The sequence below is a fragment of the Streptomyces macrosporus genome, from assembly GCF_039533145.1.
GTDB lineage: Bacteria > Actinomycetota > Actinomycetes > Streptomycetales > Streptomycetaceae > Streptomyces > Streptomyces macrosporus.
In genome coordinates this window covers 187,114-242,271 of the sequence record NZ_BAAASZ010000031.1, presented here as the reverse complement: position 1 = coordinate 242,271, position 55,158 = coordinate 187,114, and the positions used below count along the sequence as shown (strand labels likewise).

Annotated in this window: 65 protein-coding genes and 2 tRNA genes (2 of these 67 cut by a window edge); 50 read left to right on the top strand and 17 right to left on the bottom strand. The window is 72.3% G+C overall.

The genetic code is table 11. From position 1 onward, the window contains the following. A protein-coding gene (locus ABD335_RS23085) for a hypothetical protein (RefSeq protein ID WP_344326697.1) crosses the window boundary here: on the bottom strand, positions 1–148 show its 5' end (the start). Its footprint begins 221 nt before the window's first position; only the first 148 of its 369 coding nucleotides appear in the window; its start codon is at positions 146–148; the stop codon falls past the left edge of the window. Then, positions 145–450, bottom strand: a complete 306-nt coding sequence (locus ABD335_RS23080; protein WP_344326694.1) for a sigma factor-like helix-turn-helix DNA-binding protein — start codon at positions 448–450, stop codon at positions 145–147. The genes ABD335_RS23085 and ABD335_RS23080 overlap by 4 nt, the downstream gene beginning before the upstream one ends. 179 nt (positions 451–629) lie before the next feature. On the opposite strand from ABD335_RS23080, the gene ABD335_RS23075 reads away from it, so the two are divergent. The 32 genes from ABD335_RS23075 to ABD335_RS22920 all read left to right on the top strand — a co-directional run bounded on the left by ABD335_RS23075 (position 630) and on the right by ABD335_RS22920 (position 23,830). Continuing rightward, a complete protein-coding gene (locus ABD335_RS23075; RefSeq protein ID WP_344326693.1) occupies positions 630–923 on the top strand; it encodes a hypothetical protein in 294 nt (97 codons plus the stop codon). Positions 924–928: 5 nt separating this feature from the next. Further along, entirely contained in the window at positions 929–1,069 is a 141-nt protein-coding gene (locus ABD335_RS23070; protein WP_344326691.1) for a hypothetical protein, read from the top strand. After that, positions 1,066–1,239, top strand: coding sequence for a hypothetical protein (locus tag ABD335_RS23065; protein ID WP_344326689.1), 174 nt, complete (start codon positions 1,066–1,068; stop codon positions 1,237–1,239). The genes ABD335_RS23070 and ABD335_RS23065 overlap by 4 nt, the downstream gene beginning before the upstream one ends. A gap of 73 nt (positions 1,240–1,312) precedes the next feature. Next, entirely contained in the window at positions 1,313–2,182 is an 870-nt protein-coding gene (locus tag ABD335_RS23060; protein ID WP_344326687.1) for a protein transporter Sec31, read from the top strand. After that, a complete protein-coding gene (locus tag ABD335_RS23055; protein ID WP_344326685.1) occupies positions 2,182–2,634 on the top strand; it encodes a hypothetical protein in 453 nt (150 codons plus the stop codon). Before ABD335_RS23060 ends, ABD335_RS23055 begins: the two co-directional genes overlap by 1 nt. After that, positions 2,631–3,077, top strand: a complete 447-nt coding sequence (locus tag ABD335_RS23050) for a hypothetical protein (RefSeq protein WP_344326682.1) — start codon at positions 2,631–2,633, stop codon at positions 3,075–3,077. The genes ABD335_RS23055 and ABD335_RS23050 overlap by 4 nt, the downstream gene beginning before the upstream one ends. Beyond that, positions 3,077–3,715 (top strand): hypothetical protein, encoded by a 639-nt coding sequence (locus ABD335_RS23045; protein WP_344326680.1) that lies wholly within the window; start codon positions 3,077–3,079, stop codon positions 3,713–3,715. Before ABD335_RS23050 ends, ABD335_RS23045 begins: the two co-directional genes overlap by 1 nt. A gap of 70 nt (positions 3,716–3,785) precedes the next feature. Further along, on the top strand, positions 3,786–4,190 hold the full coding sequence (locus ABD335_RS23040) for a hypothetical protein (protein WP_344326678.1): 405 nt from the start codon (positions 3,786–3,788) through the stop codon (positions 4,188–4,190). 251 nt (positions 4,191–4,441) lie between these two features. Further along, positions 4,442–4,840, top strand: coding sequence for a hypothetical protein (locus ABD335_RS23035; protein WP_344326676.1), 399 nt, complete (start codon positions 4,442–4,444; stop codon positions 4,838–4,840). A 54-nt stretch (positions 4,841–4,894) separates the two neighbouring features. Then, positions 4,895–5,425 (top strand): helix-turn-helix domain-containing protein, encoded by a 531-nt coding sequence (locus ABD335_RS23030; protein ID WP_344326674.1) that lies wholly within the window; start codon positions 4,895–4,897, stop codon positions 5,423–5,425. After that, on the top strand, positions 5,415–6,698 hold the full coding sequence (locus ABD335_RS23025; RefSeq protein ID WP_344326671.1) for a PBSX family phage terminase large subunit: 1,284 nt from the start codon (positions 5,415–5,417) through the stop codon (positions 6,696–6,698). Before ABD335_RS23030 ends, ABD335_RS23025 begins: the two co-directional genes overlap by 11 nt. Further along, complete coding sequence (locus tag ABD335_RS23020) at positions 6,695–8,200, top strand: phage portal protein (protein ID WP_344326669.1); 1,506 nt, start codon at positions 6,695–6,697, stop codon at positions 8,198–8,200. The genes ABD335_RS23025 and ABD335_RS23020 overlap by 4 nt, the downstream gene beginning before the upstream one ends. 15 nt (positions 8,201–8,215) lie before the next feature. After that, the gene (locus ABD335_RS23015) at positions 8,216–9,331 is read left to right on the top strand and encodes a phage minor capsid protein (protein ID WP_344326667.1); all 1,116 of its coding nucleotides are present in this window, start codon (positions 8,216–8,218) and stop codon (positions 9,329–9,331) included. 49 nt (positions 9,332–9,380) lie between these two features. Then, the gene (locus tag ABD335_RS23010) at positions 9,381–10,022 is read left to right on the top strand and encodes a hypothetical protein (RefSeq protein WP_344326665.1); all 642 of its coding nucleotides are present in this window, start codon (positions 9,381–9,383) and stop codon (positions 10,020–10,022) included. A gap of 18 nt (positions 10,023–10,040) precedes the next feature. Further along, entirely contained in the window at positions 10,041–10,991 is a 951-nt protein-coding gene (locus tag ABD335_RS23005; RefSeq protein ID WP_344326663.1) for a major capsid protein, read from the top strand. A gap of 20 nt (positions 10,992–11,011) precedes the next feature. After that, positions 11,012–11,356, top strand: coding sequence for a hypothetical protein (locus tag ABD335_RS23000; protein WP_344326660.1), 345 nt, complete (start codon positions 11,012–11,014; stop codon positions 11,354–11,356). A 1-nt stretch (position 11,357) separates the two neighbouring features. Beyond that, complete coding sequence (locus tag ABD335_RS22995; RefSeq protein WP_344326658.1) at positions 11,358–11,582, top strand: hypothetical protein; 225 nt, start codon at positions 11,358–11,360, stop codon at positions 11,580–11,582. A gap of 3 nt (positions 11,583–11,585) precedes the next feature. Continuing rightward, positions 11,586–11,972, top strand: a complete 387-nt coding sequence (locus tag ABD335_RS22990; protein ID WP_344326657.1) for a hypothetical protein — start codon at positions 11,586–11,588, stop codon at positions 11,970–11,972. Beyond that, the gene (locus tag ABD335_RS22985) at positions 11,969–12,280 is read left to right on the top strand and encodes a hypothetical protein (RefSeq protein ID WP_344326655.1); all 312 of its coding nucleotides are present in this window, start codon (positions 11,969–11,971) and stop codon (positions 12,278–12,280) included. The genes ABD335_RS22990 and ABD335_RS22985 overlap by 4 nt, the downstream gene beginning before the upstream one ends. An 8-nt stretch (positions 12,281–12,288) precedes the next feature. Next, positions 12,289–12,636 carry a hypothetical protein gene (locus ABD335_RS22980; protein ID WP_344326653.1) on the top strand — a complete coding sequence of 116 codons (348 nt, stop codon included), beginning with the start codon at positions 12,289–12,291 and terminating at the stop codon, positions 12,634–12,636. After that, positions 12,633–13,070 (top strand): minor capsid protein, encoded by a 438-nt coding sequence (locus ABD335_RS22975; protein ID WP_344326650.1) that lies wholly within the window; start codon positions 12,633–12,635, stop codon positions 13,068–13,070. Before ABD335_RS22980 ends, ABD335_RS22975 begins: the two co-directional genes overlap by 4 nt. Before the next feature lie 10 nt (positions 13,071–13,080). Then, the gene (locus ABD335_RS22970; RefSeq protein WP_344326648.1) at positions 13,081–13,578 is read left to right on the top strand and encodes a phage tail tube protein; all 498 of its coding nucleotides are present in this window, start codon (positions 13,081–13,083) and stop codon (positions 13,576–13,578) included. After that, the gene (locus tag ABD335_RS22965; RefSeq protein WP_344326646.1) at positions 13,578–14,093 is read left to right on the top strand and encodes a DUF7426 family protein; all 516 of its coding nucleotides are present in this window, start codon (positions 13,578–13,580) and stop codon (positions 14,091–14,093) included. The genes ABD335_RS22970 and ABD335_RS22965 overlap by 1 nt, the downstream gene beginning before the upstream one ends. A gap of 203 nt (positions 14,094–14,296) precedes the next feature. Beyond that, positions 14,297–16,867, top strand: a complete 2,571-nt coding sequence (locus ABD335_RS22960) for a phage tail tape measure protein (protein WP_344326644.1) — start codon at positions 14,297–14,299, stop codon at positions 16,865–16,867. Between the two features lie 13 nt (positions 16,868–16,880). After that, the gene (locus tag ABD335_RS22955) at positions 16,881–19,604 is read left to right on the top strand and encodes a hypothetical protein (RefSeq protein ID WP_344326642.1); all 2,724 of its coding nucleotides are present in this window, start codon (positions 16,881–16,883) and stop codon (positions 19,602–19,604) included. A 3-nt stretch (positions 19,605–19,607) separates the two neighbouring features. Further along, positions 19,608–20,822: a poly-gamma-glutamate hydrolase family protein gene (locus tag ABD335_RS22950; RefSeq protein ID WP_344326640.1), complete on the top strand. Its 1,215-nt coding sequence runs from the start codon at positions 19,608–19,610 to the stop codon at positions 20,820–20,822. 10 nt (positions 20,823–20,832) lie between these two features. Then, complete coding sequence (locus tag ABD335_RS22945; RefSeq protein ID WP_344326637.1) at positions 20,833–21,354, top strand: hypothetical protein; 522 nt, start codon at positions 20,833–20,835, stop codon at positions 21,352–21,354. Positions 21,355–21,368: 14 nt separating this feature from the next. After that, the gene (locus ABD335_RS22940; protein ID WP_344326635.1) at positions 21,369–21,641 is read left to right on the top strand and encodes a hypothetical protein; all 273 of its coding nucleotides are present in this window, start codon (positions 21,369–21,371) and stop codon (positions 21,639–21,641) included. After that, the gene (locus ABD335_RS22935) at positions 21,641–22,744 is read left to right on the top strand and encodes a peptidoglycan recognition protein family protein (RefSeq protein ID WP_344326633.1); all 1,104 of its coding nucleotides are present in this window, start codon (positions 21,641–21,643) and stop codon (positions 22,742–22,744) included. Before ABD335_RS22940 ends, ABD335_RS22935 begins: the two co-directional genes overlap by 1 nt. Before the next feature lie 44 nt (positions 22,745–22,788). Next, complete coding sequence (locus ABD335_RS22930; protein ID WP_344326631.1) at positions 22,789–23,055, top strand: hypothetical protein; 267 nt, start codon at positions 22,789–22,791, stop codon at positions 23,053–23,055. Further along, entirely contained in the window at positions 23,055–23,504 is a 450-nt protein-coding gene (locus tag ABD335_RS22925; RefSeq protein ID WP_344326629.1) for a hypothetical protein, read from the top strand. Before ABD335_RS22930 ends, ABD335_RS22925 begins: the two co-directional genes overlap by 1 nt. Further along, positions 23,501–23,830, top strand: a complete 330-nt coding sequence (locus tag ABD335_RS22920; protein ID WP_344326626.1) for a hypothetical protein — start codon at positions 23,501–23,503, stop codon at positions 23,828–23,830. Before ABD335_RS22925 ends, ABD335_RS22920 begins: the two co-directional genes overlap by 4 nt. 80 nt (positions 23,831–23,910) lie before the next feature. On the opposite strand, the gene ABD335_RS22915 is transcribed toward ABD335_RS22920, so the two are convergent. Beyond that, complete coding sequence (locus ABD335_RS22915; protein ID WP_344326624.1) at positions 23,911–24,201, bottom strand: winged helix-turn-helix domain-containing protein; 291 nt, start codon at positions 24,199–24,201, stop codon at positions 23,911–23,913. A gap of 150 nt (positions 24,202–24,351) precedes the next feature. Between ABD335_RS22915 and ABD335_RS22910 the strand changes: the two genes are divergently transcribed. After that, on the top strand, positions 24,352–24,867 hold the full coding sequence (locus ABD335_RS22910; RefSeq protein WP_344326622.1) for a DUF6415 family natural product biosynthesis protein: 516 nt from the start codon (positions 24,352–24,354) through the stop codon (positions 24,865–24,867). A gap of 193 nt (positions 24,868–25,060) precedes the next feature. Here the strand turns inward: ABD335_RS22910 and ABD335_RS22905 are convergent, their stop codons facing one another. The 3 genes from ABD335_RS22905 to ABD335_RS22895 all read right to left on the bottom strand — a co-directional run bounded on the left by ABD335_RS22905 (position 25,061) and on the right by ABD335_RS22895 (position 27,726). Further along, positions 25,061–25,294, bottom strand: coding sequence for a helix-turn-helix transcriptional regulator (locus ABD335_RS22905; RefSeq protein ID WP_344326620.1), 234 nt, complete (start codon positions 25,292–25,294; stop codon positions 25,061–25,063). 479 nt (positions 25,295–25,773) lie between these two features. Then, a tRNA-Arg gene (locus tag ABD335_RS22900) sits at positions 25,774–25,846 on the bottom strand. A gap of 65 nt (positions 25,847–25,911) precedes the next feature. Next, entirely contained in the window at positions 25,912–27,726 is a 1,815-nt protein-coding gene (locus tag ABD335_RS22895) for a glycoside hydrolase family 3 protein (protein ID WP_344326618.1), read from the bottom strand. A gap of 819 nt (positions 27,727–28,545) precedes the next feature. On the opposite strand from ABD335_RS22895, the gene ABD335_RS22890 reads away from it, so the two are divergent. Continuing rightward, the gene (locus ABD335_RS22890) at positions 28,546–29,562 is read left to right on the top strand and encodes a sigma-70 family RNA polymerase sigma factor (RefSeq protein ID WP_344326615.1); all 1,017 of its coding nucleotides are present in this window, start codon (positions 28,546–28,548) and stop codon (positions 29,560–29,562) included. Between the two features lie 209 nt (positions 29,563–29,771). Here the strand turns inward: ABD335_RS22890 and ABD335_RS22885 are convergent, their stop codons facing one another. After that, positions 29,772–30,821 carry a P1 family peptidase gene (locus ABD335_RS22885; protein WP_344326613.1) on the bottom strand — a complete coding sequence of 350 codons (1,050 nt, stop codon included), beginning with the start codon at positions 30,819–30,821 and terminating at the stop codon, positions 29,772–29,774. Positions 30,822–30,862: 41 nt separating this feature from the next. Here ABD335_RS22885 and ABD335_RS22880 point away from each other — a divergent pair, with 41 nt between their 5' ends. Then, positions 30,863–31,057 (top strand): hypothetical protein, encoded by a 195-nt coding sequence (locus tag ABD335_RS22880; RefSeq protein WP_344326611.1) that lies wholly within the window; start codon positions 30,863–30,865, stop codon positions 31,055–31,057. Between the two features lie 46 nt (positions 31,058–31,103). On the opposite strand, the gene mscL is transcribed toward ABD335_RS22880, so the two are convergent. From mscL to ABD335_RS22850, 6 genes are all read right to left on the bottom strand, one after another. Beyond that, entirely contained in the window at positions 31,104–31,664 is a 561-nt protein-coding gene (gene mscL / locus ABD335_RS22875; protein ID WP_344326609.1) for a large conductance mechanosensitive channel protein MscL, read from the bottom strand. 162 nt (positions 31,665–31,826) lie between these two features. Then, positions 31,827–32,399: an RcpC/CpaB family pilus assembly protein gene (locus ABD335_RS22870; protein ID WP_344326607.1), complete on the bottom strand. Its 573-nt coding sequence runs from the start codon at positions 32,397–32,399 to the stop codon at positions 31,827–31,829. Between the two features lie 382 nt (positions 32,400–32,781). Then, a complete protein-coding gene (locus ABD335_RS22865; RefSeq protein ID WP_344326604.1) occupies positions 32,782–33,612 on the bottom strand; it encodes an S-methyl-5'-thioadenosine phosphorylase in 831 nt (276 codons plus the stop codon). A gap of 93 nt (positions 33,613–33,705) precedes the next feature. Further along, on the bottom strand, positions 33,706–33,996 hold the full coding sequence (locus ABD335_RS22860) for an FmdB family zinc ribbon protein (RefSeq protein ID WP_344326602.1): 291 nt from the start codon (positions 33,994–33,996) through the stop codon (positions 33,706–33,708). A gap of 66 nt (positions 33,997–34,062) precedes the next feature. Further along, on the bottom strand, positions 34,063–35,409 hold the full coding sequence (locus tag ABD335_RS22855) for an MFS transporter (protein WP_344326601.1): 1,347 nt from the start codon (positions 35,407–35,409) through the stop codon (positions 34,063–34,065). 327 nt (positions 35,410–35,736) lie between these two features. After that, entirely contained in the window at positions 35,737–37,221 is a 1,485-nt protein-coding gene (locus ABD335_RS22850) for a potassium/proton antiporter (protein WP_344326599.1), read from the bottom strand. A 220-nt stretch (positions 37,222–37,441) separates the two neighbouring features. Between ABD335_RS22850 and ABD335_RS22845 the strand changes: the two genes are divergently transcribed. Continuing rightward, positions 37,442–40,240 carry a penicillin acylase family protein gene (locus ABD335_RS22845; protein WP_344326597.1) on the top strand — a complete coding sequence of 933 codons (2,799 nt, stop codon included), beginning with the start codon at positions 37,442–37,444 and terminating at the stop codon, positions 40,238–40,240. On the opposite strand, the gene ABD335_RS22840 is transcribed toward ABD335_RS22845, so the two are convergent. After that, positions 40,230–40,838 (bottom strand): 5-formyltetrahydrofolate cyclo-ligase, encoded by a 609-nt coding sequence (locus ABD335_RS22840; RefSeq protein ID WP_344326595.1) that lies wholly within the window; start codon positions 40,836–40,838, stop codon positions 40,230–40,232. The genes ABD335_RS22845 and ABD335_RS22840 overlap by 11 nt on opposite strands. 191 nt (positions 40,839–41,029) lie before the next feature. Here ABD335_RS22840 and galU point away from each other — a divergent pair, with 191 nt between their 5' ends. From galU to ABD335_RS22775, 13 genes are all read left to right on the top strand, one after another. Beyond that, positions 41,030–41,932: a UTP--glucose-1-phosphate uridylyltransferase GalU gene (galU, locus tag ABD335_RS22835; RefSeq protein WP_344326592.1), complete on the top strand. Its 903-nt coding sequence runs from the start codon at positions 41,030–41,032 to the stop codon at positions 41,930–41,932. Positions 41,933–41,936: 4 nt separating this feature from the next. After that, positions 41,937–43,334 (top strand): molybdopterin molybdotransferase MoeA, encoded by a 1,398-nt coding sequence (locus ABD335_RS22830; protein WP_344326590.1) that lies wholly within the window; start codon positions 41,937–41,939, stop codon positions 43,332–43,334. Between the two features lie 55 nt (positions 43,335–43,389). Beyond that, positions 43,390–43,899: a cyclic pyranopterin monophosphate synthase MoaC gene (moaC, locus tag ABD335_RS22825; RefSeq protein WP_344326588.1), complete on the top strand. Its 510-nt coding sequence runs from the start codon at positions 43,390–43,392 to the stop codon at positions 43,897–43,899. Beyond that, positions 43,896–44,504 carry a MogA/MoaB family molybdenum cofactor biosynthesis protein gene (locus tag ABD335_RS22820; protein WP_344326586.1) on the top strand — a complete coding sequence of 203 codons (609 nt, stop codon included), beginning with the start codon at positions 43,896–43,898 and terminating at the stop codon, positions 44,502–44,504. Before moaC ends, ABD335_RS22820 begins: the two co-directional genes overlap by 4 nt. After that, on the top strand, positions 44,501–45,127 hold the full coding sequence (locus tag ABD335_RS22815) for a GNAT family N-acetyltransferase (protein WP_344326876.1): 627 nt from the start codon (positions 44,501–44,503) through the stop codon (positions 45,125–45,127). The genes ABD335_RS22820 and ABD335_RS22815 overlap by 4 nt, the downstream gene beginning before the upstream one ends. 172 nt (positions 45,128–45,299) lie before the next feature. Continuing rightward, complete coding sequence (sepX, locus tag ABD335_RS22810; RefSeq protein ID WP_344326584.1) at positions 45,300–46,358, top strand: divisome protein SepX/GlpR; 1,059 nt, start codon at positions 45,300–45,302, stop codon at positions 46,356–46,358. A gap of 92 nt (positions 46,359–46,450) precedes the next feature. Further along, a tRNA-Ala gene (locus ABD335_RS22805) sits at positions 46,451–46,524 on the top strand. 434 nt (positions 46,525–46,958) lie between these two features. Next, a complete protein-coding gene (locus ABD335_RS22800; protein WP_344326581.1) occupies positions 46,959–48,332 on the top strand; it encodes a sensor histidine kinase in 1,374 nt (457 codons plus the stop codon). 2 nt (positions 48,333–48,334) lie between these two features. Further along, on the top strand, positions 48,335–48,733 hold the full coding sequence (locus ABD335_RS22795) for a roadblock/LC7 domain-containing protein (RefSeq protein ID WP_344326579.1): 399 nt from the start codon (positions 48,335–48,337) through the stop codon (positions 48,731–48,733). Further along, positions 48,730–49,095, top strand: coding sequence for a DUF742 domain-containing protein (locus ABD335_RS22790; RefSeq protein WP_344326577.1), 366 nt, complete (start codon positions 48,730–48,732; stop codon positions 49,093–49,095). Before ABD335_RS22795 ends, ABD335_RS22790 begins: the two co-directional genes overlap by 4 nt. Further along, positions 49,067–49,675, top strand: coding sequence for a GTP-binding protein (locus ABD335_RS22785; protein ID WP_344326575.1), 609 nt, complete (start codon positions 49,067–49,069; stop codon positions 49,673–49,675). The genes ABD335_RS22790 and ABD335_RS22785 overlap by 29 nt, the downstream gene beginning before the upstream one ends. A 47-nt stretch (positions 49,676–49,722) precedes the next feature. Then, positions 49,723–50,970 carry a cytochrome P450 gene (locus ABD335_RS22780; RefSeq protein WP_344326573.1) on the top strand — a complete coding sequence of 416 codons (1,248 nt, stop codon included), beginning with the start codon at positions 49,723–49,725 and terminating at the stop codon, positions 50,968–50,970. Further along, the gene (locus ABD335_RS22775) at positions 50,967–52,232 is read left to right on the top strand and encodes a cytochrome P450 family protein (protein WP_344326571.1); all 1,266 of its coding nucleotides are present in this window, start codon (positions 50,967–50,969) and stop codon (positions 52,230–52,232) included. The genes ABD335_RS22780 and ABD335_RS22775 overlap by 4 nt, the downstream gene beginning before the upstream one ends. A 117-nt stretch (positions 52,233–52,349) precedes the next feature. On the opposite strand, the gene ABD335_RS22770 is transcribed toward ABD335_RS22775, so the two are convergent. The 3 genes from ABD335_RS22770 to ABD335_RS22760 all read right to left on the bottom strand — a co-directional run bounded on the left by ABD335_RS22770 (position 52,350) and on the right by ABD335_RS22760 (position 54,806). Next, positions 52,350–53,111: an SAM-dependent methyltransferase gene (locus tag ABD335_RS22770; protein WP_344326568.1), complete on the bottom strand. Its 762-nt coding sequence runs from the start codon at positions 53,109–53,111 to the stop codon at positions 52,350–52,352. Between the two features lie 86 nt (positions 53,112–53,197). Further along, positions 53,198–54,130, bottom strand: coding sequence for an arylamine N-acetyltransferase family protein (locus tag ABD335_RS22765; RefSeq protein WP_344326566.1), 933 nt, complete (start codon positions 54,128–54,130; stop codon positions 53,198–53,200). Positions 54,131–54,326: 196 nt separating this feature from the next. Next, on the bottom strand, positions 54,327–54,806 hold the full coding sequence (locus ABD335_RS22760; RefSeq protein WP_344326564.1) for a GNAT family N-acetyltransferase: 480 nt from the start codon (positions 54,804–54,806) through the stop codon (positions 54,327–54,329). 22 nt (positions 54,807–54,828) lie between these two features. Here ABD335_RS22760 and ABD335_RS22755 point away from each other — a divergent pair, with 22 nt between their 5' ends. Continuing rightward, on the top strand, positions 54,829–55,158 hold the 5' portion of the coding sequence (locus tag ABD335_RS22755) for an exodeoxyribonuclease III (protein ID WP_344326562.1). Its footprint extends 468 nt past the window's final position; the window shows 330 of its 798 coding nt (coding positions 1–330); its start codon is at positions 54,829–54,831; its stop codon lies beyond the right edge, outside the window.

The following is a 55,158-nucleotide window of genomic DNA, read 5'->3' as shown; positions in this document are numbered from 1 at the left end:
GGGAGAGGCCGCGCCGCCAGCCGAAGGCCACGCCCAACGTTTCGGAGTGGTACTCGAACGGTTCGGGTGCGGTGCCGACGTAGGCGACGAGGAACACGCCCTCGTCGGGGTGCTGGTAGAGGCGTCCAGCCTCAAAGAAGTCGCTCATGCGTTGTCCTCCGGCTTTCTTGTGGGCTTCCGTCTCTTGGGGCTGACCGTCTCGCCCGCGATGATCTGCCGGACGCGCCCGAAGCTGATACCGAGCATGTCGCCGATCTCCTTGTACGTCAGCCCGTTACCGCTGTCGTACAGCTCAGCGATCGCCTGCTGCCGCATCTCCCGGACCTTCGCGTGCGTGGACGGCCATTGGTCGAGCAGCTCTGTGAGGCGTCGCGCTCTCTCCTCCGCGTCGCCGGTGCTCCCGAGCGCGTCGATGGAGTCCAGCACCCGCCGCACCTCCTCGTCCGTCACGCCCACTCCCTTCCTGCCGGGAGCGTGGCCTACCCAACCTGTCTCGTTGTAGGGTACCCTGCAATTCGGGCATTGGCCACGCTGCCGGTGCCTTGATCCACCAACAGAACGGCCCCGGGGGAGCTGCAACTCCACCCGGGGCCAGCCATCCACCTGACTCGACCAGGAGATGACCTGCCGTGAAGCGTACCTACCCCAACCAGGCCGACGAAGGGCTGCGGCGCGTCCTGCTCGCCGACGCCGTCAACGCCGACCTGCTGCACCACCTCCTCACCATCGGCGCCGAAGACCTCCGCAACCACCAGCCGTCCCGCGAGTTCAACGAGGGCGACCGCATCGTCCTCGCCCACTACCTCGCCGACGGCGACCGGGGGCAGGAGCGGCAGCTCCTCGCCCACATGCCGCAGCTCGACCGGGTCACGACTCGCGGCGAGTACTCGCTGATCCTCGCCGACGCCGCCCGGGAGCTGTGACCGCCATGGCCGAACAGGACCTGCGCGACTACGGCACCCCCGAGGAGCGCGCCGAGCGGCAGGCCGCCGCTCGCGGACAGCTCGCCGACGCCCGCCGCAACGGCAACCAGCAGGCCGGCACCCCCGGACGGAGGCCCACCCGATGAGCCTCGCCACCGAGATCGCCCAACTGGCCGCCGCCGCCGCGTGGGCCGCGCTCGCAGTCCTTCTCCTCGTGATCGTCGCGACCGCCTGCGTCCACGACCACCACGACCCCGACGACTGCCGGCGCTGCGACGCCCTCGACCGGCTCCGCCGCCGCATCCGCGGCTACTGATCCCACCCAGCCGGCCGGGTCGCGGGAGGCACCAACCCCGCGGCCCGGCCCCCACGCTCGCCTGGAGCCCCACGTGAAGACCCGCACCGTCCAGCGCACCCGGCTCGTCCCCCACACCATCGACGGCAAGACGGAGATGGTCCTCGAACGCTACGAGGAGCAAGTCCCCGTCCCCCCGCGCGACTGGGACCGCACCATCCTCGCCGCCGTCACCGCCGCCGCCGGCCTCCTCCTCGTCATCTGCATCGGCTGGACCACCGCGTCCGTCGGCGGCCTCCTCGACCGCGTCGTCCACCCCGTCCCGGCCTACGGCGCGGCGCTGGCGTTCGACCTCGCGTGGATGATGTGCATGGCGCTGGAGTGGCTCGCCCGCTACGACACCCGCCGCGCCGCCCTCCCGAGGAAGGCCGGCCACGCCGCCCTCCTGATGGCCATGGTCGCCGTCGCCGTCCACGGGCACCTGGAGGGAGCGCTCGTCGTCGGCCTCATCGGCGCCACCGTCTCCGCCATCGTCAAGGGCATCTGGACCGTCGTCCTCCGCCACCACGCCAAGCCCTTGGACGACAAGACGCAGCAGTGGGTGGACCGGCAGCGCGCCGACGCCGGTGGGCAGCTCGCCATGGTCGCCGTCCGCCGGGAACTGGCCCGCGCCCGCGCGCTGGTGGCCGCTGAGGAGGCCGCTCTCCGGACCGCTCCGGACACGGTTCCGGACCGTCCGGACACCGATCCGGAGCAGCCCACGGACCGTCCGGAGACTCCGGAGCCCGTCCCTGCGCTCACCACCGCCGGGCCGATGACCGTGCGGGACGCGGTCCGGAACGCCGCGGACTCCGGCATCACCGACCCGGACGCGGTCCTCCGCTACGTCCGGACCGTGGCGGACGCCAACGCCAAGGAGGAGACCGTCACCCGGTACCTCCGCGCCTTCCGCCGGAGCGCCTGATGGCCGACAAGACCCCGCCCTCTGACGACTGGTGGACCGCCCTCTACGGCGACGACCACCAGCCCGAGCCGGAGAAGACACCCGGCCCCTACGAGCGGATCACCCACTACGTCATCCACGAACGCCACACCGACCCCGAGGAGCGGAAGAACCGCAAGGCCGCCCAGCTCGCCTTCAACGGCGCCGCCGCCGGCCTCGGCTGGGCCACCGGCTACGTCCCCGCCCTCACCGACGTCCTCCACGACGTCGGCGAGATCGGCACCGGCGGCGCCATCGTCATCGGCACCGGCTTCGTCATCGTCGCCACCATCGCCGACCGCTACGGCCGCCATGCCGCCCGGCTCCTCCCCGAACCCGTGCAGCCCGTCGTGCGGTTCCTCGCCCGCGTCCCCCTCGCCGGCGCGGTCCTCGCCCTCTGCCTGTTCTCACCCGGCTACTGGAGCGCCCCGTGAACGCCCTGACCCTCCTCGCCGCACCCGCCGACGGGCCCATGCTCGGCTCCATCGGCGCAGGCGGCACCGCCCTCGTCCTCGCCGCGATCCTGTTCTTCGGCATCCGCAAGGGCGGCAAACGGAAGCTGCCCCCCAACGGGGCCCTCGTCGTCGCGTTCGCCGCGGCCATCTTCACCGTCGTCGCGGGCGGCATCTGGGCCTACCCCTCGCAGGTCGTCAGCAACATCCTCGCCGGGATCACCGGCGGCAGCAGCGCCCTCGGGGACATCGGCCCCGGGGCCATCGCGATCGTCATCACCGTCGCCGTCTGGTACACGGACTTCAGCGCGAAGTGGTGCGCGGTCTGGGGCTTCGTCGCCGCCGTGGTGTACGGCGCGGCGGGCGGGATCTGGGCCATGCCCATCGAGATCATCCGCACCGCGTTCGCCTCCATGGGGCTGTGATGAGCGCCCTACAGAAGGCCGCTGAGCGGCTGTGCCGCGGCTCCCTCGTCCTCGTCCGCAGGCCGGGGGAGTGGGTCATGGCAGAGAAGGACTGGGAGGACCGCGGCTGGCGCGCGTTCGGCGTGCTTGGCGGTGGCCTGTGGGCCGGGTCGGCGGTCTACACCGAGCGTGGCCTGATGTGGGTGGCCGCGGGGTCGGTGGTGGGGCTGGCGTGGGTTGCTGGCCGGTCGCCGAAGGATGAGGAGCCCGGCGAGGAGCAGGGGGAGGAGGAGCCGGCGGGTCCGGGCTTGGGTGAGCTGGTGGCCGCGATGCACGAGCTGGCCGACCCGCACGTCCACCTGTCCGCCCTCGCCCGCGCGCTGGGGGTGGACAACGCCCGCGTGCGGGAGCTGCTGAAGGAAGCGGGGGTGCCGACCAAGGCCGTCCGTATGAGCGGGAGTGTCTCCACGGGCGTGGATGCGGCCCACTTCCCGCCCCTCCCCTCCCCCTCTCCCGACGCCCCTGAGAGCGATGTTGTTGCAGGTCAGGCCAGCAACAACAACAGCAACAACGCTCCGAGAGTGGTCCGCGAGCAGGGGATGACGATCATCTACGAGCCGTCCGAGACCGCCGCCCGCCGGGGGGAGGTGGCCCGCTGATGGAGTACTGCAAGCTGTGCGGCTGGTGGACGAAGCCCCACTGCGGACACTGACACGAGAGGATGAACCCATGTATGGGGGCAAGAACCACGACGGCGAGCACTACTGGCTCCGAGACGGAGACGACTGGGGCTGGGAGAAGTGCGGCCACCCGGGCTGCGACACGCGGCGGCACCGGCCGCTCCGCAGTGGGGGTGCGGGCGACCAGTCGGCGACGCGCTGCCCGAAGACGCAGGACGGCGAGCACCAGTGGCAGCCGCTGTCCTTCGTCTTCGAGACGCAGTTGCTGGACGGCTCTGGCCGGGTGCAGGTCCGGCAGCCTGATATCGACAAGGGGCGGGTGTACGCCGTGTGCATGCCGTGCCGCTCGCACACGTACATCGAGACGGCGTGGGTCGGCTACTACCTCGGCTACCCGTTCATGGAGGAGGAGCAGGAGCGGTACGGCTCTGAACCGGGAGACGAGACGAACTGAGCGCCGCCTGCCACACTGGAACGGGTGCCGCCCAGCATCCCACCCATGAGGCCCCGCCGGTCACCCCCCGACGGCGGGGCCTCACTACACCCGTAGTTGCATCCGGGCGGGACATCCCCCATCATGGGGGCACCTGCGGCATGCCCAGACACAAGCTTCCGGCCCCCGACCCACCTGGGCGGGGGCCGACCCCATGTCACCATCCGGCAACAGCTCCCGCGCGCACGCCCGCCCGGGCGCACCATGGCCGGATGCGCACACGACACACCGCCGCCATCGCGGCCACCATGCTCCTCGCCCTCACCACCGCGTGCACCGGCAGCGACGACACCGCCGACACCAAAACCGAGCCCGCCAAGGTCCCGCCGTACGAGATCGTCCAGCAAGACGACTCCGGGAACCAACGCGAGATCGTCGTGGAAGTCGACTCCACCAAGGGCCTGAAGACCATCTTCGAGGACGTCGCCAAGGACCTCACCGAGGAAGCCGGCTACTTCATCACCATCAACTGCGCGTCGGGCGGCAGCGACGCCGCGGACAACCGCCTCGCCAACGGGCGCAAGGCCGTCGGAGCGATGGGCGCCGCCGCCACCGGCATGGACGAAGGCGCCACCGAGTACGAGCCCGTGAAGGGCGCCACATGCCCCTGACCTGACCCGTCACCTTCCGGCGGGCACCGCACACCCGCCGGGAGGTGACCGACCGTGGGACTCCGCAAGAACCAGCGGCCCGTCACCGACGCCGACTACGAACAGGTTCGGAAGCTCCACGGGCAGAACCTCGGCCGCAACGAGATCGCCCGCAGAATGCAGCGCTCCCCGCGGACCATCAGCGTCATCGCCGAAGAACTCGGCCTCACCTTCGACCGGACGATGACCGCCGCAGCCACCGAGGCACGGAAGATCGACGCCAAGGCACGCAGGGCCGCGCTCATCGACCGCGCATACGGGCGCGCGGAACGCGTCTTCGACCGGCTCGAAGCCGACCAGTACAAGTTCACGTCGACCACCGTCAACGGCATCGAGACCGAGGTACTCGACCACGTGCCCGCGCACGAGGAGAAGGCGCTCGCCGGCGCCATCACCCAGTACCTCAACCAGGCCGCCAAGCTCGAAGCGCTGGACTCCGACGACGGCGTGGAGGCCGCGAAGGGCATGGTCGGGCAGCTCCTCACCGGGTTGAGCGCGGTCTACCGCGAACAGCAGCAGAGCGAGGGGGACGGTGATGCTCCGTGACGTTCCGCTCCCCCTGTCCCGCCGTCAGGTCGCGTCGATCGTGGAGGCTCAGGACGCGCCGCTCGCGTTGTGGTCCGGGGCGGTCTCCAGCGGCAAGACGATCGCGAGCCTGATCGCGTTCCTGATCCGGCTCGTTGCGGCGCCCGATCACGGGCTGATCGTCATCGTCGGCCGGACGCTCCAGACTATCGAGCGGAACCTCCTCGATCCGCTCCAGAGCACGCACCTGTTCGGGCCGCTCGCCCGCCACGTGCACCACACCACCGGCAGCACGACGGCCGTCATCCTGGGCCGCACCGTCCACCTCGTCGGCGCGTCCGACGCCCGCGCGGAGGGCCGCATCCGAGGCAGCACCGTGGCTCTGGCCTACGTGGACGAGGCGACCCTCGTGCCGCACTCGTTCTGGATGATGCTGCTGTCCCGGCTCCGCGTTGGGTCGGAGTCCCGGCTGCTGGCCACGACGAACCCCGACGGCCCGGGCCACTGGCTGCGCCGCGAGTTCATCCTCCGCGCCGACGCGGTGGGGCTGCGGCACTGGCACTTCACCCTGGACGACAACCCGTCGATGGACCCCGGCGTCGTCGCCCGCCTCAAGCGGCAGTACACGGGCCTGTGGTACCGCAGGTTCATCCTCGGAGACTGGTGCCTCGCGCATGGCGCCATCTACGAGATGTTCGACCCGGACCGGCACGTCGTCACCGACCTGCCGCCCATCCGACGGTGGCTGTGCGACGCGATCGACTACGGCACCGTCAACCCCTTCGCGGACCTGCTGATCGGGCTCGGTGAAGACCAGCGGCTGTACGCCATCGCCGAGTACCGGTACGACTCGCGGCGCGAACACAGGCAGATGACCGACGCCGAATACTCCCGAGCCCGCCGGGAGTGGCTGGCCCGCGTGCCGCACCCGCACAGCAACGTCATCGGAGTCGCGCCGGAGTGGACGGTGGTGGACCCGTCCGCCTCCTCGTTCATCGAGCAGCTCCACCGCGACGGCGTGCCCAGCATCACCCCTGCGGACAACGCGGTGGTGGACGGTATCCGGCAGGTGTCGACGCTGCTGTCCGCCGACCGGCTCCGTATCCACCGCTCGTGTGCGGGGCTGATCGACGAGTTGCCTGGCTACTCGTGGGACCCGGACGCAGCGGAGAAGGGCGAGGACAAGCCGGTCAAGGCCAACGACCACTCCTGTGACGCCCTTCGGTACGGCATCCGCACGACCGAGGCGCTGTGGCGCCCGCATGTTCCGACTCTGCTGGAGGTAGCTGCATGAGCCTGCCCGCCGGCGGCCCGTGGCCGCCTCCGCTGACGGAGACCGTGCTCGCCCGCATGAGCGTGTGGGACGCCTGGTACACCGGCGACCCGGACCGGCTCGCGTCCATCTACGGCAGCACCATGGTGCCCGCGGCCCGGCCGTCGCAGTACCGCGGCGGGATCGTAGGCACCGTCGCCCGCTGGTTCTGGGGCCGCCCGACGCCGGCCGGGGAACAGCGGTCCAAGCTTCACGTGCCGCTGGCGTCGGACATCTGCCAGACCAGCGCGGACCTGTTGTTCTCCGAACCGCCCGTCGCAACCGTGGAGGACGAGCGGACGCAGCAGCGGTTGGACGAGCTTCTGGACGAAGGCGTACACGCCACGCTGCTGGAGGCCGCGGAGGTCTGTGCCGCGCTGGGCGGGGTGTACCTCCGGCCCGCGTGGGACACCGAGCTCGCTGACCGGCCGTGGCTCAGCGTGGTCCACGCCGACGCCGCGGTGCCGGAGTTCCGGTGGGGCCAGCTCGCGGCCGTCACCTTCTGGGAGGAGCTGCGGGCCGAAGGCGGCATCGTGCTGCGGCACCTGGAGCGCCACGAGCCCGGGATGATCCTGCACGGCCTGTACGAGGGCACCCGCGAAGACCTCGGACGCATGGTCCCACTCACGGAGCACGAGGCCACCGCGCCGCTCGCGACGGAGGTGGACGAGAACGGGGCGATCTACACCGGCCTGGACGGGCTCGCCGCGGTGTACGTGCCGAACATGCGGCCCAACCGGCGCTGGAGGTCGATACGAGGTGCAGCCCAGTTGGGCCGGTCCGACCTGGACGGCATCGAGCCCCTCCTCGACGCTCTGGACGAGGTCTACTCGTCGTGGATGCGGGAGATCCAGCTCGGCAAAGCGAGGATCGTGGTCCCCCGCTCGTACCTCGACTCCAACGGGCCCGGCCAGGGCGCGTCGTTCGACCCGGACCGGGCGGTGTACGAGGACGTCAACGCGCTGCCGCGCCCCGGCGACCCGGCCGCGATCACCCCCGTGCAGTTCGCCATCCGAGTGGCTGAGCACCGGGACACGGCCGCCGACCTGGTAGAGCAGATCCTCCGCACCGCCGGCTACTCAACGCAGACCTTCGGCCGGACCGGAGACGCCGCAGCGACCGCCACCGAGGTCGTCGCCCGGGAGCGGCGCTCGTACCTGACCCGCGACAAGAAGGTCATCTACTGGAGCCCGCTGGCCGACGCCTACCGGGCGCTGCTGGCCGTGGACGCAGCCGTGTTCCGCTCCGGGGTGCAGGTCGTGCGCCCGGCGCTGGAGTGGCCCGACGCCGTGTCCGAGGACCCCTCCAGCTTGGCGAACACCGCGAACGTGCTCCGCCAAGCCGAGGCCGCCTCCACAGAGACGCTCGTGCGGATGGTCCACCCCGACTGGGAGGACGCCCAGGTCCAGGCCGAGGTGGAGCGCATCCAGGGCGAGACGGGCCGGGCCGTGCCGGACCCGATGCAGGACGGGCTCCTGCCATAGAGGGGGTGAGCGCCGGTGCCGGTCTCCCCGGACATGGCCGAGGACCTCGCCCGCACGGTCGCCGTCCTGTACGAGGAAGCGGAGCTGGTGCTCATCGAGCGCATCCGGGCCGCGCTCGCCGCTGGCCTGGAGTCCCCACTGTGGGCCGAGCTCAAGGCGCGGGCGATCGGGGACCTCGCCGCCGGAGTGCAGGCGGTCATCGACGCTCTCGCCGCCGACGCCACGGACGCCACCCGGCAGGCCGTTGCGGAGGCGTATCAGCGGGGGATGCAGGCTGCCGTTGCCGAGTTGGGCGCGGTGGGTGTGGGGCAGGCCGCGGCGGCGGCCGAGGCGGTCCCGGCTGGGGCGGCCGTGGATCGTCTCGCCGCCGCCGCGGTCCAAGAGACATCGTCGGTGCATCAGCGCATCCTCCGCGTCTCAGTGGACGCCTATCGGGACGTGATCACCCGCGCGTCGGCCGCGCCGCTGACGGGGGCGAACACGAGACGGCAGGCCGCACAGCGCGCCCTCGACAAGTTCGCGGCCCGCGGCATCACCGGGTTCATCGACGCGCGCGGCCGGGCGTGGGACATGGTGACCTATGCCGAGATGGCCACCCGCTCAGCGGTCGGCCGTGCCGCGGTGCAGGCCCACACTGACCGGCTCGGCGCCGCCGGCATCGACCTCGTCCGGGTGTCCCGCGCGCCGGAGGAGTGCCCCCTCTGCCGCCCCTGGGAGGGGAAGGTGCTCACCCGCGATGGCGCGGGCGGGGCCCGGACGGTGCAGGTCCGGCACGCCACCGACGACACCCGGATGCTCACCGTGCGGGTGTCCGGATCGCTCCCGGAGGCCCGCACGGCTGGACTCCTGCACCCGAACTGCCGCCACTCGGTGAGCGCCTACTTCCCGGGGCTGTCCCGGGCGCTGGAGCCCGTAGAGCAACGCGGCACCTACGAGCAGTCGCAGCAGCAGCGTTACCTAGAGCGGCAGGTCCGCGCCTGGAAGCGGAAGGCGGCTGCCGCGCTGGACGAGCCCGCCCGCAAGCGCGCGAACGCGAAGGTCCGTGAGTACCAGGCCCGCATCCGCGCGCTCACCGCTGAGACCGGGCTGCCGCGCAAGAGCCACCGGGAGCAGATCACCGGCTCCCGCTGACCACATCACCGCCCGCCAGGCGCGGGCCCGATGCGCCCCAGGAGGGCACATGCACCGCACCCCTTTCCACCCCCGGACCGTGCTCGGCTACCGCGCGGATGGGCGCCCCATCTACCCCATCGCCGGCGGGTCCGGCGAGGGCGACGCAGGCGCAGGCACCCCCAGCGGTGACGGCGGCCAGCAGCAGGACGCCACCCCTCCCGCCCCGGAGCCGCAACCCACACCAGCCCCCCAGCCTCAGCCGACGCCCGCGCCGCAGCCCGCCCAGCCGACCGAGCCCGCACCGCAGCAGGAGCCCCCGCAGGAGCCGCAGAGCGAGCCCACGAACGACCGCGTGGAGTCCCTGCCGAAGTGGGCGCAGGAGCGCATCCGCACGGCGGACGCCGCCGCTCACAGCGCGCTCATCCGGCTCGCCCTGTACGAGACGGCCGACCAGCACGGCGCCAACCCCGCCGCCCTCGCCGACTCCCTGTCCTTCCAGGCCGCTGTGGAGACGCTCGACCCGAGCGACACCAACGCCATCGTCAAGGCGGCCAAGGAAGCGGCCAACCGAAACCCCGCACTGAAGGCCACCCCGCCCCCGCCCCAGCGCGGCGGCTCCGAGTTCACCGGCGGCCCGGCACCCACGTCGGCCGCGGACAAGGCGGCGCCCGGTCTCGACCGGCTGCGCGCGGCCTACGCCACCCAGTAACCCGAGAGAGGAACCCTCATGGCAGTCACCCTCGCGGAGGCCGCGGTTCTGTCGCAGGACAACCTCCAGCGCGGCGTCATCGAGACGTTCGTGCAGGAGTCCGTGATCCTGGACCGCCTGCCGCTGCTCACCATCCAGGGCAACGCCTACGCCTACAACGAGGAAGCCACCCTGCCCGGCGTGGCGTTCCGGTCGGTGAACGAGGCGTACACCGAGTCCACCGGCACCTTCAACCAGAAGTCCGAGAGCCTGGTCATCCTCGGTGGCGACGCCGACGTGGACCGCTTCATCGTCCAGACCCGCGGCAACCTCAACGACCAGCGCGCCGCGCAGACCCGCCTCAAGGTCAAGGCCGCGTCGTACAAGTTCCAGGACCACTTCTTCAACGGCGACGTCGCCGTGGACCCCAAGGGCTTCGACGGCCTCAAGAAGCGCCTCACCGGCTCCCAGGTGCTCGACGCCGACACCAACGGCATGGGCCCGGTCGCGGGCGGTCAGGACTTCTTCGACGCGCTGGACGCGCTGATCGCTCAGGTCAACGGCGACGTGGACGCCCTGTACATGAACAAGGCCGTCCGCGCCAAGATCCTGTCCTCCGGCCGGCGCCTCGGTGGAACCGACTGGATCATGCAGTCCTTCGGCGACGGCCCCGGCATGGTCAAGCGCATCCCCACCTACAACGGCATCCCGATGCTCGACCCCGGCACCACCGCCGCCGGCGTGGACATCCTGCCGCAGAACGAGACGCAGGGCACCGCCACCAACGCCAGCTCGATCTACGCCGTGCGGTTCGGCCAGGACGAGGGCGACCAGGCCGTCACCGGCCTCACCAACGGCGGCGTGCAGGTCTACGACCTGGGCGAGCTCCAGGAGAAGCCCGCCTACAGGACCCGCATCGAGTTCTACTGCGGCCTCGCCGTGTTCGGCGGGAAGGCCGCTGCCCGGCTGCGCGGCGTCCTCGCCGCCTGATCAGGAAGGGAACCAGGACCATGGCGACCAGGAAGACCAGCAGCAAGAGCGGCGGGGACCTGCCGGAGGAGACCCGCCTCGACGCGCACACCGACGCCCCGTCCACGACGGCGCCCGGCGACGGCCCGGCGGACACCACCGACCCGGCCGAACGCGCCACGTCGGTCACGCCGGACAAGGGCGCGGCGGCGCAGGCGGGGCACGGCACCGTCAACACCGTCGTCCCGCTCAGCACGCCGGAGACGGAGGAGCGGGACACCTCGAAGGACCGCATCGAGACCTACCGGGCCACCCGCCCGGACGGCACCGAGGTGGAGGTCACGCACAACCTGGAGACGGGCGAGAGCACCGCGAAGGCGGTCTGACGTGGCCGTGATACTCCACCCCGACACGGGGTTCAGCGGCCCCGGCCCCGGCGGCCTTCAGTTCGAGGACGGCCGTGCGGAGACCGACGACCCGCGGGCGGTCGCCTACTGCCGCAACGCCGGCTACCGCATCGGCGACGAGCCCGCAGCCTCGCAGGACGTACCGCGCGAGGAAGCGGAGGACGCCACCCGGGACGAGTCGGCCGACCAGTTCGAGGAGGAGTAGGCCGTGGGCCGCGTCTACGCCACCACGGCCGAACTGGAGGCGTACACGGGGAAGCCTGCGCCGGCGAACGCCGCCCGGCGGCTGGCGCGGGCCTCCCGCCTCGTGGACGCGGCCATGGTGGCAGCGGTGTACGAGGTGGACGCCGACGGTTACCCGGCCGCTCCGGAGGCCCGGAGCGCGTTCCGCGAGGCGGTGTGCGTGCAGGTGGACGCCTGGGCCGGGCGTGAGGCCGAGCGCGCGGAACTGGGCCCGTGGACGTCCGTCTCTGCCGGGCCCGTGTCGATGTCCCGGCCGGACGCGGGCGCCCGCGTGGAGGACGACACGGCCCTCACTGCTGAGGCCGTGGAGATCCTGGAGGCGCTTAACCTGCCCCGGACGGTGTGGACGTGATCCCCACCGGCCTGTGGCAGCACGTCGTGACCGTGGAGCCGCTGGAGGGGTCCGGGGGGTTCGGGGACGTGTACGGGCCGCCCATCGAGGTGCGGTGCCTGCTCTCGGAGCAGACCCGCCTCGTGCGCGGCCCGGACGGCTCGGACACCGTATCCAGCGCCTCCTACATCGCTCCGGTGGAGCACCGGCCGCCGCTCGGCTCCCGCGTGACGCTGCCGGGCGGCCGGAAGACCACCGTCATCAGCGTGGACCGGGCCGACGGCGGCTCCCTGCCGGTCCCGTCCAACACGACCGTCCATCTGGAGTAGGAGGTGCCATGCCGCGTGCACGGCTCACCCTCAACCTGACCGGAGCGGCCCGCGAGATCCGGGCAGCCGGGGCCCGCGGGCTGTTCATGGGCGCGGAGCACGTCCTCGGGGTGTCCAACGACCGGGCACCGATCGACGAGGGCGAACTCGTCCGCTCTGGTACCGCGTCGGTGGACCCTGCCGCGCTGAGGGCGGCGGTCGCCTACGACGCCCCGTATGCCGCGCGGCAGCACGAGGAACTGACGTGGCGCCACGCCCCGGGCCGTAGGGCGAAGTACTTGGAGAGTGCGCTGAACGACTCCCGTGACGAGGTGCGCGCCATCGTGGCCGCCCAGATCCGGAGGGCGTTCCAGTGAGCGGCCACACCACCAGCCTCCTCACCGGGCTGGCCGAGCTGCTGGCCGCGCACGGGCACGGCGTGTGGCGCCCGGGCGGCGCCTACAACGCCGGGGAGGTTGGGATCACCGTCGCCCGGAAGCCCGACACCCCGGACGACCTGATCGCTCTCACCCCGTACGACGTGGACTCCACGTCCGGCACCGAGGACATCGTCCAGGGCGTGCAGTTCTGGTTCCGCTCAGGCCCGGACCCACGTGTGGTGCTCGACCGTGAGGACGCCGTCTTCGAGCTGCTGCACATGCGCGAGCACTTCGCCCTGGGCGGGGTGCACGTGAACCTCGCGTGGCGCAACAGCCTGGCCACTCCGGCGGCCGATCCGCGGGGGCGTCAGGAGTTGCCCGCGAACTACTACCTGCGGACGGTTCGGTCCGCGCCCCATCTGATCGCATAGGAGGACCGTCGTGACGACTCCCACCCCGCCGGCCACGCCGGAGACCGCTCTCGCCCGCCGCTGGCGGCTGGAGGTCAACACCGGCACCACCGAGACGCCGACCTGGGAGCTGTGCCCCGGGATCACGGATTTCACCTTCACCGCGCCCCCGACGCTCCAGGCGTCCGGCGAGTACGAGAACGGAGGCTGGGGCAGCAACACGAAGACCGCCCAGACGTGGCAGGTGACCGTGACCTTCAACCGGAAGCGGACCGCCGACGCCACCGCCTACAGCCCGGTGCACGAGCACATCCGCGCCGCCGCGTTCGGCTGGGGCGGCACATCCAAGGTCCACATCCGCTGGTACGACCGCGACGGCCTGCCGGAAGCCTACGAGGGCCACGCGGTCGTCACGTGGGCCCCGGCGGGCGGCGACTACACCGCCCTGGGCTCGGTGGTCGCCACGATGGACGGCGACGGGCCGCTGGAGCTGATCACCAACCCGGCCGCGCCCGAGGTGACCCCCTGATGGCGTTCGAAGCGCTCGATGAGCTGCTGGACGAGACGATCCGGCTGCCGCTACCGGGCAGGGACGGGACACACGAGTACGTCATCCCGTCCCCGCCCGCTGAGGACGGGCTGATCGTGGAGCGGTTCGTGGAGGCCATGCGGCAGGCTGCCAAGGACGGCACCCGGCCGGACATGGAGTTCCTCAACGACGACGAAGAGCGCGACCTGTACCGGCTCGTCCTCGGCCCCGCGTATGACGAGATGGTGGCGGCCGGGGTGAAGTGGGCGTGGCTCAAGCACGCGGCGATGACCGCCATCGTGTGGATCTCCACGGGCACGTCGGCGGCCGAACGCTACTGGAAGGCGGCTGGTGGCCGCCCGGAACCCGAGGCCCCGAATCGGGCGGCGCGCAGAGCGACGGGCACCCGCCAGGGCTCGTCCCAGGCGGTGAAATCGACCCGATCACGGGGCTCCCGGAGTACTACGAGTACGCCCCGGGCTACGGCCCGCAAGCCGCCGGAGCAAGCGGACTGACGTGGGACCGACTCCTCACGGAGTGGGCGCTCATCGAGGCCGACCTCCACGAGGTGTACCAGATCGACGTGCGCTCCGGCATCCTCCGGCAGCGGTCGTGGATATGGCTCCGCACCCGCATCTACGGCCTCCTGTCGGCTGACTCGCGGATCGCCCGCCGCCTCAACCCACCCAAGCAGAACCACAGGTAGGAGGTGGCCACTGTGGCGCTCACCGTCGGCGAGTTGGTCGGGTTCCTGTCGCTGGACACGCGCGGCCTGGACACCGGCGTGGACCGCGCAGAGCGGGAGATGCGGAGCCTCGCCGACGACGCCACCGACGCCGGCGACCGCGCCGGGCGGGGCCTGGCCGACGGGCTGGGCGAGGGCGCGACCCGGGCGGAGCGGCAACTCGCCGACCTCCACACGGCCCTCGTCCGCGACGCCGACCGCACCGGCGACTCCGCTGGCGACGCCCTCGCTGAAGGGCTCGCCGACGGGGCCGCGGACGGCGTGGACCGGGCCGAGCGGGAAGTCGACGGGCTCCGCTCCGACCTCACGACCGAGGCGCGGCAGGCGGGCGACCAGGCGGGCGAGGCGCTCGGTGACGGTCTGGCCGAGGGCGGGGAGCAGGGGGCGCAGGACGCCGCCGGGCAAGTGGAGGCCGGGCAGGGGCGTCTCGCCGCCGCCGGCGCGGCGATCGGCGCCGCAGGCGGAGCGGCCTTGATCGCCGCCTTCACGGAGGCGATGGACGAGTCCCGCATCACCGGAAAGCTCGGCGCACAGCTTGGGGCGACCGCGGAAGAGGCACAGCGGTACGGGGACATCGCCGGCGACCTTTACACCCAGGCGATCACCGAGGACTTCCAGGGCGCCGCGGACGCGATCCAGGCAACCATGCGCTCAGGGCTGATGCCGCCGACCGCGACCAATGCCCAGATCGAGTCCATGTCCACGCGGCTGGCGGACCTGGCCACGCTGATGGACGAGGACGTGTCCCAGGCGGCCCGGACCGCCGCGCAGATGGTCAAGACTGGCCTCGCGCGGGACGGCGCCGAGGCGATCGACATTCTCGTGGCCGGCACTCAGCGCGGCGCGAACGCCGCCGAGGACCTCTTGGATACGTTCTCGGAATACAGCACGCAGTTCCGGTCCATGGGCCTCACCGGGGAGCAGGCCATGGGCCTTATACAGCAGGGCCTCAAGGGCGGCGCGCGGGACGCCGATGTGGTCGCTGACACGATCAAGGAATTCAGCATCGAGGCCGTCGCCGGCGGCGAACGCGTGCGCGGGGGCTTCAAAAGCCTTGGTCTGGACGCGGACGAGATGGTCGACAAGTTCGCCAAGGGTGGGAAGGGCGCACGGGACGCGCTGGACGAGGTATTCGACCGGCTCCGGAAAATCGAAGACCCCGCGAAGCGCAACGCTGTGGCCATCGAACTCTTCGGTACAAAAGCCGAGGACATGGCGGGGGCACTAGATGCCATGGACCCGTCCGAAGCTGTGGAGGCCCTGGGCGAAGTCGGCGGCGCTGCGGAGAAAGCCGGCAACACGCTGCGGGACAACGCTGGCACGCGTGTTGAGCAGTTCAAACGCAGCCTTACCCAGGGGTTCGTGGAGGCTGCCGGGACCGCGATCGGCGGCCTGGAGGAGCTGAGCGGGCGTTTGCGCGGCTTCTGGGACGAGGCCGGCGAGGGCGCTGGCGGGCTCCCGGACCAGATCCTCAACGCGCTGGGTGGTCTGGGCGAGAAGCTCTGGGAGAAACTCCAGGAACTCGGCCCCACGCTGATCGACGCGATACTCCAGGCCGGGCAGGATCTCGCCGACTACATCACCGAAAACCCCGAAGAGGTTTTTCAGGTCGCGGTGATGGGGGCCGCTTTTGTGGCTGCGGTCGCTGCGCTGCCGATCGTGGCCGGTGCTGCGCTGATCTCGGCGGCGACGGCAGCGATCTGGATTTTCGTCGGCGGCCTGGTCTCCGGGCTGATCGAGAAGATCCCGGAGTGGTGGACCGCGTTCGGAGAGTGGATAAGCGAGAAAGCCGACCAGGCCGGCGAGGTTCTCGATGTGCTCGGTGGCGCGATCTCCCGCTGGTTCGGCGGTTTGTGGGAGGAGTACATCTCCGGGCCGGTGTCCCGCACGTGGGACTCGTGGATGGACACCGTGGACGCGCTGCCGGGGCGGACGTATGCCGCTCTGGGCGAACTGGGCTCCAAGCTCAAGCGCCGCGCGTCCGATGCGTGGCAGGACTTCAAGGACGCGGCCTCTCGGAAGGCTCGGGAGATCACGTTGTGGGCCGGTGGTCTGCCGGGCCGGATCTCCCGCGCGATCGGCGGCCTCGGCTCCCTGCTGTACGGCAAGGGCCAGAGCGTGGTGAGCGGGCTGTGGGCTGGTATCCGCTCGATGGGCGGCTGGCTGCGGGACACCCTCTACAACTGGGCCCGCAGCGTGATTCCGGGGCCGATCGCCCGCGCGCTGGGCATCGCATCGCCCTCGAAGCTGATGCGTGACCAGATCGGCCGGTGGATTCCGGCGGGTGTCGTGGAGGGCATCGAGGCCGGTCAGAGCGCGGTCGACGCGGCGATGGCGAACCTCGTGGACCCCACTTTGGCGCGTGTCCCGGCATGGCCTGAGACCGCCGTCCACAGAACCGGCGGGCCCGGCGGCAGCGCGGCGGACCGGCCGATGGTGATCCGCGTGGCCATCGGCGACCGGGAGTTCGGCGAACTGTGGGTGGACACCGCCCGCCGTGAGATCCGCACCCGCCCCGGCCTGAAGGCAGAACTCACAGCGTAAGAGAGGGGCGCAAGTGGCGTTTCCGGAAACCCCGCTACCCATCCGGGCGGAATTGGACCTCGGGGACCGGTGGGAGGACATCACCCCCTACTGGGACGAGCACAGCCGGATCGTCATCACCCGCGGCCAGCGGGGCGAGGCCGCGACGGTCGACCCGACCACCTGCACCCTCACCCTGCGGAACGCCGACGGCAGGTTCTCCCCGAGGAACCCCGTCGGCCCCTACTACGGGCGGATCGGGCGCAACACGCCCCTGCGCGTGTCCGTGGGGGCAGGCCCGTCCCGGCTGGAGCTGACCGGCGACCCTGCCGGGCACGCGTCCACCCCCCACGTCCCGGCGCTCGACGTGGGCACCGCGCTGGACGTGCGGATCGAGGTCACCGCCGACTGGCGCCCCAGCAACTCGTGCATGCTGATCGGCAAATGGACCACGGGCGACCGCTCATGGATGCTGGGCCTCACCAACACCGGCAGTCTCCGCGTGTACTGGTACGGCACCGCTGGCATCTGGTGGTTCTCCTCCCGTCCTTTGCCCAGCGATCTGCCGGAGCGGGCCGCGTTCCGCGCCACCATCGAGGTCAACACGGTGGCGTCTACGGCCACGACCCGCCTGTACTGGGCCCCCACCATGGACGGGCCGTGGACGCAGCTCGGCGCCGACGGAAACTTCACCAACGTCACCACCCCCATCCGCGCCGGGGGCGCACCGGTCCGGATCTCCGGCGACGACCCCACCGCCGACATCGCGTGGCAGCCGCTGGTGGGACAGGTGCACCGGGCCGAGGTCCGCGCCGGCGCCGACGGGCCGATCGTCGCGAGCCCGGACTTCCGGGGGCTGCACCTTGGCACCACCAACTTCACCGACAGCGCGGGGCGGGCATGGGCCGTGACCACGCCCGCGCAGGTGGCGAACTGGCAGACGAGGTTCATCGGCGAGGTGTCCACGTGGCCGACGAAGTGGGGCCCCAGCGGGTACGACGCGGAAGCGCAGATCACCGCGTCCGGCATCCTCCGACGCCTCTCCCAGGGCCAGAAGGCACTCGACAGCACCCTGCGGCGCCGCATCCCGTCCTTCTCCCCGATCGCGTACTGGCCCATGGAAGAGGACAGGGACGCCACCCAGGCATACTCGCCGATCGCGGGCGTCCGCCCCATGAAGATCACGGACATACAGATGGGCTCGGACGACTCCCTCCCCGGATCGTCCGCCCTCCCGACACTCGGGGCAGCCGCCGCGTTCTCCGGCACCGTCCCCGGCGCCCCCGCAGGCGAATGGCACGTGGAGTTCGTCTACCGGCTGGACGAGCTCCCCAGCACGGTGCAGTGGCTGGTCGACGTCCACACCACCGGCGCCATGCGCGTCCTCCACGTAGCGCTCCTCTCCGACCGTATCCAGCTGATCGGGGAGGACGAGGACGGCAAAACCCATCTGATCATCGAAGGCGGCGTGGCCGACCTTGTCGGTAGCTGGGCACGCTTCCGGATCTTCGCCACCACCAGCGGCAGCAACACCTCCATCCGCATGGGGTGGATACAGATCGGCGGAATCGGCCGCACGTTTGACCCGCATTTCTACGCCGGGTCGCCGGGCCGGGTGACGCGGGTGGCGAAGCCGGGCGAGAACGGCAGCAGCCTGCAAGGCATGGCGCTGGGGCACGTCGCCGTGTTCGCCACCGCCGGCACCACCGCCTTCAACCGCGCCGACCACGGCTTCACCGGCGAGACGGCCAGCGCCCGCATCACCCGCCTGTGCGCCGAGGAGGGCGTGCCGGTGCTGGTGGACGCCCCGGAAGGGTCGGCGGCTATGGGCCCGCAGCGCCCGGGCACGCTGCTGGAGCTGCTCCAGGAGTGCGCGGACGCAGACGGCGGGCTGCTGGCCGAGGACCCGGAGCGGATCGGGCTCATCTACCGGGCCCGGACGACGGTCTACAACCAGCCCGTGGCGCTGCCCTTGCGGTACGGGCAGGGCCGGGAGGTCCAACCGCCCTTGGAGCCGGTGGACGACGACCTCGCGGTCCGCAACGACGTCACCGTGAGCAGGCCGGGCGGCAGTTCGGCCCACGCGGTGCAGGCGGACGGCCCGCTGTCGGTGCAGCCTCCGCCCGCGGGGGTGGGCCGCTACGACGAGTCGACCACGCTCAACCTCGCCAACGACGACCAGCTCCCCTCCCATGCCGGATGGCGGCTGCATCTGGGCACGGTGGATGAGCCGCGCTACCCGACCGTCAACCTCGACCTGGCGCGCGCCTCGCACCTGATACCGGCGGTGATGGGGCTCAGGTTGCGGGACCGGCTGACCATCACCGGCACCCCACCCCAGTGGGCACCCGGCCCCATCGACCAGCTCGTGCAGGGATGGACCGAAACGCTCGGGGTCCGTACCTGGGGGATGCAGCTCGCCTGCGCCCCCGCCTCGCCGTGGACCGTCGGCATCGTGGGAGACGCCGTGCTGGGCAGGGTGGACACCTCCGGCAGCGTCCTCGCCTCCGCGGCCACGGCCACGGCCACGGTGCTGGAGGTCCGCGCCACCGCCGGCCACCCATGGACCACCGACCCCGCCGACCACCCGCTGGACCTGGAGGTGGGCGGCGAGACGGTCACGGTCTCCTCCACCACGCACGCCGCGCAGGACACCTACACCCGCACCGTCACCACCGGCTGGGGCACCGCCGACTCCGGCCAGACATGGACCACCACCGGCGGATCATCGTCCGACTACTACGTGCAGGGAGCGTGAGGCGTGGGGGACCTGTACCAGTCGTACGCCGAGCTGGCGGCGGCCGAGGAGGAGGGGGTCGACTATCGCATCCTCTCCTCCTCGCCTCCGGGGGCGACGTGGGCGAGCATCGCGATTCACGGCGGCGGCATCGAGGCCGGGTCCGGGGAGATGGCCGAGGCCGTCGCCGCCGGTGGGCTGATGCGGTACTACCAGTTTGACGGCATGAAGCCGTCCGGGAACCAAGACCTGCACATCACATCGTCGAACTTTGACGAGCCGACGGCGCTGGCGCTGGTGGGCGGCGCCCGCCGCTGCCTGTCCTTCCACGGCTACACCGGCACCACGGGCGTGGCGGAGACCGCGATCGGCGGGCTCGACGCGGAGATGGTCGCCCGCGTCCGCGCCCGCCTGGAGAGTGCGGGGTTCCGAGTCATCACCGCCCCCAGCGAGATCGCCGGGACGAACCCGGCGAACATCTGCAACAAGACCAGCACGTCGATGGGCGTGCAACTGGAGATGAGCCGAGCACAGCGGGAAGCCTTCTTCACGGACTTTACCCGGACGGGCCGCGCCACCAAGCCCCGCACCGCCGACTTCTACCGCTACGTGGCCGCCGTCCGAGGCGCGTTCATCGGCCGCGGCCACGTCACCCTCGGCAGCGTCAACGTCTCCCGCTACACGCTGATGCCGGCCCCGGCCGCGGACGTCGACCTGGTCGCCACCGTGGCCACGGACAAGACCGCCGTCGGGGGCGGCCACTTCCTCGCGCTGGTGGCCCGCTACCAGGACACCAACAACAGCTACGTGGCCAGGCTGGAGTTCTCCACCAGCCAGACCGTGATCCTCACCCTCCGCCGCCGGGTGGCTGGGACGGAGACGCTGCTGCAACAGCACACCACCGCCCTCACCCACGCGCCGGGCAGGCGGTTTTGGATCAGGTTCCGGGTGACGGGCTCGACCCTCCGCGCGCGGACCTGGGACGGCGGACCCGAGCCCGGCGTGTGGCAGGTGGAGACCACCGACACGTCCCTGACGGCGCCGGGGCAGATCGGGATGCGGTCGATCCTCTCCTCGGCGAACACGAACACCCTGCCCGTGGTCGCGAGCTGGGGGGACTTCGCTGAGCTGTCCGGCCCGCAGCGCATGACCGTGGCCCGCTCCACCAACGGCGTCGTCAAACCCCACACGGCGGGCACGGACGTGCGTCTCGCCCAACCGACCATCGTCGCCCTCTAGGGAGGTAACCGTGCCGTTCCCGTGGCTCCCGGGGATGCTGATCACCGACACCCGGCTGAACGAGGGCGCGATGCAGCTGGTCACGCAGGCGTCCGACCAGATCGTCACCAACAGCACGGCCTACGTGAACAGCCAGATCACGTTCACCCCGGCAGTGAACGCCGTCTACGCCTACTGGCTGCTGATCTCCTACAGCGCCCACGAGTCCGCCGACTTCCGCTGGAGGTGGGACGCGCCGCAGGCGGACTTCGCATCGTTCACGCAGGCGAGGCACACCGACGCCACCGGCACTTTCAACGCCCCCGCGTCCGTGATCTTCCGCCGCCCGGCCAACAGCACCGACCGCATCGCCGGCGGTGGCGGCACCACCGACATCAGCAGCTTCTTCTCCGCTTACGACCAGGGGACTTTCATCACCACCAGCAGCCCCGCCGCAGTGACCATGCAGTTCACCCAGTACACCGCCAACACCGGTCAGACGATCCTCCGCGGCGGCAACCAAACCCGGATGCTCTACCAGCGCATCGGCTAAGAGAAGGGGGCGCCATGCCCTACGGGACACCCACCGATCCCAGGTACACCGACTACAACCTCCAGTTCCGGGACGTCAGCACCGACAAGGGCGCGGAGTACGTGACGTACTTCCATGTGCGGGTGGACCCCGTGTCCGCGCCCATCGAGGACGTGGAGGCCGCGTTCCAGCGGCTGGTGGACCTGGTCAACGCCTCGCCGGACTTCGGCCATGTGTACGCGATGCGGACGGGCGAGGTCACCCAGGACGTCACCCCGACCGAGGCGGCCGAGGGCGGGGAGGTCTGATGGCCACACCGCTGTCCGACGACCGTCTGCTGCGCGCGCTCCGCGAGGAGGGCGTGGACGTCGTGGAACACCCCGGGTGGCGCACCCGGCAGCGTCCCCCGTCCACCGGCGGGTTCGGCCCGATCAACGGCGTGATGATCCACCACACGGTGACGTCCGGCACGTCCGGCAGCGTGGACCTGTGCATACGGGGACACTCCAGCCTGCCGGGGCCGCTGTGCCACGGCGTCATCGACAAGCAAGGCCGCTTCCATCTGATCTCCAACGGGCGCGCGAACCACGCCGGACGCGGCGACTCGACGGTGCTGACGAAGGTCCGCACCGAGACGTACAACCGCGACGCTCTGCTGCGCCCGACGAAGGCCGACACGGACGGCAACAGCCGCTTCTACGGCTTCGAGTGCATCAACCTCGGTGACGGGAAGGACCCGTGGCCCGCAGAGCAGCGGGACTGCATGGTCCGCGCGTCGGCGGCGATCCTGCGGGCCTACGGCGGCCCGAAGGATGGGTGGACCGCGCGGTCGATGATCGGCCACCTGGAGTGGCAGCCCGGCAAGATCGACCCCCGGTCGGGCGCGGGTGGGGTGGACGTGTCCCCGCCGACCCTGCGCCGCCTGATCGACGATCGGCTCGCCCACCCGGCGAGCTGGAACCCCAGCGGATCTTCGACAAAGCCATCAGCTTCATCACCTAAGCCCACCCGCCCCCAGCAGGAGGACGACGTGCCGAACGTGATCGGCGAGTACGACACCACCGACCGGCAGATCGGCCCCCGGAAGTGGAAGACCCTCGACATCAAGGGCGTGGACATCGTCACGGGCGCGACCCGCTACACGGTGATGGCGCACCTCACGCTGACCATGCCCCCGGGGTCGACGGTGCAGGGCCGGTTCTACCACCTGCGGCCGGACGGCAGCCGGTGGGAGTCCGGGATCATCGAGCGGCCGGCGACGGCGGGGCTGACGTTCGCGGACTTCCACCACTCCGGCAGCATCGCGCGGGACGAGAAGCTGCGGTTCGAGGTGGCGTACTACCCGGCCGACGAGGACGACACCGAGCCCGTCACGGTTCAGACGTCCCGGCTGCGCGGCCTGTACTGGTGACCCGCGGCCGGGCTCATCCCCTCCTCACAGAGAGAAGCCCAAGCATGACCGTCTACGACTTCCTCGCGTCCCTGTGGCGCACCCTCGTCCCCTACCTCGTCGGGGTCGTCGGGGTGCAGCTCGCCCGGCTCGGCATCGAGCTGGACGACGCGAGCCTCACCGCCGCCCTCACCGCCGGGTTCGGGACCGTCTACTACGCCCTGTTCCGGGCGCTGGAGCAGCACGCAGGCCGGGGATGGGGATGGTTCCTCGGCCTGGCCCGCCCGCCGCACTACGAGGCCAGCACCGCCACCGGCCCGCGGGGCGTGTGATGGGGTGCCGCGCGGCCCGGCGGCTGCGGGTCTGCCTGGGCCGCCGCGGCACCGCTCTCGTCATCCTCGGCACCGGCAAGATGGCCTACGGCGCCGGGTTCCTCGTCGACCCGCCATCCCCCCACGGGCTCGACCTCCTCACCCGGTTCTGTGACCTGACGCACTGGTCATGGCTGTGGATCGCCTGCGGCGCCGTCACGCTCGCCTCCGCGTTCGTGCCAGTCGGCCGGGACCGGTGGGGGTTCGTCGCCGCGCTCGTGCCCCCCGTCGTGTGGGGCACCGCCTACCTGACGGCGTTCCTGTCGGGCACCTACTCGCGCGGCGTGTGGCTGGCCCTGTGGTACGCCACGAGCCACGTGATGCTGATCGTGTGGGCCTCGCGTGTCCCGGAGTTCGAGGAGCCGCACCGCACTACCGCGCGCCGGGGCGCTGATGGGAGACCCGGGTGAGCACACTCGTGGCTGTGGTGGGGGCCGTCTCGGCGGTGGTCGCGGCCGTCGTCGCGGGCTGGTTCAGCGTGCGGGGGTCGCGCGCCGCGGCGAGGATCTCGTCCGCGCCGGCCGCGAAGGAGGTAGACCTGTCGGTCCTCCAGGCCAGCATCGACCGGCTGGAGAAGGAGCTGTCCGACGTGCGGCAGAAGCTCGCACGGCTCGGCGGGATCGTGTGGTCGGTGCTGCGATGGGCGTTCCGGCTGCGGGATCAGGTGACCGCGCTCGGCGGTACGCCCGAGCCAGCGCCGCCCGACGTGGAGGAGTTCTACCGCACTGGTGTGTAGAGGCCCCGGCCCGGCCCCCCGCTATGAGGCCGGCCCGGGGTGTCCACAGCCCCCCGTTCGTGTGCCCCCGTCTGCTGGCCCTATGGGCTGGCGGGCGGGGGCGCTTCGTCATGTTCAGGCAACGGGTCGGCGACAAACGTGCCCTTGCCATGCACCGTCTCCACGTAGCCGCGGTTACGCAGAACCTCCATGGCGCGGCGCACCGTCAGGTAGGCAACGCCGTACTCTGCGGCGAGGTCACGCTCGGAGCGCAGCCGGGCCCCGGGTCGCAGCTCTCCGGCGCGGATGCGGGCGGCGATGTGGTCGGCCACCGCGACGTAGACGAGCTGCGCGGGCCGTACCTCGAACTCGGGGACACCACCGTCAGCCATACGGGCAACGTAGAGATTCGGTGACCTGCTAGTTTCTCTGGAAAGCTATGTATAGCTCTACATGGCGGCTACGCTTCCCCACACAGAGTGATCCCCCGCGACCGTGGGACCGGTCCGGGGGGATGGCCGACCTGATGGGAGCAGGACGACATGACCCAGGCTACCGACACAACCCCCGCACAGGGCCCCTCCGGAGACCCCATCGACGCCGACACCATCAGCCGCACCATCCGCGACGCCCTCACCGAGGACCCGACGCGCACCCACGACGACCTGATCGGGCTGGGCGTCTCGCTCCGCGGCCACATGCAGCTCCTCTTCCCCATCGCCGAGCAGGCCGTGGACAAGCTGTGGCACGGCAGCGTCCAGTGGTACGACGCCCGGACCCGACTGGACTACATCCGCCGCCACATGGACGAGGCCCTCGGCGTCACGGCAGACTCCGTACGGCCGATGGTGGCGCGCCTCGCCCGGGGCTGCGCGTGGCTGCTGGAGCAGGCCGAGCCGCGCCGCCGCCTGTGCCCCAGGTGCCGCGAGGTGAAGATCAGCACGCGCATGGTGGACGCGGTGGAGTCCGGTTCCGGCGCCGGGGCGAACATCTACGCCTGCCGCGACTGCCAGCCGCACGGCCAGTGGGATGAGGAGATCGCACAGAAGGGCGCCTGAAAGGCTCCCGCCCCCTGGGACCATCCCCGAGCCTGCGGTCGAACCAAGGGCAGGGCTCGATGGGTGGGACGGCGCCCAGCCAGGGGGCGGGCCTGGGGCCCCGCCGCTCGCGTCCCCCGTCGCAGCGGCGGGGCCCCAACTGCATGTATGCGTAACAGACATGCGCGGCGTGTCGCAGATACAGGCGGCAGACCTAACTGAACAACGAGCCGATCGGCACTCCCAACGCCGCAGCAACCATCACCAGATGATCGATCCGCGTGGAGTACTGAGCCCGCTCGATCCGGTAGATGGTTTTGCGGTCCAGGCCGGCCACATGCGCGAGGTGCTCCTGCGACCAGCCCCGCGCCGTGCGCGCCTCGCGTACCCGGTCGCCGACCCGTTGGCGTGCCTCTAGTACCCACGGTGGGAGGGGTTCGGTCGGCACCCGGACACGATCACGACATGGTGATCATTTGTCAGCACCAAATTTGGTGCCCCAGTCGGCCCCGCGATGGCGCGGGGCGCAGGAGCGGCGGACCTGAGGCATACGTGGATCTGCCCGGCCGCCGCCAGACGCCCGGCCAAACCTTGGCCAAAGGGCGTCCCGCCCCGGTCCGTACAGGGCCGGGGCGGTCTAATGTGTGTACACAAGCGCGCCCCCGCCGACGCTTGCGGCGGGGGCGCGTCCCACGGTGTGTACCTCCCCGTACAGGTACCGCGGGCTCGTCGAAGGCGTGGATCGACGGTGCCGGGAGTGGAGCAGCACCGTCCCCTCGCTCACACCTTACTCAGCCGTAAGGTGCGTAGGGAAGGGCCGAAATTGATCTCCTCCGAACGGGTGAGCCGGGGGCGATGTGGACTCTATGTGGACTCCAGCACTGAGGCCCGCCCCGTGTTCGACACGGAACGGGCCTCTGACCTGCGTGCCCCCGGCAGGATTCGAACCTGCGACACCCGCTTTAGGAGAGCGGTGCTCTATCCCCTGAGCTACGAAGGCGTGGCTCAGGACAGGTTAGCGGATGCGGGCGGGGCATGCCGAACGTGTTGGGGTGCGTGGGCGGGTCAGTAGGTCAGGCCGTGGCCGAAGGGGTAGAGCGTGTCGGTCGAGTTCAGGGCCGGGATGGTGACCGGGAGCCTGCCGGCGGGGGAGAGGTCGCCGTAGAGGGTGCGGACGGCGGCCCGGAGGGAGGGCGCGCCGTAGGAGTAGGTGGCGAGGTAGGCCGGGACGTCCGGGAAGTTGCGGATGTCGTACGGGTTGCGGACGGCGATCGCCACGACCGGCTTGCCCGTGTCCATCAGGGCTCGTACCAGGCGGGCCTGGGCGGCGCCCCGGTCGCCGCCCGCGGCGACCGCGTTCACCGCGACCACGACCAGGTCGTGGCGGGCCGCGGCGGTGGCGGCCTCGGTGATGCGGGCCGCGGCCGGGACCGCGCCGGTCTCCAGGGCGGTCGCCGACTGGCCGTCCCGGGCGGCGATGGCGTCGGCGAGGGCCTGGACCGTGCCGACGCCCCAGCCGGTGACCAGGACCGAGCGGGTCGCGGGGGAGAGGGGCAGGAGGGCGCCCTCGTTCCTGACCAGGGTGACCGTGCGGTCGGCGATGGCCTGGGCGGCGGTGGTGTGGCGCTCGTCGCCGACGATCCGCTCCGCGCGCGCCTCGTCCACGTACGGGTCCTTGAGCAGGCCGCGGCGGATCTTGTGCTCCAGGACGCGGACGACGGAGGCGTTCAGGCGTTCCTCGGAGATCTCGCCGCCGCGGACGGCCGCGAGGACGGCGTTGTAGGCGACGTCCATCTTCGGGGCCAGGACGAGTTGGTCGCAGCCGGCCTTGAGCGCCTGGACCGGGGCGACGTCCGGCGGGAACCGGCCCGAGGCGCCCTGCATGTCCAGGGCGTCGGTGACGATCAGGCCGTCGAAGCCCAGTTCCTCGCGGAGCAGGCCGGTGATGATCGGGTGCGACATGGTGGCCGGGACGCCCGTCGGGTCCAGGGCGGGGACCACGATGTGGGCGGTCATGATCGTGTCGACGCCGCGCGCGATGGCGGCCCGGAAGGGCGGCAGGTCGACGCGGTCCAGCTCCTCGCGGGTGTGGTTGATCTGCGGGAGGCCGGTGTGGCTGTCGGTGTCGGTGTCGCCGTGGCCGGGGAAGTGCTTGGCCGCGGAGGCGACCCCGCCGCGGTGGTGGCCCCGTACGGCGGCGCCGACGAGAGCGGAGCACAGGGCCGGGTCGGAGCCGAAGGAGCGGACGCCGATGACCGGGTTGGCGGGATTGACGTTGACGTCGGCGACGGGGGCGTAGTTCTGGGTGATGCCCAGTGCCGCCAGCTCCCGGGCGATGATCTCGGCCGAGCGTCGGGCGTCGTCCTCGGAGCGGCCCGCAGCCAGCGCCATGTTCCCGGGGAGGAGGGTGGCGGGCTCGGTGAGCCGGTAGACGACGCTGCCGCCCTCCTGGTCGATGGAGATCAGCAGCGGCACGCCCGCGCCGGTGGACCGCGCCGCCTTCTGGAGACCGTTGGAGAGGCGGGCGATCTGGCGCGGATCGCGGACGTTGTCGGGGCCGCGGCGGGCGTCGAAGTAGATGACGCCGCCCGCGTGGTACTTCGAGACGACCTCGGCGGGGGTGTCCACGCCGTACAGGGTGCGGTTGCCCTGGGCGGCCTGGTCGGCGGACTGGCCGTACACCTCGACGACGAAGAGCTGCCCGACCTTCTCCTCCAGGGTCATGCGGCGGGCGATGGCCCGGGCCCTGGCGCGCGCGCCCCGGGAGCCGGTGGCGTTCGCGGGGGAGGCGAGGGCGGTGGAGGCGGCCAGCGTCGCGGTCACACCGATCAGGCCGGCGGCGAGGGCTTGTCTGCGGGAGGGGGTCGCGGGCTGCTGCATCGGGGCTCTCCTCACATGGGCGAACGGGACGGGTGGGACGGGCGCGTAAGGAACGGCATGTGGGGATGCCGGAGCCGTGGCGGGCACATCGTTCCAGCGCGCCGGGTTCGCTGCCAGGGGTACGCACGACTGTCAGTGGTCGGGCCATTGACGACGGTGACGAGGCGGGGGCGGAGACGCGGACGGGACGGGGGAGGTGGACGGGGCGGGGAAGGTGCACGGGACGGTGAAAGGGGAGTGATATGTGAGGTTACGGTGCTTTCCGCCCGGAGGCGCGCGGTGCCGTGCGGTGCGGGCAGGCCCCGGCGGCTTCTCGGGCCGGGCGACGTCCCGACGGCGGCCGGCCTTCCCGCGGGGGCCGCGAGACGGATGCCGAAGCGGGTGCGGGGCGGGCGGGACGCGGAAGGAGCCGCCGGTCGCGCGGCCCGGGGGCGACCCGGTCCCCTCTTCCGGGGCAACCGGACGGCGGTGCGGGCCGTCTTCAGAGGGGGAGCGGTCGGGGCCGCCTGCCCGCCACGGTGAGTTTTCTCGATGTCGAGCGTGATCGAGGTCTCATGGACGCGGTGGTGGCGGATGTCCGCCGGTTCCGGAAGACCTTCCTTCGTTTCCGCTCTGACCAGGACTTCTCCGCGTTCCGGCGCGAAGGCCCCCCGTGTGTGGCGGCGCAGAATACCGCATGATCCACGAAAACGATGCCTAGCTTGGGAATTCTGTCCCGATTGCGGTCGTTGTTTCCTTCGGAGCGGGCACCCGAGTGAGGAGACGCCGGGTGGCCGGACCGCCACCGACCAGTTGTAGACCACTCGTAAGGGAGTACGCATGGCAACCCGTGCCGTCGCCCGTCGTCAGGCCGATACCAAGGGCGCTGACGAGGCACGCACTGTACGTACCTCGTCATCCGGGGATGTCGCGGACCGGGACCTGGTCGGCATGTACCTCGACGAGATAGCCCGCACCCCGCTGCTGGACGCGGCGAAGGAGGTCGAGCTCTCGCTGGCCATCGAGGCGGGCGTCTACGCCCAGCAGATCCTCGACGGCGAGGTCGATCCCGTCTCGGAGGACTCGCCGAGCGCGACAGCGACCCGCGAGGAACTCGAGGCGATAGTCGCCGAGGGCGAGCGCGCCAAGGACGTCTTCATCCGTTCCAACCTCCGCCTGGTCGTCGCCGTCGCGCGGCGCTACCCCCGCAGCGGGCTGCCGCTGCTGGACCTGATCCAGGAGGGGAACGCGGGTCTGGTGCGCGCCGTCGAGAAGTTCGACTACCGCAAGGGCTTCAAGTTCTCCACGTACGCGACGTGGTGGATCCGTCAGGCCATCACGCGGTCGATCGCCGACCAGTCGCGCACGATCCGGCTCCCCGTCCACCTGGTGGAGGAGCTGGGCCGCATCCGCCGTGTGCAGCGGGAGTTCAACCGCGAGCACGGGCGGGACCCGGAGCCCGTCGAGATCGCCAAGGAGCTGGGTTCGACCGCCGAGCGCGTCATCGACGTGCTGGACTGGGCGCGCGATCCGGTCAGCCTCAACATGTCGGTGGACGACGAGGGCGAGACACAGTTCGGTGATCTGCTGGAGGACACCTCCGCCACCTCGCCGGAGGACTCCGTGCTCGTGATGTTGCGGCGCGAGGAGCTGGAGGACATGATCGGGCGGCTCGACGACCGCACCGCCTCCATCATCCGGGCGCGCTACGGCATCGAGGACGGACGCGAGCGCACGCTGACCGAGGTGGGCAAGCAGCACGGCCTGACGCGGGAACGCATCCGCCAGATCGAGAAGCACGCCCTGCTGGAACTGAAGAAGATGGCTCGTGACACGGGCTTCGACGCGGCGGCGTGAGCCGGTGCGGCAGGGTGACGCGGCCGTGCCGAGACGTGCCCCCGCCGTACCGCCACCCCCGGAATCACCTCGGACCCAGGGCCCCGGCGCACTCCTTCGAGTGCCGGGGCCCTGCTGTGTCCGGAGACGTGTCCGGTCCGTGTCCGCGGACGTGACCGACCCGCGCCCGGGCGTCCCCCGGTCCGGACCGGCGCGCGGGGTGCGGGAGGTCAGGAACCGGGACCGCGGTAGAGGTCGCGGTACGCCGGGAAGACCCCGCCGGGGCCGTCCACTCCCTCCGCGGCCAGCACCGCCTTCACCACCGCCCGCGTCAGGGTGTCGGCGCCGGCGGCCAGCACGTCGTTGACGTCCCCCGCCTCCGGCGGCCGTGCGCCGGTGGCCAGGGCGAAGACGGTGTCGCCGTCGTTCAGCAGGTGCACCGGACGGATCGCGCGGGCCAGCCCGTCGTGGGAGGTGCCCGCCAGCTTCTGCGCCTGGGCCGGGGAGAGGTCGGCGTCGGTGGCCACCACGGCCAGCGTGGTGTTGAGCGGTGGGTGCACGGTGGCGGCCGAACGGCGCTCCGACTCCTCCCGCGCGGCGGCCAGCCGCCGCTGCGCCTCGGCGTGCTCGGCCTCGGCGGGCAGGACCGGACGCCCCCCGTACAGCTCGCCGTAGAGCGCGCCCGTCGCCGGGTCGAACACCGAACCCACCGCGTTGACCACGGCCAGCGCGCCCACGATCGTCCCCGACGGCAGGACCGTGCTCGCGGTGCCCACGCCGCCCTTGAGACCGCCCGCCACGGCACCCGTCCCGGCGCCGACGTTGCCCTGGGCGACCGGCGCCCCGAGGGCCGTACGGGCCGCGGCCTCGGCCGCCTCGCGACCGAGCGCGGCGTTCGGCCGTGCCCGCCAGGAGCCGCCGCGGCCGAGGTCGAAGAGACAGGCGGCCGGCACCACGGGCACCACCTGCTCCGGGTCGGGGCCGACCCGGAAGCCGCGACCCCGCTCCTCCAGCCACTCCACCACCCCGCAGGCCGCGTCCAGCCCGAAGGCGCTGCCCCCGGTCAGCACCACGGCGTCGATGCGCTGCACCAGATTGCGGGGGTCCAGCGCGTCGGTCTCCCGGGTTCCGGGGCCGCCGCCCCGCACGTCCACGGCGGCCGTCGCCCCGCCCTCCGGGGCGAGGACCACGGTCGTGCCCGTCAACCGGCCGTCGCCGATCCACTGGGCGTGGCCGACCCGCAGGCCCTGTACATCCGTCAGTGCGTCCATGGCGGCCATGATCCCCCGGAGGCGGGCCCGGACCGCCGTACCCTGGGGGCATGGACAACCCCGCCGCGCCCGAGGACTCCGGGCACCGTGACCCGGTCTCCGCGCTGGACTTCACCGATCCGCTGAGCCTGCCGCCGACCGACGAGACCGACCGGGGCTGGGGCGAGGGACCGGCGGCGGGGAGCGACGGCGGCGCGGCCGAGCTGGCCCGCTTCCTGGACGAGAAGCCCCCGCACCACTTCTGAGGCGCACCGCCCTCGACGGGCTCGCGCGGCGGTGCGCCGTACGGCGTCACCGTTGTCCGGAAGCCCCGGACGGCCCCTCCGGACCGGGCCGGTCACCGTTGCCGGAGACCTTGCGCTGCGCGGCCAGGACGGCGGCGTTCGCGGGGCCGTCGCCGTCGTGCCGGCCGGCGAGCAGCGCGTCGCGGATCTCCGTGAGCAGTTCCAGCTCGGTCTTCTCGACCGGGGCCGCCGCGGCCTCCGCCGCGTCCTTGGCGTCCAGCCGCTCCTTGAGCTTGTTCATCGGCACGATCATGAGGAAGTACACGACCGCCGCGGTGATCAGGAAGGTCAGCGAGGCGCTCAGCACCGAACCCCACTTGATCGTGATGCCGTCGACGGCCGCGCCCGTCTTGTCGTCGAACGTGCACGGGCTCTGGAGACAGAACTGGTAGTGCTCCAGGTCCTTGGGACCGATGGAGCCGACCACCGGGTTGATGACGCCTTCCACCACCGTGTTAACGATCTTGGTGAAGGCGGCCCCGACGACGACGGCAACGGCCAACTCGACCACGTTGCCCCGCATCAGGAAGGTCTTGAACCCGGTCAGGACGCCCTGCTTCTCGCTCAACGGACTGCCTCTCTGCCCAACACGCACGCCGACCACTGTCGGAGGAACGCAGCACACGCTGCACGAGCACCGCGCGGGCTGTCCAATCCCGGGGGCGTGGACGAGACGGGTGGGAGGAGGGCGGTGGAGGGGACGCGCGCGCGTCCGCGCGGCCGGCGGCGGTCAGCACAGCGTCACCGCCAGTCGGGAGTGCGCCGCGGCGCCCGCGAGCCGGAGCGCCGTCGGGCGGGGCACCGAGAAGACCACCAGCGCTCCGGCCTCCTCGCCGTGCGCGCCGTCGGGTGAGCCCGCCTCGCCGTCGGGGCCGGGTACGGCGGCCACCCGTACGTTGCGGGCGACGATCCGCGCGCGGCCGGTTCGGGTGTCCGCGGAGTGCTCGTCGGCGGGGGCGGTGGCCAGGACGTCCACCCGGTCCCCGGGCCGCAGCAGCCGCACCACCGCCGCGTCCGGGATCCGCACCGGGGCCTCGACGGTCACGGCGTCCTCCCGGGGTGGGGAACTCCGCTCCCGGAGGGGCGACGGAGGCGGGGGAGCGGGCGGCGGCGCGTCCGTCCGCCCGGCCGCGGACCGGGCCGTGGGGGACGCGTGGTCTCCGCCGGACTCCCCGGGAGGCCCCCAGGCCATGGCCGCCACGGCGGCGACGGCCAGGCACACGGCCACCACCCGCGGCCCCGCGCCGCGCAGGGAGCCGAGCGGGCCGGGCCGCCCCGTGCGCACCGGTTCGAAGTCCGGCACGGCGCAGGAGGGTGGGGGACAGGAGGCCGGAGGAGCCTCGACGGGGAAGGGGGAGCCGGAGGAACCGGAGGAAGGGGACGCATCGGGAGGGTACGGAGAGGGAGGGGAAGAGGGAGCACTGGACATCGCGATCACCGCCTCGTGGTGGAAACCCCTCCACGATGTCCGGTGCCGCGGGAATCCGCCGGGGCCTGTGGACCGTCCACCGGTTGTGGACAACTCGCTCACCCACACGAGCCCCACCCGTCCCATCGGCCGCTCCGCCCGCACACGGGCGGCGAGCGGAGCGGCCGGAGACGGCGATCAGGACGGCGAACGGAGAACGGCGGCCGGACCGGAGACGGACGGCGGTCAGACGGGCGGTCAGACAGCGGTCAGGCGGTCAGGGCAGCGCGATCCCCGGGTCCATCCCGTCCAGCGCCGTCGCGCACGCGCAACTCCGCTCCGCCGGCAGCGCCGCCACGGCGTCGAAGAGCACCTCGCGCAGCCGTCCGACGTTCTCGGCGAAGACCTTCAGGACCTCCTCGTGGGAGACGCCCTCACCGGCCTCCGCACCGGCGTCCAGGTCGGTGACCAGGTTGATCGAGGTGTAGCAGAGGGCGAGTTCGCGGGCGAGGACCGCCTCGGGGTGCCCGGTCATCCCGACCACCGACCAGCCCTGTGCCGCGTGCCGGCGGGACTCCGCGCGGGTCGAGAAGCGGGGCCCCTCGATCACCACCAGCGTGCCGCCGTCCACCGGCTCCCAGCCGCGCCCGCGCGCCGCGGCGATCGCGGCCTTCCGGCCCGCCTCGCAGTAGGGATCGGCGAAGGTCACGTGCAGCACGTTGGGGACCGAGCCGTCGGCCAGGGCCTCGCCGTCGTAGTACGTCTGGACGCGCGACTTCGTGCGGTCCACCAGTTGGTCCGGCACGACCAGCGTGCCCGGCCCGTACTCGGGACGCAGGCCGCCCACCGCGCACGGCCCCAGCACCTGGCGCACGCCGACGGAGCGCAGGGCCCACAGGTTGGCGCGGTAGTTGATCCTGTGCGGGGGCAGGTGGTGCTTGCGTCCGTGCCGCGGCAGGAAGGCCACCCGCCGTCCGGCGACCTCGCCGATGAAGAGGGAGTCGCTCGGTTCGCCGTACGGCGTCTCGACCGTGATCTCCGTCACGTCGTCCAGGAACGAGTAGAACCCGGACCCGCCGATGACGCCTATCTCCGCCTGTGCGCTCATGGCCGTCACCCTAGCCCGCGAACCGCGGACCCCGCCGGGACATCGGTCGCGGCGGGGTTCCGGGGGCGTGCCGGGCCGGCCCGGGCGCGGAGGTCAGGCGGCCGAGGAACCGGCCTTGGACGACGCGCCGGACGAGCCGGAGCCCTCGCTCTTCGAGGTCGAGGACGACGAGGACGACGAGGACGACGAGGGGCTGCTCGACGTGGAGTTGCGGCTGTCGTTCCGGTAGAAGCCGGAGCCCTTGAAGACGATGCCGACCGCCGAGAACACCTTCTTCAGGCGCCCCTTGCAGCTCGGGCACTCGGTGAGCGCGTCGTCGGTGAACTTCTGAACCGCTTCCAGGCCCTCGCCGCACTCGGTGCACTGGTACTGATAGGTCGGCACTTGCTCCTCCTGGCACTCTTACTCGTGGAGTGCTAACGACGCACCATGGTGCAGTATTCCGGCGGCTTAGTCCACCGGAGCCGAGGGACGGTGACCCGTACCACGTGTCACGACCCGTCCGCGCTCCTCCGTCCGGGGGTCGGACGCGTCCGCCGGCTCCAGTCGGCCGCGCAGCGCCGTCACGGTCACCAGGGCCAGGGCCGTCGCGACCAGCGGCACCGTGAAGCCGGCGCTCGCCCCGAAGCCGTCCGCCAGCCGTCCGGCCGCCGTCGCGGCCCCGGCCTGCCCGAGCGCGACCGCGCCGGTCAGCCAGGTGAACGCCTCCGTCCGCAGGGCCGGCGGGGTCAGCCGCTCCACCAGCGTGAAACCGGTGATCAGGCTCGGGCCGATGCCCGCGCCGGCCAGCAGCCCGAGGACGGCCAGCAGCGGCACCGCGTCCACCGCCCACAGCGGCGCGGTGGTCAGCGTCAGCAGGGCGTACGCCACCAGCAGCCGCCGTCGGGGGGCCGACCGCCAGGAGAGGGCGCCGTAGACGAGGCCGGCGAGCATGTTGCCCGCGGCGAAGATCCCGTACAGCACGCCGTTGATGCCCGGCCGTCCGATGTCCTCGGTGAAGGCGGCCAGCGACACCTGCATCCCGCCGAAGACCGCGCCGATGCCCAGGAAGGCGACGATCAGCACCCGCACGCCCGGCACCGACAGCGCCGACGCGTGCTTCTCGCCCTTCGCCCGGGGGCGGCGGTGCGCCGGGGGCTCGGTGTGGCGCCGCGTGGCGAAGAGGAGGCCGCCGACCGTGGTCAGGGCGGCCTCGGCGACCAGTCCGGCGGCCGGGTGCACGCCGGTGCACAGCGCGGTGGCCAGGACCGGGCCGATGACGAAGGTCAGCTCGTCGGTGACCGACTCCAGCGCCGCCGCCGTCGGCAGCAGCCGCGTGCCGTCCGTGCCGTCCGCCCGCGCGCCGCCGAGCAGGTGCGCCCAGCGGGCCCGCACCATCGGGCCTATCTGCGGCACCGAGGCGCCGGCCGGAACGGCGGCGAGCAGCAGCGCCCACAGCGGCGCCCGCGACAGCGCCAGCGCCACCAGCAGGCCGACGGAGGCGGCGTGCAGCACGACGCCGGGCAGCAGGACGGCGCGCTGGCCGAAGCGGTCGGCGAGCCGGCCGCTGCGCGGCGCGAACAGGGCCATCGCGACACCGGTCGTGGCGGACACCGCGCCCGCGGTGCCGAACGACCCGGTGGTGTGCTCCACCAGCAGCACGATGCCGATCGTCAGCATCGCGAAGGGCTGGCGGGCCAGGAAGCCGGGCAGCAGGAACGTCCACGCGCCGGGGGTGCGCAGCAGTTGCCGGTAGCCGGGCTTCCGGCCGGGGTCGCCGGGGGTGGGGGAGACCGAGGAAGTGACCGTGGTGGTCACGACCGGACCTTTCTGCCACCTGGTAGCGCGCCGCGGGCACCGCACGACGGGGTGCGGCGGGGCGCGCCGAGGGCCGTCCTCATCGCGCGCAGCCGTGGCGTGTGGTCAGCCGTGTGGTCGCGCCGGCCCTGCATCAGGCGGAGTCGGAACACCGAAAGTCGGACAAACGTACGGCCACAGGTTAACGGATGGTCTCGGCGGTCTCACCGGTAACGGTGCCGTACGGGTGGCGCACACGGCCTCCGGCGGCCGGCCGCCCGGCCCGCCGGCCCGTCCCCGCCGGCCGTCCACCGGTCCGCCCGCCGCCTCGTTCGCCGGCCGGTCCGGTCAGCGGCCACGCCTCAGGGCCGAACTGCCTCCCGTGCCCAGCCAGCCGGCCAGCTTGCCGCCCCGGCTCACGGCCAGCAGGCGCCGCTCGGTGGCCTCCCGCACCGCGTCGGTGGTGACGACCAGCAGCTCGTCGCCGCGCCGCAGGGCGGTGGTGGGCGTGGGCACGAAGCTGCTGCCCTCCCGCACGACGAGGGTGACCGCCGCGCCCTTCGGCAGCCGGAGCTCGGCCACCTCCACGCCGTGCATCCGCGAACCCTCGGGGACGCCCACCGAGATCAGGTGGCCGCGCAGCCGCTCCAGCGGGGCCGACTCGATGTCCAGGTCCGTCGTGCCCTCGCCCTTGTCCAGGCCGAGCCTCCGGGCGACCCAGGGCAGGGTGGGGCCCTGGAGCAGGGTGAAGACGACCACCAGGACGAAGACGATGTTGAAGATCCGCCGGCTGCCCTGGACCTGGTGCACCATCGGGATCGTGGCCAGGATGATCGGCACCGCGCCGCGCAGCCCCGCCCACGACATCAGCATCTGGTCCCGCCAGGGCAGTCGGAAGGGCCGCGTGCACAGCACCACCGACACCGGCCGGGCCACCAGCGTCAGAACCAGCCCGACGATCAGCGCCGCCCCGAAGTCGCGCAGCAGCTCCGACGGGGTGGCCAGGAGTCCGAGCAGGACGAACAGTCCGATCTGCGCGATCCACGCCATCCCGTCGGCGAAGCCCCGGGTGGCCGGGCGGTGCGGCAGCCTGGCGTTGCCCAGGATCATCGCGGCGACGTAGACCGCCAGGAACCCGCTGCCGTGCGCCAGTGCGCCCCCGGCGTACGCCAGGACGCACAGCGCCATCACCGCGATCGGGTACAGGCCGGAGGCGGGCAGCGCCACCTGCCGCAGCCCGTACTCGCCGAGCTTGCCGACGGCCAACCCCACCACCAGGCCGATCGCCAACTCCAGGACCATCTCCCCGACCAGGGCGTACCAGGTGTGCGTCGGGCCGGTGGTGGAGAAGGCGACGACCAGGATCACCACGGGGGCGTCGTTGAACCCCGACTCCGCCTCCAGCATGCCGGTCAGCCGGTGCGGCAGCGGCACCCTGCGCAGCACGGAGAAGACCGCCGCGGCGTCCGTGGAGGACACCACCGCCCCCATGATCAGCGCCGGCCGCCAGTCGAGCCCCACCAGATAGTGGGCGCCGGCCGCGGTGATCCCCACGCTGATCGCGACGCCGAGGGTGGCGAGCACGGCCGCCGCCGGCACCGCGGGGCGGATCTCGCGCCACTTGGTGCCCAGACCGCCCTCGGCCAGGATCACCACCAGCGCGGCGTAGCCCAGCACCTGGGTCAACTCGGCGTCGTCGAACCGGACGCCGAACTCGTCCTCTCCGATGACGAGCCCGATGCCGAGGTAGATCAGCAGGCTGGGGAGCCCGGTGCGCGAGGAGAGCCTGACCGCCCCGACGGCGACGAGCAGGACGAGCGCGGAGACCAGCATCAGTTCGTTGAGGCGGTCGACAGTCAGGGGCGGATCCTTCCGTGCGGACGGGGCGAAACGGCCGGGATCCGACCGCCGAAAAAAGTCATTCGGTTGCCTAATAATTTACCAGCACTTGAATGTTGCCGTTTCGTTGCACCGGACTCCCTGCGATCTCCCCGGGTGGCTCGTCCTATGGTTGCTCCAGCACTCTGGTCCACCCTGCCCTCGAAGGACAGCGATGCCCGCCAAGAAGACCTCACGACGCGCCCGTCTTTCCGTGATCGCAGTCGTGCTGCTGCTCGTGGCGGGCATCGGCTACGGCACGTTCTGGAGCGTGGACACGGTCCGCGCCTCCTTCCCGCAGACCACCGGCACGCTCCAACTGGACGGCCTCTCCGCTCCGGTGACCGTCAAACGCGACGCCAACGGCATACCCCGGCTCTACGCCGACACCGCCGAGGACCTCTTCCGCGCCCAGGGGTACGTCCACGCCCAGGACCGCTTCTGGGAGATGGACGTGCGGCGGCACCTGACGGCCGGACGCCTGTCGGAGATGTTCGGCGAGAGCCAGGTCGAGACCGACGCCTTCCTGCGCACCCTGGGCTGGCGCGACGTCGCGCAGAAGGAGTACGACACCAAGCTGTCGAAGACGACGAAGCAGTACCTCCTGGCGTACTCCGCGGGCGTCAACGCCTACCTGGCCGGCCGCGGCGCGGAGGAGATCTCCCTGGAGTACGCGGCCCTCGGCTTCACCAACGACTACAAGCCGCAGAAGTGGACGCCGGTGGACTCCGTCGCCTGGCTCAAGGCCATGGCCTGGGACCTGCGCGGCAACATGCGGGACGAGATAGACCGCGCCCTGCTCTCCAGCCGCCTGACGGAGAAGCAGATCGAGGAGCTGTACCCGGAGTACCCGTACGACCGGAACAAGCCGATCGTCGAGAACGGCGCGGTGGACACCGCCACCGGCGAGTTCGACCCGCAGGCCACCTCCTCCGGCACCACCACGCCCCCGAACAGCGGGACGACCGGCCCCGGCGGCGCGACGAACCCCGGCGGCGCGACGAACCCCGACGGAACCGCGGCCACCGACGGAACCACCCCCCAGGGCTCGCCCGACGCCGCCGCCCAGGGCGTCCAAACCCAACTCGCCGCCCTCTCCGACGCCATCGACGAGATCCCCGCCCTGTTCGGCCCCAACGGCAACGGCATCGGCTCCAACTCCTGGGTCGTCTCGGGCGAGTACACGACCACCGGCAAGCCGCTGCTGGCCAACGACCCGCACCTGGCGCCGCAACTGCCCTCGATCTGGTACCAGATGGGCCTGCACTGCAAGACGGTGAGCCAGAAGTGCCCGTTCGACGTGGCGGGCTTCGGCTTCTCCGGCACGCCGGGCGTGATAATCGGCCACAACCAGGACATCTCCTGGGGCTTCACCAACCTGGGCGCCGACGTCACCGACCTGTACCTGGAGAAGATCGAGGACGGGACGTACGTCTACGACGGGAAGCGGGTCCCGTACGAGACCCGCGAGGAGACCATCAAGGTCGCCGGCGGCAAGGACCGGAAGATCACCGTCCGTTCCACCCGCCACGGCCCGATCGTCTCCGACCGCAGCACCGAACTGGGCACCGTCGGCGACCACGCCCCCGTCCAGGACGGCGCTCCCGACCGCGGCAAGGGCTACGCCGTCTCGCTGCGCTGGACGGCGCTGGAGCCCTCCAACACCATGGACGCGATCTTCAAGCTCGACGCCGCGAGGAACTTCACCGAGTTCCGCGCCGCCGCCCGCGACTTCGCCGTCCCCTCGCAGAACCTGATCTACGCCGACACCAAGGGCAACATCGGCTACCAGGCCCCCGGCCTCATCCCGATCCGCGGCGAGGGCGACGGCCGCTACCCGGCGCCCGGCTGGGACCCGGACTACGAGTGGACCGGCTGGATACCCCAGGACGCGCTGCCCTGGGAGTACAACCCCGAGCGCGGCTACATCGTCACCGCCAACCAGGCCGTGATCGACGAGGAGAAGTACCCCCACCTGCTCACCGACGACTGGGGCTACGGCGCCCGCAGCCAGCGGATCAACGACCTCATCCGGTCGAAGATCAAGGACGGCGGCAAGATCTCCATGGACGACATGGCGTCCATGCAGCTCGACAACAGCAGCGAGATCGCCAAGATCCTGGTGCCCTACCTGCTGAAGATCGACGTCGAAGACCCCTACGTCCGCGAGGCGCAGAAGCTCCTGGAGGGCTGGGACTACACCCAGGACGCCGACTCGGCCCCCGCCGCCTACTTCAACGGCGTGTGGCGCAACGTCCTCAAGCTCGCCTTCGGCAACAAGCTCCCCAAGGAGCTCCGGGTCGAGGGCCAGTGCCTGCGGGTCCGCCCGGCGGACGACTCCGGCCCGATCGAGGACCTGGACGGCACCGTCCGCACCGTCCGCGAGTGCGGCCGGCGCTCTCCGGAGTCCGCGCAGCCCGACGGCGGCGACCGCTGGTACGAGGTCGTGCGCACGCTGCTGGAGAAGCCCGACAGCGGCTGGTGGACCCCCGGCAGCCGCTACGAGCAGGGCGACGGCGACCGGGACGCGCTGCTGGAGCGGGCCATGAAGGACGCCCGCTGGGAGCTGACCACCAAGCTCGGCAAGGACATCGAGACCTGGAACTGGGGCCGCCTGCACCGGCTGATGCTCAAGAACCAGACCCTGGGCATCGAGGGACCCGGCTTCCTCCAGCACCTGCTCAACCGCGGTCCGTGGAACCTCGGCGGCGGCGAGGCGGCCGTCAACGCCACCGGCTGGAACGCGGCCGGCGGCTACGAGGTGGTCTGGGTGCCGTCGATGCGGATGGTGGTCAACATGGCCGACCTCGACGAGTCCCGGTGGATCAACCTCACCGGCGCCTCCGGCCACGCCTACCACCCCCACTACGTCGACCAGACGGACCTGTGGGCCGAGGGGAAGATGCTGGACTGGGCGTTCAGCGAGAAGGCCGTCGCGGAAGCGACCGAGGACACCATGGCCCTCACGCCGTGAAGCGGTGCACCCCCTCGGGGGTCACCGCGGCGTGCACGGGCCGGTCGTGGGGCTCGACGGGCACCCGCCCGTCCAGCAGCTCGCCGGCGTGGAGCAGCACCACGCGCGCCGGGCGGGCCCCGGACGCCTCGATGCGGGCCAACGCCCGGTCGTAGCTGCCGCCGCCGCGCCCCAGGCGCGCCCCGCGCCGGTCCACGGCCAGCCCGGGCAGCAGGACGGTGTCGACGGTCGTCACCGCGTCCGGGCCGAGCCGCGGACCGGTGGGCTCCAGCAGCCCCCGGCCGGCGCGCGCCAGCCGGTCCGCGCCCTCGTACGCGGCCCAGTCCAGGTCGTTGTCGGGCAGGAGGACCGGCAGCAGCACCCGTACGCCGCGCTCGCGCAGCGCGTCCAACAGCGCGCGGGTGTCCGGCTCGCGCCCGATCGAGACGTACGCGGCCACCGCGCGCGCCCCGGTCAGCTCGGGCAGTTCCAGGGCGTGCCGGGCCAGCGCCCCGGCGGCCCGCCGCACCTCCTCCTCCGGCAGCGCTGCGCGCGCCGCCAGGAGGGCGCGCCGCAGCGCGCGCTTCCCGGTGTCGGTGGTGGTCTCCGCGTCGCTCACGGTGGTTCGGCTCCCGGCTCGCTCGGTCACGGCGTCGCCCGCCGCAGGCGCATTATCATCCCGGTGGTACGGCGGACCGGCCCCGACCTGCTCCGGGGCGATTCGGCGGCCCCGGAATGATTGTCCGCAAACCGCAACAGACGTGTTGAAGCCGTACGTTGTGTAACAGGGCAGGGGCTAAGGTGCTGAACATGACTACCTCGCGTACACGGATCACCAAGGCCGTGATCCCGGCCGCCGGGCTCGGCACCCGTTTCCTCCCGGCGACGAAGGCCACTCCCAAGGAGATGCTGCCGGTCGTCGACAAGCCCGCGATCCAGTATGTGGTGGAGGAGGCCGTCACGGCCGGGCTCTCCGACGTCCTCATGGTCACGGGCCGCAACAAGCGCCCGCTGGAGGACCACTTCGACCGCAACTACGAGTTGGAGGAGGTCCTGCGGAGGAAGGGGGACGAGACCAAGCTCACCAAGGTCCAGGAGTCCACCGACCTCGCCACCATCCACTACGTGCGCCAGGGCGACCCCAAGGGCCTGGGCCACGCCGTCCTCTGTGCCGCCCCGCACGTCGGCGACCAGCCCTTCGCCGTGCTGCTCGGCGACGACCTGATCGACCCGCGCGACCCGCTGCTGTCCCGGATGATCGAGGTGCAGGCCACCTACGGCGGCAGCGTCGTCGCGCTGCTGGAGGTCGACCCGGAGCACATCCACCTCTACGGCTGCGCCGCGGCCAGGCTCACCGGCGACGACGACGTCGTGCGCGTCTCCGACCTGGTGGAGAAGCCCTCCCGTGAGGATGCCCCCAGCAACCTGGCCATCATCGGCCGCTACGTCCTCGACCCCGCCGTCTTCGAGGTCCTGCGCAAGACCGAGCCCGGACGCGGCGGCGAGATCCAGCTCACCGACGCCCTCCAGACCCTCGCCTCCGACCCCTCCATCGGCGGTCCGGTGCACGGCGTGGTCTTCAAGGGACGCCGCTACGACACCGGCGACCGCGGCGACTACCTGCGGGCCATCGTCAGGCTGGCGTGCGAGCGCGAGGACCTGGGCCCGGACTTCCGACAGTGGCTGCGCGACTTCGTGACCAAGGAGCTGTAGTCACGTGAGCAGGACCTGGTCCGTCGACGAGCACCTGGCCGACGTCCTGCGGTCGGTGCGACCGCTGGACCCCATCGAGCTGCACCTGCTCGACGCCCAGGGCTGCGTGCTGGTCGAGGACGTGCTGGTGGCCACCCCGCTGCCGCCCTTCGACAACAGCTCCATGGACGGGTACGCGGTCCGGGTCGCCGACGTGGAGAAGGCGAGCGAGGCCGACCCGGCGGTGCTGGAGGTCGTCGGGGACGTGGCGGCGGGCACCGGACGGATGCCGAAGATCGGGCCGGGGCAGGCCGCCCGCGTGATGACCGGCGCCCCGCTGCCGCCCGGAGCCGAGGCCGTCGTCCCCGTGGAGTGGACCGACGGCGGCACCGGCGGCGGCCCGGCCGACACCATGGCGGCCCACAGCGCCGACCCGTCCGGCGGGACGGGCGAGGTCCGCGTCCACCGGCCGGTGACGGCCCGGCAGTACGTGCGCGACAAGGGCGGTGACATCCGGGCCGGCGCGGTGGCCCTGGAGGCCGGCACGGTCCTGGGGCCCGCGCAGATCGGCCTGCTCGCGGCCGTCGGCTGCGAGACGGTCACCGTCCGCCCGCGCCCGCGCGTGGTCGTGCTCTCCACCGGCAGCGAACTCGTCCGGCCCGGCTCCCCGCTGGGCCCGGGCCAGATCCACGACTCCAACAGCTACGCCCTGACCGCCGCCGCCCGGGCCGCGGGCGCCATCGCCTACCGGGTCGGCGCGGTGGCCGACGACGCCGAGACCCTGCGCACGGTGATCGAGGACCAGCTCGTCCGCGCCGACGCCGTCGTCACCAGCGGCGGCGTGAGCGTGGGCGCGTACGACGTGGTGAAGGAGGCGCTCTCCGACCTCGACGGCACCGTGCTGGGCGGCGCCGACCTGACGGAGCCGGAGGAGCCCGGGGAGTCCTCGGACGCCCCCGAGCACGAGAAGCCGGCCGCGCCCGTCCGGAGCGTGGAGTTCCGCAGGCTCGCCATGCAACCCGGCAAGCCCCAGGGCTTCGGTCTGGTCGGCCCCGAGGGCATCCCGCTGTTCGCCCTGCCCGGCAACCCGGTCAGCTCCTACGTCTCCTTCGAGCTGTTCGTCCGCCCGGCCCTGCGCGCCCTGATGGGACTGGCGCCCGTCTCCCGGCCCACCGTCCGCGCGCGCCTGGAGTGCGAGGAGCCGATCGGCTCCCCGGCCGGGAAGCGGCAGTTCCTGCGCGGCCGGTACGAGCCGCCGGGCGAGGGCGAGCGGATCGGCACGGTGCGTCCGGTGGGCGGCGCGGGCTCCCACCTGCTCGGCTCCCTGGCCCGCGCCGACGCGCTGATCGTCGTACCCGAGCGGACCACCGAAGTCGCCCGGGGCGACGAACTGGACGTCGTGCCTCTGGACGGAGCCGACTGACCCCGACGCCCTGCGGGTACCGTTGTCGTCCGACACGGAGCGACGCGGGAGTGTGATGAACAGCGCGCCACAGGGGAGCACCCCCGGCACCACCGGCGGCCTCACCCACATCGACGAGGCGGGCGCCGCCCGGATGGTCGACGTCTCGGCCAAGGAGGTCACCACCCGCACCGCGCGCGCGACCGGCCGCGTGCTCGTCTCGCCGCGCGTGGTGGAGCTGCTGCGGGGCGAGGGCGTGCCGAAGGGCGACGCGCTCGCCGTCGCCCGCATCGCCGGGATCATGGGCGCCAAGCGGACCCCCGACCTCGTACCGCTGTGCCACCCGCTGGCCCTGTCCGGGGTGAAGGTCGACCTGTCCGTCGCGGACGGAGCCGTGGAGATCGCGGCGACGGTGCGGACCACCGACCGCACCGGGGTGGAGATGGAGGCGCTGACGGCCGTGTCGGTGGCGGCGCTGACCGTCGTGGACATGGTCAAGGCCGTGGACAAGGGCGCCGTCATCACGGACGTGCGGGTGGAGGAGAAGACCGGAGGCGCCTCGGGGGAGTGGAGGCGGGACCAGTGAGCGACACCGGCGAGCGGACCGGCACGCGGGGCCGTGCCCTGGCCGTCACCGTCTCCAACCGCGCCGCAGCGGGCGTCTACGCCGACACCACCGGACCGCTGCTGGTCAAGGCCCTGGCCGAACTGGGCTTCGCCGCCGACGGCCCCCGCGTCGTCCCGGACGGCGAGCCCGTGGCGGAGGCGCTGCGCGCCGCCGTCGCCGCCTCCTACGACGTGGTGCTCACCACCGGCGGCACCGGCATCTCGCCGACCGACCGAACGCCGGAGATGACCCGGCGCGTGCTGGACTACGAGATCCCGGGCATCCCCGAGGCCATCCGCGCCGCCGGGCTCGCCACGGTGCCCACCGCCGCGCTCTCGCGCGGCACCGCGGGCGTCGCGGGCACGACGCTGATCGTCAACCTCCCCGGCTCCACCGGGGGCGTGCGCGACGGACTGGCCGTCCTGGAGCGCCTGTTGGCGCACGCGGTGGACCAGATCCGCGGCGGCGACCACCCACGGCGGGACACCCGTCCGGAGGGCGGCCGTCCGGGGAAGGACCATCCGGAGAAAGGCCATTCGGGGAACGGCCGTCCGCAGGACGGAACGAGAGAGGAACCGAACTGAACGCCCCCTGGCCGGTCGAACTGACGGACGGTGACGTCACCCTCCGTCCCATAAGGCTGCGCGACCACCGCGCCTGGCGCGAGGTGAACCAGCGCAACCGGGACTGGCTGCGCCCCTGGGAGGCCACCATCCCGCCCGTCCTGCCCGGCCATCTGCCGCCGCGGCGCCCGACGTACCGGCAGATGGTCCGCCACCTGCGGGCGGAGGCGCAGGCGGGCCGGATGCTGCCGTTCGTGATCGAGTACCGGGGACGGCTGGCCGGACAGTTGACGGTCGCCGGAATCACCTGGGGCTCGATGTGTTCGGGGCACATCGGTTACTGGGTCGACCGCGAGGTGGCGGGCCGCGGCGTGATGCCGACGGCCGTCGCGCTCGCCGTGGACCACTGCTTCCACGTGGTCGGACTCCACCGGATCGAGGTCTGCATCCGCCCCGAGAACGGGCCGAGCCGCCGCGTGGTGGAGAAACTCGGATTCCGCGAAGAGGGCCTCCGGCCGCGTTATCTGCACATCGACGGCGCCTGGCGCGACCACCTGGTGTACGCCCTGACCACGGAGGACGTCCCCGAAGGGCTGCTGACCCGCTGGCATCGGCGCACGAGTCCCGGAACTCCGCGGAAATAAAATAAACGTTCGATTTTATCCACGGGGTGGACATCTTCCGGTCGACGGTCGGACATATCCGCGAACTCCGAGCGCAACAATCACAAAAAACGGTAGGGATATCAGCCAGATCGTGCGACACACCGCGCCAATTGGCGTATGGGCCTCGGCAAACCCCTCTACCGTGTGAGACGTGAGCAGCAGCGGCCTCATCTACGCAGTCATCGTCGGGGCCTGGGCCGCCTACCTGGTGCCGATGTGGCTCCGTCGGCAGGACGAACTCAACGAGGCTCGTCCCACCGAGCGTTTCAGCACCGCCATCCGGCTGCTGTCCGGCCGGGCGGGGATGGAGCGCCGGTACGCCAAGGACCTCAGGGAGGCGGCCGAACGCGAGGAGGACGGTCCGGCGGACCTCGCGGCCACCGACGAGGACGTCACAGGGCTGCCCGCGGACGGCGTGGACGTCCGGGCCCTCGCCAACCCCGTGACCGAGCGGCACGAGGTCCCCGGACCGGCGACCATGGCGCGCTCCGAGGCCCCCACCGAGGTGCGCCGCCCGGCGACCGCGGTCCGCGCCGACCACACCGGCACGGCGGGACGCACCCGGCGGGCCAAGCTGCTCGCCCGGCGCCGGCGCACCACGATGGTGCTCTTCCTCGCCTTCACGCTCGGCGCGATCGTCGCCGCGGTCGGCGGCATCGCCTTCCTGTGGGCCCCCGCGATCCCCGCCGGGCTGCTGAGCGCGTACATCGCCCACATGCGCGCCCAGGAGCGCCGCCGCTTCGCCTTCGTCATGGACCAGCGCCGGGCCGAGGCCGCCGCCCGCCGGCTGCGCGAGCGTCGGACGGTCCCCGCCGAGCCGGCTCCGGAACCGGCCCCCGAGCCCGTCGCGCCCTCCCCGGAGGCCGCCGCCGAACGGCAGATCCTGGTGGAGCAGACCGACCACGCCGAATGGGTGGACTCCCAGCGCCGCGAGCGCGCCCCCGGCCCGGCGGACGGCGGCTGGGAGCCCACCCCCGTGCCGCTGCCCACCTACGTCAACGCCCCGGTCGCCCCGCGCACCGCGCACGGCGTGGACCTCGGCGCCCCGGACACCTGGAGCTCGGCCCGCTCCACCACGGCCTCCTCCGCCCCGGCCGCCGCCCCGGGGCAGCCCTCGGCGGACCGGCCCCCGGCCTCGGCCCCGCGCAGGCAGACGCCGCTGTTCGACCAGTACGCCGACGAGGACCGCCCCCGCGCCGCCAACGAGTGACCCACCCCACACCGGGGCGGCGTCCACGGTGACCAGCGCGGAACGGATTTCCGCGCACGCCGCTGGGGATGCTAGGGTTTCACCCGTTGCAAGGGCCTGTAGCGCAGTCCGGTAGCGCACCTCGTTCGCATCGAGGGGGTCAGGGGTTCAAATCCCCTCAGGTCCACATCGCACGACGAAGCCCCCTCCGGGACTCCCGGAGGGGGCTTCGTCGTGCTGCCCGAAGACCGTCGGCGATGCTCCCCGCCCCGCGACAGCGGCGCCCCCGGCGTCTGTCGCCACACGCCCCCGTCGGCTGCCCGGCGCGGAAGGGGGGGCGTGATGTCCCACGAGCGGCGCGCGGGCGTTTCCGCCGCCCGAATGCGGTCTCCCGCGTGTGGTGTCGCCCCGCGCGGGCCCGACGGAGCGTCCGTCGGAAGGAGGACTTTGGGCCTCGACGAGCACGCTGACCGGTTGGATAAGATCAAATCCCATACGGACAAACCTTTTTGACTGGTAGTCATAAAGGCGGCGCGTCCTTCCGCCACCACACCCGACATGCGAAAGCGGCTGCGTATGAGTCCCCCTTCCCCTGCCCGCGCGGCGGTGCACCCGCAGTGGATGACGTGGCTTCTGGCCCTGGCCCTGGCGACCGGAGTGGCCACCGCCCAGGTGGCGGCGTGGCGGGTGTGGCCGCCGGTGGCGGCCGGGGCGGTGTCCCTCGCCACGGTGGGGCTGGTCCTCTGCCTGGGCCGGCTGTGGCAGCGGCACTCCGCGGCCGTCCGCGAGCTGGAGAGGGCGAAGGCCGAGCACGCCGCCGAGGTCGAGGGCGTCCACGCCCGGTGGCAGGACTGGGCCCGGGGCCAGGCCGACGCGATGGACAAGGCGCTGAGCGTGTGGAGCGACCGGCTCCGCGAGGTGCTGGACGGGCAGGAGCCGCCGGAGGCGCAGGAGTACCCGGGCGTCGACGAGCGGGTCCAGGAGTTCCTGAGGAAGGCGCTCCAGGACGTGGCCGAGACGACCGCGGACCACCAGGACGCCTACGAGCACGCCCTGAAGACCCTGGCACAGCGGCTGCAGAGCGGGGCGTTGCGCGTCCAGAAGGAGGCCGCCGAGCTGGTCGCGAGCCGCGACCTGGCACTGGTCGAACTGGGCATGCGCATCGACCACCAGGCGACCCACCTGTCCCACCTGGCCCAGGGCGTGAGAATCCTGTGCGGCGAGTGGACCGGACAGCAGTGGCGGCAGACCGTACCGCTCACGGACGTCGTCCGCGCCGCCTCCGGCCGGATCACCGAGTTCCGCCGGGTGGAGGTCAGCGGCGAGCCGGACATGGGCGTGTCCCCCTACGCGGCCGAGTGGCTGATCCACCTCGTCGCGGAACTCCTGGCGAACGCCACCACCTTCTCGCCGCCGCCGGCGAGCGTCGGGGTGCAGGTGGAACTGGTCCAGCGGGGAGTGGTCATCCAGATCGACGACCGCGGTCTGGGGATGACCGAGAGCCAGTTGGAGAAGGCCCGCCGGATCGTCGGCGGTGAGCGCGTGATCACCCTGCGGGAGCTGGACGACCCGCAGACCGGACTCGCCGTGGTCGGCCGCATCGCCCACCAGTTCGGCATCGAGGTCGGTCTCGACCGGTCCCCGTACGGAGGGCTGCGCGTGGTGGTCCTGGTGCCCCACGACATCCTGGAGCCGGTCGAGCCCGCCGACGCGGCGCCGCCCGTACGGGAGGAGACGCCCGCCGTGTCCGCGGAAGCCCCCGAGCCCGCCGCGCCGAGCGGCCCCGTGCCGCTCCGGACGGCGCAGCAGGCCACGTCGGGCCTGCCCAAACGCCGCTCCCGCCGCGCGTCCACGGCGCCCGACGGCGCCCCGACGGCCGTCCGACACGAAATCCCGGAGACCGATCCGGCCCAGGCCGGTGCCTTCCTGGCCGGATTCATCAACGCCGGCCGCGACGTCCCCGCAACCGGTACCGAACCGTCCGAAAGAGACTGACGATGAATCCCCCGCAGAACGACTGGATGATCAGTGAGGTCGTCGGAGTCCCCGGCGTCCGCCACGTGGTGGTTCTCAGCGCCGACGGGCTCGTGCGCACCCGCTCGCAGGAGCTGGACCAGGACACGGCCGACCGGCTGGCGGCCGCCGCCTCGGGCCTGATGTCCGTGGGCACCAGCCTCGCCAAGACCTTCGGCCGCGGCGGCAAGGCCCTGGTGCAGCAGATGACCGAGTTCGAGGGAGGGTTCCTCTTCGTGCGCAGCGCGGGGGACGGCACCCGCCTGGCCGTCGTCACCGAGGACACCGTCAACCCGGCGCTGATCGGCTCGCAGATGGTGCTCCAGGTCAAGAGATTCGGCGAGCACCAGGCCACTCCGGCTCGCCGCACCCGTACGACATGACGGCGGCGGATCGGCCGGGCGGCCCCGTCCGCCCCTACGTCATCACGCGCGGGCGGGTGCAGCCGCCCAGACGCCTGCCGGTGGAGACCCTGCTGGAGGCGACCGACACCACCGATCCCCTGCCCGTCACGGCCAGCAGGCACCACCGCCGGCTGTTGAGCGTCTGCCGGAACCGTCTGGCGCTGGTCGAGGCCGCCGCTCACCTGAAGGAACCGGTCAGCGTCGTCACCGTCCTGGTCTGCGACCTGATCGACTCCGGCCACCTGACCGTCTGCTCCTCCGCGCCGCTCGCCTCCGACCGCCCCGACACCACCCTGCTCCAGGAGGTCCTGGATGGACTCAGAAGAAAGCTCTCGGCCTGAACCCGCGTACCTTCCCCCCACCGTCGAGCGGTCCGCCAAGATCCTGGTCGTCGGTCCGTTCGGGGTCGGGAAGACGACGCTGGTCGGCTCGGTCAGCGAGATCGAGCCGCTGCGCACCGAGGAGGTCATGACCCAGGCCGGCGCGGGCATCGACGACCTGCGGGGCCTGGAGTCGAAGACCACCACCACCGTGGCGATGGACTTCGGTCGCATCACCCTCAGCGACACGCTGGTCCTCTACCTGTTCGGCGCCCCCGGGCAGCGCCGCTTCTGGGACCTGTGGGAGGGCCTGGTCGTCGGCGCGGTCGGCCTGCTGGTGCTGGTCGACACCCGCCGCCTGGACGACAGCTTCGAGGTGCTGGACCAACTGGAGGAGCGCGGACTGCCCTTCGCCGTGGCCGTCAACCAGTTCCCCGACAGCGGACGGTTCAGCGACGAGGACATCCGCGAGGCGCTGGACCTGCTGCCGACCACCCCCGTGGTGCACTGCGACGCCCGCGACCCCCAGTCGTCGCTGCAGGCCCTGATCGCACTCGTCAGCCATGTCGGCAACCGATCGCTCCAGGAGACACCAGCGTGACCTCGCCCGCCGCTCCGCCCCCCGCATGCCCGGTCTCCTCCGGACGCATGCCGCTGACGGCCATCACCCAGTCCCGCGACCCCCACGCGATCTACGCGCGACTGCGCGAGGCGCACGGCCCGGTGGCGCCGGTGGAGCTCGAACCCGGAGTGCCGGCCTGGCTGGTCATGGGCTACGAGGAGATCCGCGTCATCACCGAGCGGGAGCCGCTGTACTCCCGCGACGCCCGCAACTGGCGCGACCTGAACGAGGGCGTCGTCTCCCCGGACTCCGGACTGCTGCCGATGATGGCCTACCGCCCCAACGTCATCGGCGCCGACCAGCACGAGCACCGTCGGCTGCGCAAGCCCCTGGACGACGGCATCGCCCGGATCGACAAGCGCGCCCTCCGCCGCCAGGTGGAGCGCATGTGCACCGAGCTGATCGAGGAGTTCGCGGAGACGGGGACGGCCGACCTGGTGGCCGACTACGCCGCCTACATCCCCATGCTGGCCATAGGCCACCTCTTCGGCCTCGACACCGAGCAGGGCCACGAACTGCGCCGTGCCCTGATCGCGCTCTTCGGCAGCCAGGACGACTCCCAGGCGGGCAACCGGAGTTTCGAGCAGATCCTCTTCGACACCCTCCAGGCCCGCAAACGGGAGCCCGCGGACGACCTGACCACCGCCTTCCTGCGGCACCCCAATCTCCGCGACGACGACGAGGTCCTGCAGTCCATGGTGGTGATGATCTCCGCCGGGAACGAGACCACCACCAGCTGGATCGCCCACACCCTGTACCGGATGATCACCGACTCCGGCTTCGAGGCGCGTCTGCGCGGCGGGGACCTGGGCGTGGACGACGCGCTGGACGACGTGCTGTGGCGCGAGCCCCCCATGACCCACATGCCCGCCCGCTACGCCCTGCGCGACACCGAGCTGGGCGGGCAGCACATCCGCAAGGGGGACGTCCTCGTCCTCGGACTGGCCGCCGCCAACAGCGACCCCTCCCTCATCCCCTTCGACCGGCTGCCCCCGGGCAGCCGCGGGCACATGGCTCACTCGGCCGGCCCCCACATGTGCCCCGCCCGGGTGCCGTCCCGGCTGATCGCCCACACCGCGGTCAACACGGCTCTGCACCTGCTGCCGGGTCTCCGGCTCACGATCGACCCGCAGGAGGTGACCTGGAACCCCTCCCCGTGGACGCGCTGCCCCACCGCCCTGCCGGTGACCTTCAGCGCCCTGCCGCGTCGGGGCCGGGCCGCCGGCGGGCGTCGTGCTCCCGTTCGTCCCACTCACCGAGGAGGCCGCACATGACGCTCGAACAGCACGCGCCGGGGGTGGCAGCGGACCTGCCGCTGATCACCCTCGACCCCGAGGGCCGGGACCACCACGGCGAGGCCGCCAGGCTCCGCGAGGCCGGCCCCGTGGTCCGCGTCGTCCTGCCGGGCGACGTCGTCGCCTACAGCGTCACCCGCCACGAGTTGGTCGCCGAGTTGGTCGCCGACTCCCGCGTCTCCAAGGACTGGCGCAACTGGAACGCCATCCGGAACGGGGAGATACCCGACGACTGGCCGCTGATCGGCATGGTCAAGGTCACCAACATGGTCACCGCCGACGGCGCCGAGCACCGCCGGCTGCGCAAACTCCTCGGCCAGACCTTCACGCCCCGCCGCGTCCAGGACATGCGGCCCGACGTGGAGCGCATCGTCACCGACCTCCTGGACGCCCTGCCCTCCCACGCGGACGCCGACGGCGTCGTCGACCTGCGCCGCCACTTCGCCTACCCCGTGCCCATGCAGGTCATCAGCGACCTGTTCGGGGTCCCCGAGCACGAGCGGCCCGGGCTGCGCGAGATGGTCGACAAGATCTTCCGCTCCGACCTCACCCCCGCCGAGGTGGGGGCGAACCAGATCGCGATCTACCGGCTCCTCGGCCGCGTGGTCGAGCTCCACCGCACCGAGCGCGGCGACGACCTCACCAGCGCCCTGATCACCGCGCGCGAGGCCGACCCCGACGCCCTGAGCGAGGACGAACTCGTCGGCACGCTGCTGCTGATGCTCACCGCCGGGCACGAGACGACGCTCAGCCTGATCGCCAACGCCGTCCGCGCCCTACTCACCCACCCCGAGCAGCGGGAGACGGCGCTGAAGGGCGACGAGGCGACCTGGTCGGCGGTCGTCGAGGAGGTCCTGCGCTGGGACGCGCCCATCGGCAACTTCCCGTTCCGCTACCCGCTGGAGGACATCGAGATCGCCGGGGTCACCATCCCCAAGGGCGAGCCGATCATGGCCCCGTACAGCGCGGTCGGACGCGACGAGACCCACCACGGCCCGGACGCCGACGTCTTCGACATCACCCGCGACCAGAAGCGCCACCTCGCCTTCGGGCACGGCCCGCACGCCTGCCTCGGCGCGCCCCTGGCCCGGCTGGAGGCGGGCATCGCGCTCCCGGCCCTCTTCGCCCGCTACCCGGAGCTCTCCCTCGCCGCGGACCCGGCGGAGCTCGTGCCCGTGCCGTCGATGTTCTCCAACAGCGCGAGCACGCTGCCGGTGCGGCTGGGGACGCCGGCGGCCTGAGGCGGCCGGGCCGCCCGCCCGCTTCGGAGGAGGCCCGCCCGACCGGCACGACCGGGCGGGCTTCCCGCCGTCCTTCAGCCGTCCTTCAGCCGTCCTCCCGCCGTCCGGGAACGGCCGTCAGGCGGGGACGAGCGTGAGGTAGGCCATGCCCAGCACGCCCCGGTAGGTCATCCAGGCGGCGCGGTGCCGGTCCGCGCGCTCCCGGGTCTCGGCCGCCAGGGGGTGGTCGGGGTGGGCCGCGAGCCACTCCTCCACATCGGCCAGGTAGCCCGACTCGAACTCCTCCCACTCGTCCTCGTTCGCCGTCTCGATCCACTCCGGCCGGAACCCGGCGGCGACGGCGGTGTCCACCAGGTCCGCGAGGTGGAGGTGGTCGGCGGCGGACGCCCCCGGCCACATGCCGGAGAGCTCGGCCGGGGTGGGGGCGCGCTGCCAGAAGCCCTCGCCGAACAGGACGCGCCCCCCGGGCGCGACCAGCCGTCGCAGCTTCCGCAGGGCCCCGACGGCGTGTCCGGGCGGCTCGGCGGTAGCGAGTGCCTGGCCGGAACCGACGCACAGGACGAGGTCGGCCGGGCCGCGGGCGGTCTCCTTCGCGGACGCCTTGACGAACTCCACCCGGTCGGCGAGCCCGCGCGCCTCGGCCTCGCGGCGTCCGCGGGCCAGGTCGTCGGCATCGAGGTCGAGGCCGACGGCCGTGGCCCCGGGCGCCGCCGCCAGGAGGCGGAGCGTCAACTCGCCCCACCCGCAGCCGATGTCGAGGACGGTGGCGGGGCCGGTGCGGACGAGCCGTCGCACGATGCGGTCGGCGCGCGCCTCGGAGAGAGGCCCGTGGAAGACGAGGCGGGTGAGCCGGGGCGGCCGGTCGGTGTCGGTGGTCACCGGGGAACGGTAGTTCCGCGGGGCGTGACGGGGACACCGAATTTCCGGGTGCGGCGGCATTTCCGGGTGCGGCGACACACCCCGCGTCAGTCCTCCGGGGCGGGGTCGGCGGGGAGGCGTTCGAGGGCCGTGACGAGCGCCGCGCCGTCCTCCGCGTCCAGCACGATGCCGAAGGCGTCCTCCAGCACCTTGGGCACCTCGTGCGGCTCCAACTCCCGCACCCGGCGCGAGCCGTCGGCGCGGGCGGTGGTCACCCAGGTGGTGCCGTACAGCGCGTGGTGGGCGTCGGGGCCGGTGCGCTGGGCGATCGGACGCCGGACGAAGGGCGAGCGGGGGTGGGTGGAGACGTAGTGGTTGCCCACCGTCCAGTCCACGACGTACTGCGGGTTCGGGGTGAAGGTGTGCAGGTCGAGCCAGCCGTCCCCGTCCCCTTCCCCGTGTCCGCCCGCGCGCCGTTCGCGGAGCGTCCACTCCTCGGCGGCGAGGGTCTCCCCGAGGGCGCGGACGTGTCGCTCCAGGCGGAAGGACCGGCCGCTGTCGCCGGTGCCGGCGCCGTCGGCGAACTCGATCGGTTCCAGGGGGCCGGCGCCGAAGCCGATGTCGCAGATCCACACCCGTCCGGTGTCCGGCGTCTCGGCGGTCTCCACCCGCAGCACGGCGTGCGTGGCGGGCCGGACGCGGTCCGAGCCCATGCCGACCCGGGAGGACAGCCCGGTGACGCCGAAGCCCAGCCGTTCCAGGGCGGCCGCGAAGAGCCGGGCGTGCTCGAAGCAGTAGCCGCCGCGGGCCCGGCGCACGAGCTTGTCCTGGAGGGCGGGGAGATCGATCGGGACCGGCCGTCCCAGGACGATCTCCAGGTTCTCGAAGGGAACGGCCAGGACGTGCGCGCGGTGCAGGGCGCGCAGGGTCTCCAGGGTGGGGGAGCGGTCCCCGGTGTGGCCGATCCGGGCCAGGTAGGCGTCCAGGTCCAGCAGGTCGCCCTCCCACCGGCGGTCCGTCTCGCCGCCGCGTTCCGTCATGATGCGTCCTCCCCTTCACGGTGGCCGGTCTGCGGAACCGACGCTAGGGCCTCAAGTGGGCTTGAGGTCAAGGAGAGGGGAGTCGACGGAGGAGGGAGGCGATTCCCCTGGTCGGGACGGTGCCGCCGTGGACGCGGAGCTCACGTCCGTGCGCCGGGAGTCCGGCCCGTGTGCGCTCGACCCGGCCGGACCGGGGTCAGCGCAGGGGCTTGGCGTAGCAGCGGCTGTTGGGCTCGTCGCGGTAGACCCCGAACTTCTCGGCCGGCGCGTAGCCGCTCGACTCGTAGAGGGCCATCGCCTCCGGCTGCATGGTGCCGGTCTCCAGCACCATCCGGATCCGTCCCGCCTGCCGCGCGTCCTCCTCCAGGAGGGCCAGGATGCGGCGGGACAGCCCCTGCCGCCGGGCCTCGCGGATCACGAACATCCGCTTCAGCTCGGCGTCGCCGTCCCGGTAGTTCTCCTCGTTCTCGTCCATCGCCCGCCAGCCGCCGGTGGCCACGGGACGGTCCCGCTCGTCGTACGCCACCAGGAACAGGCCGTTCGGCGGCTGGAACATCGCCGGGTCCAGCGGGGTGACGTCGCCTTCCCCTCCGTACCGCTCTGCGTACTCCTGTTGCACCAGGTCGTTGAGCTTCACGACGTCGGGATGGTCGAAGGTGGTGGGCACGATGCGCATGTCCGCATCGTAAAGTGCCCGGGTGCTGACGATCTCGACGGTCAACGTGAACGGACTGCGGGCGGCGGCGAGGAAGGGCTACACCGAGTGGCTGGCCTCGACCGACGCGGACGTGGTGTGCCTCCAGGAGGTGCGCGCCGAGCCGGATCAACTCCCGGACGAGGTGCGCGAGCCGGAGGGCTGGCACGCCCTGTACGCCCCCTCCTCGGCCCGGGGGCGCGCGGGTGTGGCGGTGCTCACCCGGCGTGCGCCGGAGCGGGTGCAGGTGGGCTTCGGCGTGTCCGAGTTCACGGACTCCGGCCGCTATCTGGAGGTCGACCTCCCGGGGCTGACCGTCGCCAGCCTCTACCTC

Coding starts and splice junctions, on each gene's coding strand:
- ABD335_RS23070 (WP_344326691.1), top strand. CDS start 929: ATGGCCGAACAGGACCTGCGCGACTACGGCACCCCCGAGGAGCGCGCC.
- ABD335_RS23065 (WP_344326689.1), top strand. CDS start 1,066: ATGAGCCTCGCCACCGAGATCGCCCAACTGGCCGCCGCCGCCGCGTGG.
- ABD335_RS23055 (WP_344326685.1), top strand. CDS start 2,182: ATGGCCGACAAGACCCCGCCCTCTGACGACTGGTGGACCGCCCTCTAC.
- ABD335_RS23045 (WP_344326680.1), top strand. CDS start 3,077: ATGAGCGCCCTACAGAAGGCCGCTGAGCGGCTGTGCCGCGGCTCCCTC.
- ABD335_RS23040 (WP_344326678.1), top strand. CDS start 3,786: ATGTATGGGGGCAAGAACCACGACGGCGAGCACTACTGGCTCCGAGAC.
- ABD335_RS23035 (WP_344326676.1), top strand. CDS start 4,442: ATGCGCACACGACACACCGCCGCCATCGCGGCCACCATGCTCCTCGCC.
- ABD335_RS23025 (WP_344326671.1), top strand. CDS start 5,415: ATGCTCCGTGACGTTCCGCTCCCCCTGTCCCGCCGTCAGGTCGCGTCG.
- ABD335_RS23020 (WP_344326669.1), top strand. CDS start 6,695: ATGAGCCTGCCCGCCGGCGGCCCGTGGCCGCCTCCGCTGACGGAGACC.
- ABD335_RS23010 (WP_344326665.1), top strand. CDS start 9,381: ATGCACCGCACCCCTTTCCACCCCCGGACCGTGCTCGGCTACCGCGCG.
- ABD335_RS23005 (WP_344326663.1), top strand. CDS start 10,041: ATGGCAGTCACCCTCGCGGAGGCCGCGGTTCTGTCGCAGGACAACCTC.
- ABD335_RS23000 (WP_344326660.1), top strand. CDS start 11,012: ATGGCGACCAGGAAGACCAGCAGCAAGAGCGGCGGGGACCTGCCGGAG.
- ABD335_RS22980 (WP_344326653.1), top strand. CDS start 12,289: ATGCCGCGTGCACGGCTCACCCTCAACCTGACCGGAGCGGCCCGCGAG.
- ABD335_RS22965 (WP_344326646.1), top strand. CDS start 13,578: ATGGCGTTCGAAGCGCTCGATGAGCTGCTGGACGAGACGATCCGGCTG.
- ABD335_RS22940 (WP_344326635.1), top strand. CDS start 21,369: ATGCCCTACGGGACACCCACCGATCCCAGGTACACCGACTACAACCTC.
- ABD335_RS22935 (WP_344326633.1), top strand. CDS start 21,641: ATGGCCACACCGCTGTCCGACGACCGTCTGCTGCGCGCGCTCCGCGAG.
- ABD335_RS22930 (WP_344326631.1), top strand. CDS start 22,789: ATGACCGTCTACGACTTCCTCGCGTCCCTGTGGCGCACCCTCGTCCCC.
- ABD335_RS22925 (WP_344326629.1), top strand. CDS start 23,055: ATGGGGTGCCGCGCGGCCCGGCGGCTGCGGGTCTGCCTGGGCCGCCGC.
- ABD335_RS22915 (WP_344326624.1), bottom strand. CDS start 24,201: ATGGCTGACGGTGGTGTCCCCGAGTTCGAGGTACGGCCCGCGCAGCTC.
- ABD335_RS22910 (WP_344326622.1), top strand. CDS start 24,352: ATGACCCAGGCTACCGACACAACCCCCGCACAGGGCCCCTCCGGAGAC.
- ABD335_RS22895 (WP_344326618.1), bottom strand. CDS start 27,726: ATGCAGCAGCCCGCGACCCCCTCCCGCAGACAAGCCCTCGCCGCCGGC.
- ABD335_RS22890 (WP_344326615.1), top strand. CDS start 28,546: ATGGCAACCCGTGCCGTCGCCCGTCGTCAGGCCGATACCAAGGGCGCT.
- ABD335_RS22885 (WP_344326613.1), bottom strand. CDS start 30,821: ATGGCCGCCATGGACGCACTGACGGATGTACAGGGCCTGCGGGTCGGC.
- ABD335_RS22880 (WP_344326611.1), top strand. CDS start 30,863: ATGGACAACCCCGCCGCGCCCGAGGACTCCGGGCACCGTGACCCGGTC.
- ABD335_RS22865 (WP_344326604.1), bottom strand. CDS start 33,612: ATGAGCGCACAGGCGGAGATAGGCGTCATCGGCGGGTCCGGGTTCTAC.
- ABD335_RS22850 (WP_344326599.1), bottom strand. CDS start 37,221: ATGCTGGTCTCCGCGCTCGTCCTGCTCGTCGCCGTCGGGGCGGTCAGG.
- ABD335_RS22845 (WP_344326597.1), top strand. CDS start 37,442: ATGCCCGCCAAGAAGACCTCACGACGCGCCCGTCTTTCCGTGATCGCA.
- galU (WP_344326592.1), top strand. CDS start 41,030: ATGACTACCTCGCGTACACGGATCACCAAGGCCGTGATCCCGGCCGCC.
- moaC (WP_344326588.1), top strand. CDS start 43,390: ATGAACAGCGCGCCACAGGGGAGCACCCCCGGCACCACCGGCGGCCTC.
- ABD335_RS22800 (WP_344326581.1), top strand. CDS start 46,959: ATGACGTGGCTTCTGGCCCTGGCCCTGGCGACCGGAGTGGCCACCGCC.
- ABD335_RS22795 (WP_344326579.1), top strand. CDS start 48,335: ATGAATCCCCCGCAGAACGACTGGATGATCAGTGAGGTCGTCGGAGTC.
- ABD335_RS22790 (WP_344326577.1), top strand. CDS start 48,730: ATGACGGCGGCGGATCGGCCGGGCGGCCCCGTCCGCCCCTACGTCATC.
- ABD335_RS22785 (WP_344326575.1), top strand. CDS start 49,067: ATGGACTCAGAAGAAAGCTCTCGGCCTGAACCCGCGTACCTTCCCCCC.
- ABD335_RS22780 (WP_344326573.1), top strand. CDS start 49,723: ATGCCGCTGACGGCCATCACCCAGTCCCGCGACCCCCACGCGATCTAC.
- ABD335_RS22775 (WP_344326571.1), top strand. CDS start 50,967: ATGACGCTCGAACAGCACGCGCCGGGGGTGGCAGCGGACCTGCCGCTG.
- ABD335_RS22765 (WP_344326566.1), bottom strand. CDS start 54,130: ATGACGGAACGCGGCGGCGAGACGGACCGCCGGTGGGAGGGCGACCTG.
- ABD335_RS22760 (WP_344326564.1), bottom strand. CDS start 54,806: ATGCGCATCGTGCCCACCACCTTCGACCATCCCGACGTCGTGAAGCTC.